The sequence below is a fragment of the Dorea sp. D27 genome (assembly GCF_001185345.1).
Classification (GTDB): Bacteria; Bacillota; Clostridia; order Lachnospirales; family Lachnospiraceae; genus Extibacter.
On sequence record NZ_KQ236744.1, the window covers coordinates 626,996 to 679,431 of the forward strand.

The 52,436-nt window shown below is 49.6% G+C and carries 52 protein-coding genes and 3 pseudogenes; 30 read left to right on the forward strand and 25 right to left on the reverse strand.

Annotation, left to right across the window (positions count from 1 at the left end; translation table 11 throughout):
- Positions 1-168: 168 nt before the first annotated feature.
- From HMPREF0980_RS09455 to HMPREF0980_RS09470, 4 genes are all read left to right on the forward strand, one after another.
- Positions 169-600 carry an RNA polymerase sigma factor gene (locus tag HMPREF0980_RS09455; RefSeq protein WP_009255547.1) on the forward strand — a complete coding sequence of 144 codons (432 nt, stop codon included), beginning with the start codon at positions 169-171 and terminating at the stop codon, positions 598-600.
- Complete coding sequence (locus HMPREF0980_RS09460; protein WP_002590583.1) at positions 581-841, forward strand: helix-turn-helix domain-containing protein; 261 nt, start codon at positions 581-583, stop codon at positions 839-841. The genes HMPREF0980_RS09455 and HMPREF0980_RS09460 overlap by 20 nt, the downstream gene beginning before the upstream one ends.
- A 414-nt stretch (positions 842-1,255) precedes the next feature.
- Positions 1,256-1,483, forward strand: a complete 228-nt coding sequence (locus tag HMPREF0980_RS09465) for a transposon-encoded TnpW family protein (RefSeq protein WP_004607973.1) — start codon at positions 1,256-1,258, stop codon at positions 1,481-1,483.
- Between the two features lie 100 nt (positions 1,484-1,583).
- On the forward strand, positions 1,584-3,260 hold the full coding sequence (locus tag HMPREF0980_RS09470; RefSeq protein WP_002569190.1) for a recombinase family protein: 1,677 nt from the start codon (positions 1,584-1,586) through the stop codon (positions 3,258-3,260).
- Between the two features lie 63 nt (positions 3,261-3,323).
- Here the strand turns inward: HMPREF0980_RS09470 and HMPREF0980_RS20030 are convergent.
- Together HMPREF0980_RS20030 and HMPREF0980_RS09475 are read right to left on the reverse strand one after the other, a co-directional pair.
- Positions 3,324-3,422 (reverse strand): annotated as a pseudogene (locus HMPREF0980_RS20030) (recombinase family protein); the annotation flags it as partial.
- 56 nt (positions 3,423-3,478) lie between these two features.
- Entirely contained in the window at positions 3,479-3,697 is a 219-nt protein-coding gene (locus tag HMPREF0980_RS09475) for a hypothetical protein (RefSeq protein ID WP_008978047.1), read from the reverse strand.
- 191 nt (positions 3,698-3,888) lie between these two features.
- On the opposite strand from HMPREF0980_RS09475, the gene HMPREF0980_RS09480 reads away from it, so the two are divergent.
- The 10 genes and pseudogenes from HMPREF0980_RS09480 to bsh all read left to right on the forward strand — a co-directional run bounded on the left by HMPREF0980_RS09480 (position 3,889) and on the right by bsh (position 12,215).
- Positions 3,889-4,416: a TetR/AcrR family transcriptional regulator gene (locus HMPREF0980_RS09480; RefSeq protein ID WP_008978048.1), complete on the forward strand. Its 528-nt coding sequence runs from the start codon at positions 3,889-3,891 to the stop codon at positions 4,414-4,416.
- Between the two features lie 19 nt (positions 4,417-4,435).
- Positions 4,436-5,953 (forward strand): cardiolipin synthase, encoded by a 1,518-nt coding sequence (gene cls / locus HMPREF0980_RS09485; protein WP_008978049.1) that lies wholly within the window; start codon positions 4,436-4,438, stop codon positions 5,951-5,953.
- 7 nt (positions 5,954-5,960) lie between these two features.
- Complete coding sequence (locus HMPREF0980_RS09490; RefSeq protein ID WP_009295644.1) at positions 5,961-6,422, forward strand: glycosyl-4,4'-diaponeurosporenoate acyltransferase CrtO family protein; 462 nt, start codon at positions 5,961-5,963, stop codon at positions 6,420-6,422.
- Positions 6,423-6,431: 9 nt separating this feature from the next.
- Positions 6,432-7,550 (forward strand): MGDG synthase family glycosyltransferase, encoded by a 1,119-nt coding sequence (locus HMPREF0980_RS09495; RefSeq protein ID WP_008978051.1) that lies wholly within the window; start codon positions 6,432-6,434, stop codon positions 7,548-7,550.
- Positions 7,522-8,241 (forward strand): phosphatase PAP2 family protein, encoded by a 720-nt coding sequence (locus HMPREF0980_RS09500; protein WP_242847373.1) that lies wholly within the window; start codon positions 7,522-7,524, stop codon positions 8,239-8,241. The genes HMPREF0980_RS09495 and HMPREF0980_RS09500 overlap by 29 nt, the downstream gene beginning before the upstream one ends.
- Positions 8,242-8,243: 2 nt before the next feature.
- Positions 8,244-9,398 (forward strand): AI-2E family transporter, encoded by a 1,155-nt coding sequence (locus HMPREF0980_RS09505; RefSeq protein WP_008978053.1) that lies wholly within the window; start codon positions 8,244-8,246, stop codon positions 9,396-9,398.
- Between the two features lie 43 nt (positions 9,399-9,441).
- Positions 9,442-9,891 (forward strand): annotated as a pseudogene (locus HMPREF0980_RS09510) (sensor histidine kinase); the annotation flags it as partial.
- A gap of 33 nt (positions 9,892-9,924) precedes the next feature.
- The gene (locus HMPREF0980_RS09515; protein ID WP_005946426.1) at positions 9,925-10,989 is read left to right on the forward strand and encodes an FUSC family protein; all 1,065 of its coding nucleotides are present in this window, start codon (positions 9,925-9,927) and stop codon (positions 10,987-10,989) included.
- Positions 10,979-11,103 (forward strand): annotated as a pseudogene (locus HMPREF0980_RS18630) (CDP-alcohol phosphatidyltransferase family protein); the annotation flags it as partial. The gene HMPREF0980_RS09515 and the pseudogene HMPREF0980_RS18630, both read left to right, overlap by 11 nt.
- Positions 11,104-11,225: 122 nt before the next feature.
- On the forward strand, positions 11,226-12,215 hold the full coding sequence (gene bsh / locus HMPREF0980_RS09520) for a choloylglycine hydrolase (protein ID WP_009295645.1): 990 nt from the start codon (positions 11,226-11,228) through the stop codon (positions 12,213-12,215).
- Between the two features lie 767 nt (positions 12,216-12,982).
- On the opposite strand, the gene mobQ is transcribed toward bsh, so the two are convergent.
- The 7 genes from mobQ to HMPREF0980_RS09560 all read right to left on the reverse strand — a co-directional run bounded on the left by mobQ (position 12,983) and on the right by HMPREF0980_RS09560 (position 20,293).
- Positions 12,983-14,875, reverse strand: coding sequence for a MobQ family relaxase (gene mobQ, locus HMPREF0980_RS09525; protein WP_020990945.1), 1,893 nt, complete (start codon positions 14,873-14,875; stop codon positions 12,983-12,985).
- Between the two features lie 152 nt (positions 14,876-15,027).
- On the reverse strand, positions 15,028-15,234 hold the full coding sequence (locus HMPREF0980_RS09535) for a DUF3847 domain-containing protein (RefSeq protein WP_008978058.1): 207 nt from the start codon (positions 15,232-15,234) through the stop codon (positions 15,028-15,030).
- A 13-nt stretch (positions 15,235-15,247) separates the two neighbouring features.
- Positions 15,248-15,463, reverse strand: coding sequence for a DUF6471 domain-containing protein (locus tag HMPREF0980_RS09540; protein ID WP_009295646.1), 216 nt, complete (start codon positions 15,461-15,463; stop codon positions 15,248-15,250).
- Positions 15,464-15,978: 515 nt separating this feature from the next.
- Positions 15,979-17,280 carry a DNA primase family protein gene (locus HMPREF0980_RS09545; RefSeq protein WP_008978059.1) on the reverse strand — a complete coding sequence of 434 codons (1,302 nt, stop codon included), beginning with the start codon at positions 17,278-17,280 and terminating at the stop codon, positions 15,979-15,981.
- Complete coding sequence (locus HMPREF0980_RS09550) at positions 17,252-17,881, reverse strand: CHC2 zinc finger domain-containing protein (protein WP_008978060.1); 630 nt, start codon at positions 17,879-17,881, stop codon at positions 17,252-17,254. Before HMPREF0980_RS09550 ends, HMPREF0980_RS09545 begins: the two co-directional genes overlap by 29 nt.
- Positions 17,882-17,951: 70 nt before the next feature.
- Positions 17,952-19,994, reverse strand: a complete 2,043-nt coding sequence (locus tag HMPREF0980_RS09555; RefSeq protein WP_008978061.1) for a recombinase family protein — start codon at positions 19,992-19,994, stop codon at positions 17,952-17,954.
- Positions 19,991-20,293 carry a transposon-encoded TnpW family protein gene (locus tag HMPREF0980_RS09560; protein WP_009295647.1) on the reverse strand — a complete coding sequence of 101 codons (303 nt, stop codon included), beginning with the start codon at positions 20,291-20,293 and terminating at the stop codon, positions 19,991-19,993. The genes HMPREF0980_RS09555 and HMPREF0980_RS09560 overlap by 4 nt, the downstream gene beginning before the upstream one ends.
- Positions 20,294-20,449: 156 nt before the next feature.
- Between HMPREF0980_RS09560 and HMPREF0980_RS09565 the strand changes: the two genes are divergently transcribed.
- From HMPREF0980_RS09565 to HMPREF0980_RS09575, 3 genes are read left to right on the forward strand one after another with little or no spacing between them, the layout of a single operon-like run.
- The gene (locus tag HMPREF0980_RS09565) at positions 20,450-21,382 is read left to right on the forward strand and encodes a sigma-70 family RNA polymerase sigma factor (protein ID WP_008978063.1); all 933 of its coding nucleotides are present in this window, start codon (positions 20,450-20,452) and stop codon (positions 21,380-21,382) included.
- A gap of 56 nt (positions 21,383-21,438) precedes the next feature.
- On the forward strand, positions 21,439-22,359 hold the full coding sequence (locus tag HMPREF0980_RS09570) for a hypothetical protein (protein ID WP_008978064.1): 921 nt from the start codon (positions 21,439-21,441) through the stop codon (positions 22,357-22,359).
- The gene (locus HMPREF0980_RS09575) at positions 22,352-23,788 is read left to right on the forward strand and encodes an ATP-binding protein (RefSeq protein ID WP_040013811.1); all 1,437 of its coding nucleotides are present in this window, start codon (positions 22,352-22,354) and stop codon (positions 23,786-23,788) included. The genes HMPREF0980_RS09570 and HMPREF0980_RS09575 overlap by 8 nt, the downstream gene beginning before the upstream one ends.
- 44 nt (positions 23,789-23,832) lie before the next feature.
- On the opposite strand, the gene HMPREF0980_RS09580 is transcribed toward HMPREF0980_RS09575, so the two are convergent.
- The 14 genes from HMPREF0980_RS09580 to HMPREF0980_RS09645 form a co-directional block, all read right to left on the reverse strand.
- Entirely contained in the window at positions 23,833-24,204 is a 372-nt protein-coding gene (locus HMPREF0980_RS09580) for a TnpV protein (RefSeq protein WP_008978066.1), read from the reverse strand.
- A 309-nt stretch (positions 24,205-24,513) separates the two neighbouring features.
- A complete protein-coding gene (locus tag HMPREF0980_RS09590) occupies positions 24,514-24,762 on the reverse strand; it encodes a hypothetical protein (RefSeq protein ID WP_049728842.1) in 249 nt (82 codons plus the stop codon).
- Positions 24,752-25,102: a replication initiator protein A gene (locus tag HMPREF0980_RS09595; RefSeq protein ID WP_049728843.1), complete on the reverse strand. Its 351-nt coding sequence runs from the start codon at positions 25,100-25,102 to the stop codon at positions 24,752-24,754. The genes HMPREF0980_RS09590 and HMPREF0980_RS09595 overlap by 11 nt, the downstream gene beginning before the upstream one ends.
- 285 nt (positions 25,103-25,387) lie before the next feature.
- A complete protein-coding gene (locus HMPREF0980_RS09600) occupies positions 25,388-25,777 on the reverse strand; it encodes a cysteine-rich VLP domain-containing protein (RefSeq protein ID WP_049728844.1) in 390 nt (129 codons plus the stop codon).
- Positions 25,778-26,088: 311 nt separating this feature from the next.
- A complete protein-coding gene (locus HMPREF0980_RS09605) occupies positions 26,089-27,822 on the reverse strand; it encodes an ABC transporter ATP-binding protein (protein WP_049728845.1) in 1,734 nt (577 codons plus the stop codon).
- Between the two features lies 1 nt (position 27,823).
- Positions 27,824-29,596: an ABC transporter ATP-binding protein gene (locus HMPREF0980_RS09610; RefSeq protein ID WP_049728846.1), complete on the reverse strand. Its 1,773-nt coding sequence runs from the start codon at positions 29,594-29,596 to the stop codon at positions 27,824-27,826.
- Between the two features lie 108 nt (positions 29,597-29,704).
- Positions 29,705-30,328, reverse strand: a complete 624-nt coding sequence (locus tag HMPREF0980_RS09615) for a TetR/AcrR family transcriptional regulator (RefSeq protein ID WP_242847395.1) — start codon at positions 30,326-30,328, stop codon at positions 29,705-29,707.
- Between the two features lie 141 nt (positions 30,329-30,469).
- Positions 30,470-30,742 (reverse strand): winged helix-turn-helix domain-containing protein, encoded by a 273-nt coding sequence (locus HMPREF0980_RS09620; protein ID WP_330375889.1) that lies wholly within the window; start codon positions 30,740-30,742, stop codon positions 30,470-30,472.
- 250 nt (positions 30,743-30,992) lie between these two features.
- On the reverse strand, positions 30,993-31,157 hold the full coding sequence (locus HMPREF0980_RS19925; RefSeq protein ID WP_334291725.1) for an iron dependent repressor, metal binding and dimerization domain protein: 165 nt from the start codon (positions 31,155-31,157) through the stop codon (positions 30,993-30,995).
- An 80-nt stretch (positions 31,158-31,237) separates the two neighbouring features.
- Positions 31,238-31,357 carry a helix-turn-helix domain-containing protein gene (locus HMPREF0980_RS19930; protein WP_334291726.1) on the reverse strand — a complete coding sequence of 40 codons (120 nt, stop codon included), beginning with the start codon at positions 31,355-31,357 and terminating at the stop codon, positions 31,238-31,240.
- Positions 31,358-31,379: 22 nt separating this feature from the next.
- The gene (locus HMPREF0980_RS09630) at positions 31,380-32,813 is read right to left on the reverse strand and encodes an ABC transporter ATP-binding protein (protein WP_242847374.1); all 1,434 of its coding nucleotides are present in this window, start codon (positions 32,811-32,813) and stop codon (positions 31,380-31,382) included.
- Positions 32,765-33,457, reverse strand: a complete 693-nt coding sequence (locus HMPREF0980_RS09635; protein ID WP_049728850.1) for an energy-coupling factor transporter transmembrane component T family protein — start codon at positions 33,455-33,457, stop codon at positions 32,765-32,767. Before HMPREF0980_RS09635 ends, HMPREF0980_RS09630 begins: the two co-directional genes overlap by 49 nt.
- Positions 33,458-34,051: an MptD family putative ECF transporter S component gene (locus HMPREF0980_RS09640; protein ID WP_049728851.1), complete on the reverse strand. Its 594-nt coding sequence runs from the start codon at positions 34,049-34,051 to the stop codon at positions 33,458-33,460.
- Between the two features lie 258 nt (positions 34,052-34,309).
- Positions 34,310-34,924 (reverse strand): TetR/AcrR family transcriptional regulator, encoded by a 615-nt coding sequence (locus HMPREF0980_RS09645; protein ID WP_049728852.1) that lies wholly within the window; start codon positions 34,922-34,924, stop codon positions 34,310-34,312.
- A gap of 154 nt (positions 34,925-35,078) precedes the next feature.
- Between HMPREF0980_RS09645 and HMPREF0980_RS09650 the strand changes: the two genes are divergently transcribed.
- Positions 35,079-35,366, forward strand: coding sequence for a helix-turn-helix transcriptional regulator (locus tag HMPREF0980_RS09650; RefSeq protein WP_049728853.1), 288 nt, complete (start codon positions 35,079-35,081; stop codon positions 35,364-35,366).
- A 296-nt stretch (positions 35,367-35,662) separates the two neighbouring features.
- Here the strand turns inward: HMPREF0980_RS09650 and HMPREF0980_RS09655 are convergent, their stop codons facing one another.
- A complete protein-coding gene (locus HMPREF0980_RS09655) occupies positions 35,663-37,372 on the reverse strand; it encodes an InlB B-repeat-containing protein (protein WP_147629812.1) in 1,710 nt (569 codons plus the stop codon).
- 234 nt (positions 37,373-37,606) lie between these two features.
- Between HMPREF0980_RS09655 and HMPREF0980_RS09660 the strand changes: the two genes are divergently transcribed.
- Positions 37,607-38,347 carry a LytR/AlgR family response regulator transcription factor gene (locus tag HMPREF0980_RS09660; protein ID WP_198146222.1) on the forward strand — a complete coding sequence of 247 codons (741 nt, stop codon included), beginning with the start codon at positions 37,607-37,609 and terminating at the stop codon, positions 38,345-38,347.
- Entirely contained in the window at positions 38,344-39,645 is a 1,302-nt protein-coding gene (locus HMPREF0980_RS09665; protein ID WP_049728856.1) for a sensor histidine kinase, read from the forward strand. Before HMPREF0980_RS09660 ends, HMPREF0980_RS09665 begins: the two co-directional genes overlap by 4 nt.
- Before the next feature lies 1 nt (position 39,646).
- Here HMPREF0980_RS09665 and HMPREF0980_RS09670 read toward each other — a convergent pair whose 3' ends face one another.
- On the reverse strand, positions 39,647-40,441 hold the full coding sequence (locus HMPREF0980_RS09670; RefSeq protein WP_049728857.1) for a DeoR/GlpR family DNA-binding transcription regulator: 795 nt from the start codon (positions 40,439-40,441) through the stop codon (positions 39,647-39,649).
- A gap of 250 nt (positions 40,442-40,691) precedes the next feature.
- Here HMPREF0980_RS09670 and HMPREF0980_RS09675 point away from each other — a divergent pair, with 250 nt between their 5' ends.
- The 10 genes from HMPREF0980_RS09675 to HMPREF0980_RS09720 all read left to right on the forward strand — a co-directional run bounded on the left by HMPREF0980_RS09675 (position 40,692) and on the right by HMPREF0980_RS09720 (position 52,401).
- The gene (locus HMPREF0980_RS09675; protein WP_049728858.1) at positions 40,692-41,675 is read left to right on the forward strand and encodes a thiamine pyrophosphate-dependent dehydrogenase E1 component subunit alpha; all 984 of its coding nucleotides are present in this window, start codon (positions 40,692-40,694) and stop codon (positions 41,673-41,675) included.
- The gene (locus HMPREF0980_RS09680) at positions 41,675-42,688 is read left to right on the forward strand and encodes an alpha-ketoacid dehydrogenase subunit beta (RefSeq protein WP_049728859.1); all 1,014 of its coding nucleotides are present in this window, start codon (positions 41,675-41,677) and stop codon (positions 42,686-42,688) included. The genes HMPREF0980_RS09675 and HMPREF0980_RS09680 overlap by 1 nt, the downstream gene beginning before the upstream one ends.
- A 64-nt stretch (positions 42,689-42,752) precedes the next feature.
- Positions 42,753-43,667: a class II fructose-bisphosphate aldolase gene (locus HMPREF0980_RS09685; protein ID WP_049728860.1), complete on the forward strand. Its 915-nt coding sequence runs from the start codon at positions 42,753-42,755 to the stop codon at positions 43,665-43,667.
- 15 nt (positions 43,668-43,682) lie between these two features.
- Positions 43,683-44,975 carry a dihydrolipoamide acetyltransferase family protein gene (locus HMPREF0980_RS09690; RefSeq protein ID WP_049728861.1) on the forward strand — a complete coding sequence of 431 codons (1,293 nt, stop codon included), beginning with the start codon at positions 43,683-43,685 and terminating at the stop codon, positions 44,973-44,975.
- 16 nt (positions 44,976-44,991) lie between these two features.
- A complete protein-coding gene (gene lpdA, locus HMPREF0980_RS09695) occupies positions 44,992-46,380 on the forward strand; it encodes a dihydrolipoyl dehydrogenase (protein ID WP_084002721.1) in 1,389 nt (462 codons plus the stop codon).
- A gap of 17 nt (positions 46,381-46,397) precedes the next feature.
- Entirely contained in the window at positions 46,398-47,948 is a 1,551-nt protein-coding gene (locus tag HMPREF0980_RS09700; protein ID WP_049728862.1) for an FGGY-family carbohydrate kinase, read from the forward strand.
- Positions 47,938-48,936 (forward strand): lipoate--protein ligase, encoded by a 999-nt coding sequence (locus HMPREF0980_RS09705; protein ID WP_049728863.1) that lies wholly within the window; start codon positions 47,938-47,940, stop codon positions 48,934-48,936. The genes HMPREF0980_RS09700 and HMPREF0980_RS09705 overlap by 11 nt, the downstream gene beginning before the upstream one ends.
- Before the next feature lie 14 nt (positions 48,937-48,950).
- Entirely contained in the window at positions 48,951-49,532 is a 582-nt protein-coding gene (locus tag HMPREF0980_RS09710; protein ID WP_049728864.1) for a GDSL-type esterase/lipase family protein, read from the forward strand.
- 142 nt (positions 49,533-49,674) lie between these two features.
- Entirely contained in the window at positions 49,675-51,444 is a 1,770-nt protein-coding gene (gene dhaL / locus HMPREF0980_RS09715; protein WP_049728865.1) for a dihydroxyacetone kinase subunit DhaL, read from the forward strand.
- 138 nt (positions 51,445-51,582) lie between these two features.
- A complete protein-coding gene (locus HMPREF0980_RS09720) occupies positions 51,583-52,401 on the forward strand; it encodes a response regulator (RefSeq protein ID WP_049728866.1) in 819 nt (272 codons plus the stop codon).
- The last annotated feature ends 35 nt before the right edge of the window (positions 52,402-52,436 follow it).

Here is a 52,436-nt window from a genome sequence, read left to right on the forward strand (position 1 = left end):
TTACAATACCTATACGTCTGTCCGGGCTTTTCGGACAGGCGTATTTTGCTGCTCAAAAAATTTTTTGAAAAAAATCCGAAAATCTTCGGCGTTTTTTTCAAAAGGCAGTATTGCCCCGCGAAAAGGGGGAAGCACCACCAACTTTCCAACGAGAAAGGGGGTGAGAATGTGGAACCTAATCGCAGGGAGTTTATAAAACAGTGCGCTTTCCAGAAGTTTTGTAATACGGTACTGCACAATGAAGCGTGTGACGCTCACAAAGAGCTGCACAGGCATAAGGCAAGGGAGATTACCTTTTCCGACTTGACCTTAGAAGAAGCGCGGCAGCTTCATACCTTTGATGAATATTTCAAAGGGGAAATCGCCTTTGAAAGAGCCGGGAAGAAAATCACGCCGAAGCTGCTTCTTGAAGCAATCCGTACTTTGCCGGAAGAAAAGCGCAAAGCCGTACTCCTGTACTATTTCGAGGGAATGAACGACACCGAGATTGCGGAGCTGTTCGATACGTCGAGAAGCACGATACAGTACAGGCGGACAAGCTCTTTTGAGCTGCTAAAAAAATATCTGGAGGAAAATGCTGATGAATGGGACGAATGGTAACGAACCCGGCTACCCGGAAAAAGCCCTTGTTCCCTATCCTGTCATTTTGGCAGCGACAAAGGGCGACCCGGACGCTATGAAGATTGTCTTGCAGCATTTCAGCGGCTACATAGCCCGCCTCTCCATGCGGAAGCTGTACGACGAGCGCGGGAACGTCTATTTTGGCGTAGACCACGACATTCGGGAACGGCTGCAAGCAAAACTGATGATGGCTGTCCTCACCTTTAAGGCAGAGGAATAAACCGCAGCGGCGGGACGCTTTCTCTCTCCCCCTTTTCCGTTCCGCTGCTGACGCGGCAGCAAAGCCATTCTGAACCTTGACAAAGAAAGCGGCGCAAGATAACGGCGGCGCAGCATAGGGCAAATCGGATACGTTCCTTTTGCGCCGAGCCATACGGTGGGTGCGCCATGACGCTATCCGGGTGAGGTTATCCCCGCCCGGACAGCCGAGCGACCAACACCGCGCCGGAAAGCAAGTGTAGCGGCTTGCGGGCGACGACACGCAAAATATACAATGATACTTCCTTACAGCCACAGTCCGAGCGTTAAGAGCGTCGCAGGCAATGGGTAGGGCTGCATGAGAACCATGCCGGGGTGAAATTCCCATGAGGTTATGCTAATAACCGTCCGATTAAAGCCTTTGTTTTCTTGAATAGTGGACTTGCTGCTATTCATAGACTGTATTATATGTTTGCGAAAGAAAGGGGGATTTTCTTTGACGCAAAACCAGACGCCCGTTACCACAACGGAGCATAAAATCGGAAAAGTTACTTACCTTGTATGTTCGTCCGCAAGTGAACGCGCAACGGACACACTGGATAAAAAGATAAAGAAGCTCATTCGCAAGGACATGGAGCTGAACCCCGCAAACGCCCGGAAATAGGGCGTTTCTTCACATTTTATACATGACACAGGCAGCGGTATGTGGTATAATATAGACAGTACAAATACCATGCTTGTCTGTCGTCGGAAAGGAGGACAAAATGTTACAGACAGACAAGATTACCGCTTTATATTGCAGATTGAGCCAGGAAGATATGCAAGCCGGGGAAAGCGAAAGCATACAGAACCAAAAACTGATTTTACAAAAGTATGCTGACGAACACCACTTTTTCAACACACGCTTTTTTGTAGACGACGGATTTTCCGGCGTGAGCTTTGAGCGTGAGGGGCTTCAAGCCATGCTGCATGAGGTTGAAGCCGGGAACGTGGCGACCGTCATAACAAAAGACCTTTCCCGTCTGGGACGTAATTATCTGAAAACCGGCGAACTGATAGAGATTGTTTTCCCCGAATACGAAGTGCGCTACATTGCCATTAACGACGGTGTAGACACAGCGAGGGAAGATAACGAGTTTACCCCTCTGCGGAACTGGTTCAACGAGTTTTACGCCCGCGACACCTCAAAGAAAATCCGGGCTGTCAAACAGGCAAAGGCACAGAAAGGCGAGCGCGTCAACGGCGAAGCTCCTTACGGCTACCTTATCGACCCGGATAACCGCAATCATCTGATACCCGACCCGGAAACGGCACACGTCGTAAAACAGATTTTTGCAATGTATGTACGGGGCGACCGTATGTGTGAAATCCAGAACTGGCTGCGGGACAATGAGATATTGACCGTCGGGGAACTGCGCTACCGCAGGACAGGGAGCAAACGCCACCCCCGCCCACAGCTCAACGCATGGTACAACTGGCCGGATAAGACACTGTACGACATTCTGACAAGGAAAGAGTATTTAGGGCATACCATAACCGGGAAAACCTACAAGGTATCTTATAAGTCGAAAAAGACGAAAAAGAACCCGGAGGAAAAAAGGTATTTCTTCCCCAACACTCACGAACCTTTGATTGATGAAGAAACCTTTGAACTTGCACAGAAGCGGATTGCCACCCGGCAACGCCCGACAAAGGTTGATGAAATTGACCTGTTTTCCGGGCTGCTCTTTTGTGGGGACTGCGGCTACAAAATGTATGCAGTACGCGGAGCCGGGACGCTTGAACGGAAACACGCCTACACTTGCGGCAACTACCGCAACCGGGCAAGAAATGATATGCTCTGCACTACGCATTATATCCGCAAAAGCGTATTGAAAGAACTTGTCCTTGCAGACTTGCAGCGAGTAACGTCTTATGTGAAAGAGCATGAACAGGAGTTTATCGAAACCGCCAACGAGTGCAGCGCAAAGGCAGTACAAAAGACGCTGACACAGCAGCGGAAAGAACTTGACAAGGCGCAGAACCGTATTAACGAGCTGAACATCTTATTCCGCAAGCTCTACGAGGACAACGCTTTAGGGAAACTTTCAGATGAACAATTTGCTTTTCTGACTTCCGGCTATGATGAAGAAAAAAAGACGCTGACCCGGAGGATTGCGGAGCTGTCACAGGAAATCGACAACGCCACCGAGCGCAGCGCGGACGTAAAAAGGTTTGTCGCACTGGTACGCAGATACACAGCGATTGAAGAACTGACCTACGAAAACGTCCATGAATTTATTGACCGTATTCTTATTCACGAACTGGATAAGGAAACGAACACCCGCAAAATCGAAATCTTTTATAGCTTTGTCGGCAGAGTTGATACAGGCGACAAGCCTACTGAAAGTATCTCCTATTTCAGACAGATAGGAGCCGACGTAAAGAGTTATGCTATCTAACATACATCAAAAAGAGGTAAGATAACACCCTCTGCAAAAAAGGTATCGTTATCTTACCTCAACAAAGCTGGTCCCTGAGAAGCCATCGTCCACGAAGAACCGGGTATTCCGGAATCCATGGTCGGCGGCGTATTTACTGAGCAGGGCTTTCTGAGACGAGATTTGTCAAGGTTATTTTCTCCCGCTGAATACAAATGTCCAACTTTACTGTGAATAGCTCAGATATAATAAACACAGAGCCGCAGAATGGCCAGGGTTGCCATCACCGCCGCAATGATTAGGATGGTGTTTCGGTTTTCTCCGGCCACTCCGATGTCAATCATACTGGCCAGGGCAGTAGGCAGCAGCATGGCTGTCACAGCGGAGAGCAGCATCAGCGCCAAGAGGGCGGCCACATGCTTTCCGCTGAGTTTTACACGGGAAAAAATCGTACCCATAGTTTTCCTTTCTGCTCGTCGTACTCGCATTTTAGCTTGACAGGGCAAATAGCAAATGATAGTATAAATGAAACGATAGTATCATAGATGCTATGAATATCACAGAAGCAGGCGTTGTCAATAGTCCGAGCGAAAGTGGAACAAATGACAATCCTTGTTTCAATGATACGCAATTAAAGGAGACGTTTCTTATGCGAAGGACAACGGCTACAACAGACTATCTGAAAGAATGTATGGGTACAGCGTTGCTGGAACTAATGAAAGAAAAACCCATTGAAAAAATCAGTATTGAGGAGATGACTGCCAAGGCAGATGTAGGTCGCTCCACTTATTTCCGTTATTTCAAAAGTAAAGATGAAGTTCTGTCTTTCAAAATCACATGTCTGTGGAAGCGCTTTTCCGACGAACACGGTGCTACCAACTTCGCCACTGGTAGTTATGACGGCATCAGGCTGTTTTTTGAATTTTGCCTTTCCACTCGTCCTATTTGTGATCTGCTCTACTCAGCTGATTGCCAATATGTGATTCTAAACTTCTATTTACAAGAAGCGGCATCCATTGTCGCTAATGCCGATGCCAAAACGCACTACTTTATCCAATTTATTACATATGGATTGTTTGGGCTTATGAATGCGTGGGTATTACGAGGCTATAAAGAAACCCCACAGGAAATGGCACAAATAGTTTGCGATTGGGAAGCATCTTCGGAGGAGAAATAACATAGAGGGGGGTAAACATATGGGAAAAATCATTCGACGCATTCTAACAATTATTCCAGCGGTGGCTTTACAATCGCTCTGGCTTTTGCTGTTGATGAAATGGCTGACCCCTTACGCACCGATTATTGTGTCACTGCTTTCCGTTGCAGCGTTTTTCTTGGTGGTATTTATTATTATAAAGAGAGATGAAACCGCTTATAAATTGCTTTGGCTGCTGGTTATTCTGTCACTACCTTTGGTAGGAGCGTTACTATATCTGCTCTTTGGAAATAAACGGACGGCCCGCCCTCTAAAAAGGCGCTTGCAGCAAGTTCAAAAGAGTTGCAATCCGCAGCCTCTTCCAATAAAAGAAGCGCCCTTTGACGGCGAAAAACGCATGGGGCAAACAGTGCGGTGGCTGGAAGAAAAAACGCAATATCCGATGTGTGCAGTTGAGCAGGTTCGTTACTATCCGTTGGGCGATAATATGTTCCCTGATATGCTTGCCGATTTGAAAAATGCAAGAAACTCGATTTACGTAGAATACTTCATTATTGAGCCGGGGCATATGTGGGACGCAATCGTGAACGAACTGGAAGTAAAAATGGAGCAGGGCGTTGATGTACGTGTGATATACGATGATCTTGGCAGTATTTCTTCGTTCAATTTCAGTAATGTCCGTGAACTGAAAAAGAAAGGCATTCCATGTATTCCTTTTAATCCTTTCCTTGCCTTAAAAGGAACTGCAAACTATCGCGATCATCGCAAAATGCTGATTATTGACAACGAAGTTGCTTATAGCGGAGGTATCAACTTATCAGATCGGTATATCAATTTGGAACATCCCTATGGACACTGGAAGGACACAGGCTTTCGGATTACTGGTGAGCCAGTAAAAAATTTTACCCATATGTTCTTGACCTTTTGGAACGCATTTTCGCTGGAAAAAGAAGCAGGACAGCTTGCAATGCCCACATATCCCAAAAGGTATCCTGCGCCGCCGCACACATTTGATGGTTATGTGCTTAGTTACTACGATTCGCCCCTTAACCATGAAGCTACCAGTAATCAGCTCTTTATTGACTTGCTTTCTCAAAGCACGGATTACGCATGGTTTTTTACACCGTATCTTATGCTTGGCGATGACTTGATGGATGCAATGATTTCCGCTGCTCAACGTGGTGTAGACGTGCGGATCATTATGCCCGGCATCCCTGATAAGAAGCTGATTTTCCGTATGTCTCGGAGCTTTTATCAGGTGTTGCTGACTGGCGGCATCAAGATTTATGAGTATACTCCCGGCTTCGTTCATGCAAAGAGCTTTGTATCAGACGACAAAGTTGCGACGATAGGAACTGTCAATCTGGACTACCGCAGTCTCTTTCTCCACTTTGAAAACAATTCGTTCTTTTATCGTTCCAGTATTATTGCAGCAATAAAGGACGATTTCATCGCTACACAGGCAAAATGTAAAGAGGTAAAGCCCTATGATATGAAACATTATTCGCGCCGCTGGGTCGTAGATGGTGTCCTTCGTATTTTCGCACCGCTATGTTGAGGTTTTTATGAAGCATTTTCTTATGTGTCTGCTATATATCGCGGCGTTAGGGGTTCTCTCCTTTGTAGTGGGGCGCTTGATCCCGAAGCATTGGTTTCACGCCGATCGTTTTCCTTGGGTCTGCCACCCGGCAGAGCAAAAACTATGGAAGCGGCTTCATGTTCGGAAATGGCAGGCAAAGATCCCCGATATGAGCCGCATATTCGTTAAAATCATGCCGGAAAAGAAACTGACAAAGGAAAACTATGAGAACTTGCCGCGCATGATAGAAGAAACTTGCGTGGCAGAGTGGACACATATTCTGTTGTCTATCGCCGGTCTTGGACTGCTGAAAATATGGTCCGGTGTTGGCGGGGTATGTATAACGATTATCTACATTGTGCTGGGTAATTTGCCGTTTATTGTTGTCCAGCGCTATAATCGCCCACGCCTGCAAAAGCTGTTTGCTATGCAGCAAAGGAAAAAATAGGAGATTCAAATGCAAACACTAATTCTAAGCTGCAACACTGGCGCAGGGCATAACTCCTGTGCGCAAGCAGTTCAGGAAGCCTACCACTCTCGCGGAGAAATCTGCAATATTACAGATTCTTTGCAGTTTATTTCAGAAAAAGCATCCACGTTTATTTCTAATTGGCATACCCGAATTTACCGCCATGCTCCAAGGCTTTTTGATGCTGGGTATCAGCGTGCGGAATCTCACGAAGATATTTTTTGTGAGGGAACGCCGATCTATAAGCTACTTTCCTCCGGCGCAGAGCGGATGTATCAATACATCCGCTCTGCAGGCTACGATAATATTATCTGTACTCATGTATTCCCAGCCTTGGCGTTGACAGAAATGCGCCGACAGCACCCATGCTTACAGCTTGTAACGAGCCACATTTCTACAGACTATACCTGCGCTCCCTGCACAGCGGATTCTGCGCTGGACTGGTATTTCATTCCGTCCACTTCGCTGTTAGGTGAGTTTGAACAATGTGGACTTCAACCTCAAAAGCTGATCGCCAGTGGAATCCCTGTGCGGCAGCAATTCTACCAGCGTGTGTCACAAGAAGCAGGAAAAGCCAACGCCGGAATCTCTCCTGCTCATCAACATATTTTAATGATGTGCGGTAGCATGGGCTGCGGTCCAATGGAGGAGATTATATCGTATCTCTGCCCTTACCTCACAACAGAACAAGAACTTAGTGTTGTATGCGGCACAAATGATGATTTACGCAAAAAACTCCAAAAAAGGACAGAAAAGTATTCTCAAGTTCATGTTCTGGGAACCGTCAATAATGTGCCGCAGCTCATGCAAGCCTCAGACCTATTCCTGACAAAGCCCGGAGGTCTAAGTACATCTGAGGCAATGGCGGCAGAGTTACCAATGGTGCTTATCGATGCAGTGGCTGGCTGCGAGACACATAATCTGAATTTTTTTCTGCGTAATGGAATGGCCGTCACAGCCAATACGCCAAAAGCAATCGCAGACACCACAATAAAAACGCTAAATGCCCCAGTGCTTCTTTCTAAAATGCGCGCGGCAATGCGGTCGCAGACGGAATGTACGGCAGCCGATAAAATCTATGAATGGATATACAGTCATGCAAAGTAATCATATAAAGCCGGAAGTTAATTACCGTGAGTTCCGCATCCATAAACTTAATACACCTGAATTTTCTCACGTCAGGCTATTGCTTTACTGGCCAATTTTCGGCTTGCTGTTTTTGTTTCTTGAGCGGTTGCAACCGCAACGAAATTACTATCCCGTCTATTGTGGACTCGATGATATAATACCATTTTGTGAATGGGCGTTGATTCCGTATCTATTTTGGTTTGTCTTTCTAATCGGTACGTTGGTTTATACTTTTTTCGTCGATGTACCTGCATTTCGGCGTATGATGTATTTTGTGATAGTCACCTATACGATCACGGTTTTGATTTACCTGTTCTTTCCAACCTGCCAAAATTTGCGGCCAGAAGCATTTGTACGCAATAATCTACTTACACGCTTTATTGAATTATTCTATAGTTTCGATACCAATACAAATGTTTGCCCCTCACTTCATGTAATAGGCTCTGTTGCCGCGATGTTTGGGTTATGGGATTGCAAGGCGCTCCAAAGCGTCGGATGGAAAATCGCTGCTACATCAATCGCCGTGTGTATCAGTCTCTCCACCGTTTTTATGAAACAGCATTCTATCATGGATGTTCTCGCTGCATTGCCAGTCTGTTTCTTTGGTTGGTGGATTGCCTATAAGATACTCCCCAATAATAAAACAAACCGATTTCTTACGAGGATGTAATCATGGATAAATCCTACAAAAAGCCGCTTCTACTAATCACGTTTGGGGTGATCTTATTTGCGGCATTCAACAATCTAAACTATGTTGCCAACTTTCTAAAATCGTGTATTGGCTTGCTCGCTCCGATTTTATCAGGCCTTTTGCTGGCCTTTGTTCTGAGTATACCCGTGCGCGGACTGGCAAAGAGGCTTCGACGAAAGCTGACTAAAGCTACAGATCGGCAAATAGACATGATAAGCCTGTTACTGACGCTGATATGTGTTATTGCGATTATTGCTCTTCTGTGTGTAATTGCGATTCCACAGCTCACTGCATCTGTAAAAAGCATTGCTGCTCTTGTTCAAGAAAAATGGCCTGACTGGGTCGGCTTATTGCAAAGATACGGCATTGACACAGAGAAACTGTCGGCACATTTTGCTGCGCTCGATTGGAAATCTATTCTGCAAAGCATTTCGAGCGAAATGAACACAGTGATTTCCTCAGTTGCCAATGTTGCTGGCTCTACGGTATCTGCGATTGCTGATGTTGCAATTTCACTTGTGATCACATTCTATGTGCTAATTGGATGGCGTGAATTGAGCAGTCAAAGCAAACGGGCACTGTATGCCTACTGTAAGGAATCCGTTGCAGATAGAATTTGCCATATTTCGAAACTTGCACATGACACCTATGCGAAGTTTCTTTCTGGTCAGTGTGTCGAGGTTATGATTCTTGGAACATTGATCTTTCTTTCGTTTTCTGTTGCAGGGATTCCATATGCGGGGCTAACAGCCGTTTTAACTGCCGCCTTTGCATTCGTTCCTTATATTGGAGGATTTCTCTCCTGCGCTTTCGGCATTTTATTTACTTTATTGGCGGCTCCGAACAAGGCGCTCCTATGCTTTATCGTCTATCAGGCAACTCAGTTTGTTGAAAATCAGTTCATCTATCCTCACGTCGTGGGAAACAGTGTAGGGCTATCCCCGTTCTGGACGTTGTTGGCGGTTTTGCTGGGCGGTAAACTGTTCGGTGTCCTTGGCATGATTTTCTTTATTCCGTTAATGGCTCTTGTATCTCAGCTTCTACACGAATCAATCGAACGGCGGCTGCATACCCGCAAACCGGAGCTGTCCAATGTACAAAGCAACTCAGACGAGAATACAGACATATCTCAATGATGTAGCAGGCGTTCGAATAGTTTGTGCGTTTATTGACGATAATCGTCTGGATGAACAGATCCGCCAGGCAGTTCTTTCATTGGAAACAAAATGGACAGAAAAAGAAATTGGTTTTCAGGTAGAATTGGAGGAAGTTAAATATACTGCGAATGAAGGACTTTTTATGCATATCTGGATAAATCTTTTAGATAATGCGATTAAGTTCAGCCCTTCAAAGGGGACAATTACGATGTTTCTGAAACAAGAACAGGATTCTGTTAAGTTCATTCTGGAAGATGAAGGACCAGGAATAGAGGATGATGTAAAATCCAGAATATTTGACAAGTTCTATCAGGTAGATGGATCTCATAAAGCAGAAGGAAATGGCCTAGGTCTTGCACTTGTAAAACGGATTGTAGATAGTGCCGGAGGAACAATCAAAGCAGAAAACCGTGAATATGGTGGATGCAGATTTGTTATAGAGCTGCCAAAGCAGAAAGATGAGATTATCTAGTTTTAAGATAAATTAGAAGATGGGAGTATTTATATGACATTTTATCAGGAGTTGCAGTTAAATCAGGCAGGTTCTAAAAACCTGTTGAAAAAGAGTGAAACACTAAAAGAAAAACTATATCATATGTGGGTATATCTGGTGAAGATAGCTGCTACAATGGCATTTTGTTTTTTCTTTGTTAGTATTTTCAGCATCCTATTTGGAAATGAGAACAGCATTGTAGGTGTAGTAGTCTTATTATGTCTCATGGTGTTTAGGAATGCGGATCTGGGGATCCACACCGGACAATCTACGATGCTTTTGGCTTTGTTCTTTGTAATTATGACTGTATGTCCGCATTTAGCAAATCAGTTTTCACCGGTATTGGGAATGCTGTTAAATATTGCGGCACTGGCTGTGTTGATTCTGTTCGGATGCCATAATCCATCCATGTTTAATCAATCTACATTGGTTCTTGGGTATCTGCTGCTATATGGTTATGATGTTACGGGAAAAAGCTATCAGATGCGATTAGTCGGAATGGCTTTAGGTGCAGCACTTACCTGCTTCGTATTTTATCGAAATCATAAAAACAGAACTTATAAAAGAAATCTGAAAGATCTGATACAAGAATTTGATATCACTTCTTCCAGAACAAAATGGCAGATATGTCAGATTTTATGCGTACCGATTGTCCTTTGCATTGCAGAACTTTGTAATATGCCACGTGCAATGTGGGCTGGTATTGCGGCCATGTCCGTGATTTTGCCGTCTATGGAAGATATGCACTACAGAGTCCGTAAAAGGATTGTCGGAAATATTGCAGGTGTTATATGTTTTACAGTATTATATTTTCTGCTTCCTTCGTCAATCTATGCATATATAGGAATTCTTGGTGGAATCGGTGTAGGATTTTCAGCACAATATGGCTGGCAGGCAGTATTTAACACATTTGGTGCTTTAGCCATTGCTGCAGAGACATATGGACTACAAGGAGCGGTTAGTCTTAGAGTGAGTCAAAATGTTTTTGGTGTTGTGTTTGCTTTAGCATTTTGTGTTATATTTTATTGGTTTATGCCTAAAAAAAAGGAAAGTGAGGTGACCGTACATGCAGAGTGAAGTGAATCAGAAAGAAAATTTGAATAGAATTATTACGGTTCCTAATCTTCTTTCTTTTTTCGGCTTTGTCTGATTCCGGTAATTATATGGAGTTATTGTGTAAAGAAAAATCCTCGAATGAATGCAGGGAAGTGACCGAAAAGTACCGCACAGGACGGAGTGCATATTTATGGCTCGGACAGTTGTTTATGAGATTGTTTGCAGGACTATTATAGCAGAAAGAAGAGGTGTTCGATATGTGTACAGCAGCAACTTACAAAACAAAAGATTTTTATATGGGCAGAACGCTTGATTATGAATTTTCCTATGGGGAACAGATCACGATAACGCCAAGAAATTACGAATTTGATTTCCGGTTTGCCGGGAAGATAAAAAGCCATTATGCTTTGATCGGAATGGCATTTGTTGCAGGAGGTTATCCGCTTTATTATGATGCTGTTAATGAAAAAGGCCTTGGAATGGCAGGTCTTAATTTTGTCGGCAATGCGGCATATGAAGAAGCTTTGCCGGAAGATGAAACAGAAGTCAGCCAGGTGGCACAGTTCGAGTTCATCCCATGGATCCTTACACAGTGTGCTACTGTAGCAGAGGCGAGAGAGAAGCTGGCAGCAATGAGACTGACAGGCACAGCATTCAGTGAACAGCTGCCGACAGCACAGCTTCACTGGATCATTGCAGACAAAGACTCCTGTATCGTTGTTGAGTCTATGAAAGATGGGCTGCATGTATATGATAATCCGGTAGGAGTGCTTACCAATAATCCACCATTCCCGAGTCAGATGTTTGCACTGAATAATTATGCCGGAGTATCCAGAAAACAGCCGGAGAGTACTTTTGCAGGAGTATTACAGCTTGATGCATATAGCAGAGGAATGGGTGGAATGGGAATACCTGGAGATCTTTCCAGCCAGTCAAGATTTGTGAAAGTTGCCTTTACAAAATTAAATTCGATCTCCGGTGAAGAAGAGGATGAGAGTGTAAGCCAGTTCTTCCATATCTTAGGATCCGTAGATCAGCAGCGTGGATGCTGTGAGGTGACAGAAGGCAAATATGAGATCACGATATACACGTCCTGTTGTAATACAGCAAAAGGTATTTATTATTATACGACTTATGATAATCATCAGATCACAGCGGTTGACATGCATGCGGAAAATCTGGATTCAGATCAGCTGATCTGTTATCCGCTTCTGTCCAAGGGCGAAGTCAGATGGCAGAATAAATAATACGAAAATGCACGGAGAAAGCATAACGCAGAACAACAGGAGGACAATATCGAGATTGTATGGAATGCAGATGTTAGGTTGATAATTGTGCAAGCACCGCCTGCACAATTTGTGCAACAAAAAAGAGGAGCCAGTCCAGACTCCTCAAAGGTACGTTATTTCAAAAAGTTGCTCTTGTGTTCCAGCGCGTGCAGATTATGATAGTCCTCATAAATAAGTCAATTTTGCAGATAAAATTAGCAACTCAGGAAAAAATGATTTGCTTGGAGAAATCGAAACGATAAGCTGAGATAATGGTTTCTCTTCTTTAGTGAGCCTATGAAATGACGAAATGTGGCTCGCCACATGGTGCTAACGCATACGACTGTTCTCCTCGTGGTGATGAATTGTTGAAGTTAAGTGAGCAAAAAGCAAAATCTGAACTTGTGAACTTAATTGCCAGTGCAGCAGGCGCATATACAGGGGCTGTTATCTCGCAAATATTCGATGCGGCGTAAGTAAAAAAGTTGGGCACGATCTTAACGAGCAATGCATGGCGGTACCCACTCATGCAAAATTTATAAGCCCCTGCCGCAGCAGGGGCTTATAAATCGCCTGTCTGGGATAAAATCCTCGAACCCCTTTGACACAGATTCCATCTGTGACTATGCATCGCAAGCGATGCTAAAGGAGCACGGTCAGCCACGACCGTGCTCCTTTAAATTTGTGCGGCTCTATGTCAATAGTTGGGATAGAGGTAAGCGCAAGAATGTGGTAGCATATATATATTATCGTTCCCAAGTGTCTCTGCTGTTCTTCTTGTTTTGCTTCTGCTGTGCCTGCTGTTTCTGACGCAGATGTTCACGGATGGAGCGAGCTTCCGTTTCCTCATGAAGTATATCAGCAACATCCCGCTTGCTGTCGTACATCATCAAGTAATCGTACTTATCTCCGTAAGCAGACTGCACACGGTCAACCACAGAGCGCTCCATTGCAGGACGCAGGTCGAGCCTTGCGTCCTGCAATTCGTCTGGGTCGAATTCTGCCGATTGCGTCTTCAAATCAGCATACTGCTGCAAAGCGTCGTTCAGCTCAGCCGTGTACTTTTCTTCCTGTTGCGACAGCTTTTTTAGTGCGGCTTCCATCGTGGAAATGTCCTTTTTCACAGCAGCGATACCGGCATCGTCACTGCATTCCAGCGAGTGCAGCAGCATATCCTTCTCGGATTTCAGCTCTTCCAATTCCTCGGTCAGCTCCGCAATATGGCGGGACAGTTCACACTGCTTCGGGATGAGATAGAGGGGTGTCTCCTTCTTTTGGGCAAGCAAAGACTTGCGTTCCTTGCCCTTGCCCCGAATCTCCTGAACCAGCTCGGTATAGCGCACCAGATTCGGCTGAACCGCGTGGATATAATCTTTCATGCGCTGCCTGCCCCGGCCGATATGCCGCAGCTGATAGCGGAAAACAATCATATTTGCCCGCAGCTTTTCCATCGCCTCGGCAATAACCGGGAGGGTGTTCTTTACCGCCTGTGCCAGCTTCCTGACCGCAGCTTTCAGCTCCCGCAGCAAGGCATTGTCCGCCTTGATCTGCCGGTTGATCTCGCAGCGGTCAGCAATGATCCCTTTCCGCTCCAGCGCCCGTGCGGTCACTCCCTCATGGATGGTAGGCTGCTCATCCAGACCTCTGGCTGCGTTGCTGCGGTGGTCGATTCGCTCCGCCCGTCCGGCGCGCTCCAGATAGAGATTGGTCACATCCGCCCATGCAGCCCGCCATGTCACAAGTTGCTCCTCACTATTCCAACGTTCGGAGATGGGGTTCTGTCTGCCGTAGCGGGTGCTCTTCGGATGCTTGTCAGCCCGGATGAGTCCCTGCGCCTCGGCAGCAGACGGTGTCATATAGACCTTCTTTTTGCCGACCTTGTAGGGATATTGCTTCTCCCAGCCCTCGTTCTGCGCCGCCCGGAACTCGGCGGCGGTGAAGCCTCGTTCTTCACCGTTTCTCATACAGAGATATTCTTTTTCGGTCTTGTACTGCCAGCGTCCCTGCTCATCCAGCGGGCGCACCGTCAGGAGAATGTGGGCGTGGGGATTGTGACCGTCGGTGTCGTGGATGGCAGCGTCGGCGCACATTCCATCGGACACAAATTGCTCCCGGATAAAGTCTTGCAGCAGCTCGATCTGCTGTTCCCGGTTTAGCTCTATGGGCAGAGCCACAACAAACTCACGGGCAAGCCTGCTGTCTTTTGCTGTCTCTACTTCCTCCACGGCGTTCCACAGTTTTTCTCTGTCTTGCCATTCCTGTGGGGCATATTCCGGCAGAAACATCTGCTGCCAGACAAGCCCTTGTTTTTTCGTGTAGTCGTGCTGAATCCCGTCGTAATCGTTATACAGGCGGGAGCAGCTCAAATAGGCAGAAGCAGCTACTGCGGAGCGGCCTGCGCCCCGGCTGACCACCTTCGCTTCCAAATGATAAATCGCCATATCTTCTTCACCTCGTTCTTCCTTTTTCTGTTTCTCTTTCGCAAAAGAGAAAATGCCCCGAAGATGAGCTTCGGGCATAGCCGCAAACAAAGCTGCCGGTGGCAGGTTTGTGCGGGCAGGGTGCAAGCTGTTTCCAAAGCAGAAACAACTGCGACCTGCGCAGACGATGACAGCAGCACCCTGCAAGTGCTGTGGCATTGTCTGGAGGCTGCCGCAGCAGCCGCATCCGCCTCGCAGAGCGCACGATTTCCGCAGGAAATACCACTGCCCTTTAGGGTGGTGAGTAAGTGCGCCCTTCGGGAGAAAAAAGAGGAAGGCCCCCGGTTTCCCGGAGACCTCCCATCTGAAATTTAGATTTCTTTTCCCAGCTTCCGTGAAAGATACCCCTCCAGCGCAGGCAGCTCCATCGTCCGCACCTCCGGCAGCACCTTTTCCAGAATTGCACCCTCCTGAATGAGCCTGCGAGTGCGGGCTTTTCGCTCCTTGACGCGATCCCGCGCCTGTGCTTCCTCCAATCGGTGCTGCGCCTGCAACAGCTTCTTTTCCGTATCCGTCATGTGAACATCCTCCTCACTTCCGCCTCTGCCAGACGATCTCATAGCCCAGCGCGTCGGCAAGCTGGACAGCCTCGACATAGCGCAGGGACTCCCGCTGGAGCTTGTTTGAAAGGTTGGAAACGCTGTCAGACCAGCCGTGTTCGTCCCGCAGCAGATCGACCACCTCCTGCATGGTTATGCCCTGACGGACGATGTACGACTTGATCTCATTTCTCAGATTGGATTTCATCAACTTTTTACCTCCATATTTTCGTGATATTGGTTTTTGAGTAAGTGAACTGTGTGCGCTTTGCGGTGAAGAATCTGCCGTGCCGCAAATCCGCTCAGATTTCCGCCCGTGATGCCCTGTTCACAACTGCGCCCTATCGGCTTCATCGTTCTGTGTGAGAACATACGGAATGGCAGGATATGCCACAGTCCGGTACAGCAGCTTCGCATTTCGGTAAATCACCGGATGGTGCATCGTGTTCGACCTGCGGCGAAAATCTTCACGGATTTCACAAGCATTGATTTTGAAGCCGCTAAATTGAGCCGCCAGTGTACGGCTCGGTACGGCAAAGTCTCTTTGTGTACGCTTCTGTACGCCTGTTTTGCGTACCAGCCGTCGGTTCAGCGGCAGATTTTACACTCTGCCGTGAAATACTCCACGGTGCACACAAGCAAAATGGTTTTTAAGAATGAAATCAAAAACAGCCGTACAGGGTGTACGGCGTGTACGGCAATTTTGAAGTCCATTCCTCATTTTTAATACGGCGGCGGATTGACCACCTCAATGCCCATGAACCCGCGCACCCGCTTGCCGCCGACATGGACGTTGTTGGTGGCCTCCACATTGTAAAGCCGCTCATTTTGTGCAAGCTCGGAGCTGACGCGGTTGGCAGACATGGGCTTCTGCGCGTTGTCGTCGCACCATCTTGTATAGGCTTCATAGATCGCCTTGGAGCTGGCTTCGCTGTCTGCCCGAAAGCGGATATAGCCCTCGGATTGCAGAAACTCGATCACATTGTTGCTGCTGCGCTTGACCGTCTCCATATTTTCTTTGGCTTTTCCCGAAATGCTGAACTGATAGTTGTTGCCAATCAGCCGGTGCAGCCCCTCCAGACACCAGAGGAAGATGCCCTCCTTTTCCCGCAGCAGCTTATCCACCAGAAACGGATCGTCCGCTCTGCCTGCGGGCCGGTCTTTGGTGGTCAGCACGATCTGGCGGCGAAAGAAACCGTCGGACTTGTCGTGCAGGGCGGTGAGCGCACCGTTGCCGAAGCAAAGAAAACGCACATAGAGCTGGCTTTGGTAGCTCTGAACACCCTTACGCTCCATGTCCATTTTGCACTCGGAGGTCACGATGGATTTGATGTAGTTGGTCTTTGGCAGGGCGCTCATGTCCATATCGTCGTCCACCATCAGGAGCTTGTTTTCCAAGTCTGCACGGCTGAACCGGTTGCTCTCCACCTTTTGGATGCTGGTGGTATTCATGCTGTCCCCCAGCAGCGAGCGTATGACAAGACCAATGCGGCTTTTGCCCTCGCCGCCCTTGCCGATCAACATGAGCATCTTCTGCCCCTTGGTAGTCGGCAGCAGGCAGTAGCCGAGAAATTCCTGCAAGGTTGGAATGTCCTCCGGTTGCAGCAGCTCCGATAGGAATTGCAGCCACTTTTTCGGAGTGGGTGCGTCTGGATTATAAGTGACGGTGAGACGATTGTTGCAGTAGCTCCTGTCTGTGGAAAAGCTACCGTCCATGAAGTACGTTCCGTTGGCAACATGGATGCGGTCGGTTTCAATGGGCAGCGGCGGCGAATAGGCTTGCAGCTTGATGCTGGCAAGCAGATTCGCAACCGTCTTGGAAAGATTGGCGGTCAGCACGCCGGAGATTTCCTCCAGAATGAGATTCCCAATCTGCCCTTCATCCTCAATCAGCCCGTCCACGGTGAACAGCCGCCCACGCACACATTTCATGGGGTGCTTGTCCAAAAACTGTTGACAGAACAGCACCTCGTTGATGTGCCTGCCATCGTACCACTCAGGCCACGTCTGCGGTGTCATATCCATCTTCCAATTCCTCCTTGTGAATTTTCTCTAACCTCCGTCGCAGCCTGTCCAGCTTTTCGTCCGCCATCTGCTGCTGAATTACTTCGGCACGTTCGTGAGAATCCCCGGCGCACAGAATATCTAAGTAATACTCTGTCCGGTCGAGTTCGTGGCAGGCTCCTACAAACCGTGCGTGAACAGGCTTGTCAGGTGACTGCGGCGCATACTGCACCTTCCAGTCCCGCAGGACACGGGCATAATCGGACAGAACAGAAAGGCACAGCCGCTCGTTTTCCCTGAGCTGCTGTGCTTCTGTTCGGATGCGCTTTGCGTGGAGCGCCGCTGCGCTGGGCGGTTTGTCCGGGGTAAGGTGAAAGTCTGCTGCCAGACGCTGCGCCGCCTCATAGAGCGGCAAGCCGAACAGCCTTGCAGCAAAGTCGATCACATCGCCGTGCTCCCCACAGGCAAAGCAATAATAGTGGTCGTCTGCCACATACAAACTGGGATGTCGGTCGTTGTGAAACGGGCAGAGGGCCATGCCGTAGCGGTTGACTTCCACGCCGTACAGCTCCGCTGCCTCCCGGCAGCTTACGCCGTATTTGACAATTTCAAAAAGATTCATTGTTCCTCCATTTCTGCGCAAAAAACGGCGGCCTGCCCATTGAGGGGCAAGCCGCCGGTTGCGTCTTATCTTATGCTGATTTCGTTTCTTTTTCGTTCTTAGCTTCTCGTAGAGCTTTCTTCCGTGCGCCCTGCCGCTTGATCTGTGCTGCATACCGACAATCGTCACTGCAATATTTCACATCTGACCTTGTTGTGATAAACTCCTTGCCGCAGTTTTCGCAGGTACACGCCCGGCTGCGGCTCTCTGCCGCCTCCTGCCGGTAGAATTTTGCCCGGCAGTTGGGACCGCAGAACAGGGTGTTCGTCCGTTTGGATGCAAATTCCTGCCCGCAGCACTTGCAGGTCAGCATGAAAGGCTGACCGACAGCGTGTTCACCAGCCTTGATTTTCTGATACCGTTCCCGGCTTTTAATGCGATGTCGCTTGAGCTGCTCCTGCCGCTTGATTTCTTCCTCGGTCAGCTCCGGTGCGGGAAGCTCAAACTGCCCGATAAAGCGAAGGTGGATCTCCACCTCCTGCACCCGGTCACCGTCGATACGCTCCGGGGCGTAGACGATGATTTTCTCAATAAACTCGTTGATCATGGGTGTAGTCAGCTCGGAGAAGTCCGTGTACTTCCTTGCCAGCTCCAGAAACTGCTCCACACGGGCGGCGTCCTCCGCAAAAGCGGACAGCTTTTCTTCTGCTTCTGCGACAGAGGCTTGCAGCGCTTTCTGCTCGGCTTCGTAATCTGCCAGCAGACTGTCAAAGCGTTCATCGGTAATACGACCGACGGCAAAGGATTCATAGAGCTTTTTGATGATAGTATCCAGCTCGGAAATCCGCTTTTTCTCCTTGTTCAGCTTCCGCTTGGCGTCCTTGGCCGCTTCCGCCTGCTGAAGCTGGGAGGCGGAGCGCACCTTTTCCATGAACGCCGCCTGATTGGAAATTGCAAAGGTGCTGACCGTGCGGATGGTGTCCAGAATCAGTGTGCGCAGGGCCTTGGTCGTGATATAGTGGCCGCAGCAGGCGGCAGTTCTTTTCTGACGGGCAAGGGTATAGGAAGAACAATCGAAGAAGTCGGATGGGTACGGATTATTCTCCGTGCCGCCTTTGGAGCGGTGATTATACATCTTCTCGCCGCAGTCGGCACAGTACAAAAGGCCAGTCAGCGGATTCGCTTCACCCAGCGTGTCGATGCGCTTGGGCGTCTTGCGGAGCTTTTGCGCAAGCTCCCATGTTTCCCTGTCCACAATGGCCTCGTGGGTATCCTCAAAGATCAGCCAGTCCTCCTTTGGATTCATCACGGCGTTTTTATCCTTGTAGGACTGCTTGTGGGAACGGAAATTCACCGTATGCCCCATATACTCCGGCTTGGAGAGGATCTGTCCCACGACATAGCCGCTCCAGTTATACGGGTTGGAAAATTCCTCTTTGCTTTTCCAGATGCCCTTGCCCTGCTTGCCGAAGTACACGGCAGGCGTCTCCACCTTATCCTCAAAGAGGATGCGGGCAATATCGTAGGGGCCTTTGCCCTCAATGGTCAAACGGAAGATACGCCGCACCACGGCGGCAGCTTCTTCGTCGATCAGCCAATGGTATTTGTTTTCCGGGTCTTTCTTGTAGCCATAGATAGCACAGTTGGTAGTGGGCTTGCCGGATTCGCCCTTGACGCGGATGGCGGTTTTCTGCTTGCGGCTCAGGTCGCGCAGATACCACTCGTTCATGATATTGAGGAAGGGGGCAAACTCATTGCTGTTCTGGTCGTCGCTGTCCACGCTGTTGGCAATGGCGACAAAGTGGACGCCGTGCTGCCGGAAGAATACCTCCGTGTAAAAGCCGGTTTGCAGATAGTCGCGCCCCGCCCGGCTCATATCTTTGACGATCACATGGGCAACCTTGCCTGCCTCAATATCCGCGATAAGCTGTTTCCATGCCGGACGCTCGAAATTGCCGCCGCTCCAGCCGTCGTCCGTATAGTGCCGACAGTTGGTGTAGCCTCTCTGCTGGGCATAGCTTTCGAGATATTTTTTCTGATTCACGATGGAATTGCTATCCCCGGCGTTGTCATCGTCACGGGACAGCCGCTCATAGAGAGCGGTAATTTTGCTTTCAGCCTGTTTCACGCTCATGATGCGCTCCTTTCAGACTGTCGGCTCATTTGTGGTGCCTCCATTATACCATAGGTTCCGTCGTTTGTAACCATATCATTGCGTACAATCCGCAAAATTTTATCCTCCATAGTCTCGCCGCCGTTTTCGTTGAACACAACTCTGACCTTGTAGGTTGTACCGCCAATCCGGCGGATGATAAACTGTTCTCGTTTGTTCTGCTCCATAGGCATCCTCCTTGCGCGATTGGTTGGTTTTTGATATAATGTGTTTGGTTCCGTTGGCTGTAAGCCAACCGTGGCTTTCTGTTGGTTTTCCATGTTCCATATCCTCCTTTTCTTCGTTGATGGCTTTGAGAAGTAACCTGTGTAATTTGCGTCAAGATTACTTTCTCTACTAATAGGAGAAATACAGGGTGTAAATCGGAACTGTTTTTGAAAAAAAGAAAAATATTTTTTCGGGGAGGTGAAGCTGTCATGGAACCGTGGGAGGATGAACTGCTGTGGGATGATGATTTTTCCGATGAGGAAGAAGTTGCCGAGGAGCAAATAGAGGAAACCGGTCTTAAAATGGATGAGGACAGCTTTGCCGATTGGGAGGATGCGTCTGACGGTGCGCCGGTGGACGAGACGCTGGAGGAGGCGCTTGCAGAGGAACGTACGCTGGAGCTGGAAAGCGAGCTGGAGCAGGACGAACACCCCAGAGACTATAATGCCGAGCTGGAGGACGAGGAGGAAGAAGCGGCGCCCACCAGTGAGAAGCGGCTCAAGCGTGAAATTCGCGCAGAGGCTCTGCGGCGGCTGGAGGAAGCAGCCCGGACAGAATCCGACTTTCTGACTGTAGTAGACGAGTGGAATAAGCTGGACAGGAACCGGGAGCGCCGGGAACGTGACTATGAGAACCTGCGTGGGGATGTGCCGTTGGAGTTTCAGGCGGTACCTGATCCGAAGATCGCCCCGCTGTGGATGAATCTGCCGAGGTTCCGCCAGCTCTGTCAGGGAAACTTTCTCGACATCATCTTCTCCTGTCCATACGAGCTGCACGAGCTGACTGCGAACCGTTTTCTCTCCAAGCTTTTTTTCGCCCTCAGCGATGAGCAGAAGGAGGTGCTGTATTACCTGTTCGTCAAGCAATACAGCACCACAAGGCTTGCCGCCATCCGAGGGCAGTCCGACCGAAATATCCGAAAGCTGCGGATGACCATTCAGAAAAAGCTGCAAAAGCGGATGTATGAGCATCTGAGCGAAAAGCTGGAAAACGATCATAGCTTTACGCTGCGGGAGCGCGAGTTCATGGAGGAATATGAAGCGCTGCTGCAAACCATGGGCAAGGATGCCGTGATCCGCAGGGAGAATAAAACGAAGCCGAGAAAAAAGAAAGCCGCCCTTGACGATGCCAAGGACGGTTGATACAATGGTAATATGGTTAATATATAGATGGATTACGAATTGAGAGGAACAGCGTCATGAACAATCTGTTTGCGCAGTCCCGTTCCCATTGGGTGCGGTATGACCGCTATGAGATCAAGACCGGCAAGGACGGAAAACGCTATATTACGCCGGAAAAGGCGGCAAAGCCCGACATCTATAACCCGCTGAAGGATTCCTCCGAGATGGTGCTGGAAGCACTGAATGTTGGTATGCTGATGATGAACCGCAGTCCGGAGGACGAGGTGGAAAAGGCAGTTTTGGCTTTTGTGACCCATTACGGTCTGTTGGGGCTGATGACGGCACTGCCCACCACGCCGTCGTTTATGGACTACGAGGCGGTTTATCTGCCGAAGAATCACTTCATCAAGGAAGAAAGCATGGCGACAGAGGATTATCTTGCTCTGTTCTATCCCTTCGACAAATTGGATGTGGTGAAAAAGGGCGTGGAATCCAGTTGGAATGTTTCCGGGGATAATATGATGATTGCCCTGACCATGACCTTTATGGATGAGCCAATGGCGAAGAACATGAGCTTCCAGCGGGAATATGCCGAGCCGTATGATTGGGTTGCCCAGCAGTTCAAGGATTGGGCGTTCACGCTGACCACCTCTATTCTGTACTATAACGACTACGACAGCATTGACGAGGATACAAGAAATCTTTACCGCAAGGCCATGGCTGCCTTCGGCGGCATTGCGCCTACCTATCATATTGAACTGCTGGACAAGCCCACCATCTATTGGGACTTTCATTCCCTGCTGCTGGGCGTGCAGATGATGTTCAGCTTTATGCTGGTGGACGACGCAAAACCCTTGCGGCTGTGCAAGCACTGCCAGAAGGTGTTCCTCGGCAGTCGGGCCAATTCCGCATTTTGCAGCGCCCGGTGCAAGAATCAGTATAATGTTTATAAGAGCAGGGGAAAGAATAAGGGACAGGACGGTGAGAATGATGATTGACCGCTGGATTGCAGAAGCGACCGAATGTGATTTCAAGGTCGCGCTGGAGGTAAAGAAGCCGAAAAGCTGGCTCAAAAGCGTCAGTGCCTTTGCAAATGGCATTGGAGGCACGCTGTTTTTTGGTATTGATAATGACAGAAATGTTGTCGGCTTAGCTGACGCGCAGACCGATGCAGAGGCAATCAGCCGGTTGATTAAAGAGCGTATCACGCCTTATCCGAGTTTTGTCCTCGCACCGGAGCGGGAGGACGGCAAGGACATTCTTGTGCTGTCTGTGTTCGCAGGGCGCTCCACACCGTATTACTACAAAGCAGACGGCGTTATGGAGGCGTATATCCGCATCGGCAATGAAAGCGTGATTGCTCCGTCCTATGCGCTGAACCAGCTGATTCTCAAGGGGATGCACCGCACCTATGACGAACTGGTTTCCGAGTATGATTTCAAGGATTACGCTTTTTCCAAGCTGCGCGAACGGTATAAGGCTTGGACGGGCAACAGCATGGAAGAAAAGCTGTTCGATTCCTTCGATATGCGGGACGAACACGGCAAGCTGACCAATGCAGGCGCCTTGCTTGCAGACGATTCTCCCATCCGGCATTCCCGCCTGTTCTGCACACGCTGGAACGGCCTTGATAAAAGCGGCGGTATGGTAGATGCACTTGACAGCGCGGAATACTCTGGCAGCTTGATCATTCTGCTCAATGAGGGTGTCAGTTTTGTTAAGCGGAATATGAAAACACGCTGGAAGAAAACCGCCGATTCTCGTGTTGAGATGCCCGACTACTGCGAGCGGAGCGTTTTTGAGGCGCTTGTCAATGCGCTGATCCATCGGGATTATCTGATTTTGGGTAGCGAGGTTCACATCGATATTTATGATGACCGTCTTACTATCCATTCTCCCGGTGGTATGGCAGACGGAACACGGATACAGGAGCGGGATCTGTCCAGCATTTCCTCTACGCGCCGCAATCCCGTCCTTGCAGATATTTTCGGACGATTGGGCTATATGGAGCGGCAAGGCAGCGGCTTTAAGAAAATCACGGAAACCTACCGTGCCGCTCACAATTACCGCGATGAGCTGGAGCCTAAATTCTATTCGGATGCCAGTTCTTTTCAAGTTACGCTCTATAATCTGAATTACGGAACTGCGGCAACCGCAAACAAGGTTACGATCGAGAACGAAAATGTTGCGATTGAGGTTGCGATTGACCGGCTGAACGCAAGCCAAGGCACGATTGCAAAGGCAAAAGCGGTATTTGCAAATATGGGCGCTGATGGCGTCTTTGGCCGATCTGACATCGCTGCTATCACAAAGGATTCTGTTACTGCCGCAGGGAATCTCATTACAAAACTGAAAAATGCGGATTTGATTGAGCCTGTCAGCGGCTTTGGAAAGGGCAAATACAAGTTTATAGCACCAAAAGAATAAAGATAATGCCCGTTATCGGTCATACAGCCAATAACGGGCATTTGTCATTCATATACAAGCTCGGTCAAAACGATTTCCTCCGCACGATTGCGGATGCTGTTCATGCGGCGCACCCATTCCATTTGATCGGCGGCTTTGAGCGCTTCGGTCACATCTTCCTGCCTTGCCATATCGGAAACGATGATTTCCATACGCTCATTGCAGGCTTGGTCGATCTCGGCAAGGTGCCGATGCAGCGTTCCGCTTGTGAGCAGGTTTGCATAGAGAACAGGACGATGTTCTTTCAGATAATTGCGGCGCATACGCCCGTACTTGCCGATTTGGTATTCTGGTTCGTCCGGCAGCGCAAGGTTTGGGATAAGATAATCGCCCTCCTGACGGTAAGTGCCGCCCATTTCTTCAAATAGAGACTTCATAAGAATCAGCTCCTTTTTGTGTTGATTTTCAGCAATTATAAGGAATATTCTGCTCCTTTCCTACAACTGCTGTTCCATTCACCACAAATGAGCCGCAGTCATATGTATTAGGTGGGAGAAACCACCCTCTACATAGTAACTCTTGGTTGGTAATGGAATTGCTTTCCCCGTCCAGAGCGTCGTCCTGGCTCAAGCGGCAGTATAAAGCGGTAATTTTTTCTGGCTGCTGATTCATTTACTTCTCCTTTCTGTTCAGGCAGCCAAGTAAACGGTTGCCCTTATTATAACGCTCCGGTTTCGATTTTTCAGCTATGTCTCTGATTCTTTTTCCCGCAAATCCTTCTCCATCAGCCGCTTTAATTTCTTCACGATCCCTTCCGAGCCTTTTTCCGCAAAGTGGGGAATGACCGTGTAGACAGTATTCCCCTCAAAGAAGGGATAGCTGCTGCCGCCAAGGTCAAAGTAAAACGCCCCGTCCCTGAAATGCTGCTCCATCCGTTCCCCCACGGCAGGATCAAAGTCTTTCAGCAGTTCATACAGCTTTTGTTCATCGGTCATTGGCGTCCCTCCTTTTGTCAACAGGTAAATTCAATGTGATAATAGCCGGCCGGCCGAGACCCTGTTTCCGGCGGAAGATCAGGCCGCAGGATTCCAGTTCGTGAAACGCCCGCGTCGTTACCTGTCTGCTTCGGTGAAGTTTCGCTTTTGCATCCTCCACAGTGAAGTACAGGCGGATGGTCCCATCCGCTTCGATGTATCCTTTCTTTCTGGAAATCCCCGCCCGGTTCAAAAGCAGGGCGTACAGCACCTTGGCGTCATTGGATAAATCCAGGGGGATAAGGAACCGTGGGAAAATGATGTAAGACGAAATATCGGTATCTGTTTTGTATGGAATCATAAATCCTCCTTCCTATCTATCCATCGCTGTGATAGATAGATTGATATTGACTGTTTTTGTATTTAACTCTTTCTTATTAACTACTGTCTAAATCCGGGCTGTCTGAGAGGCGGGAAAGCCACGGACGGAAAGGCAGGATATGGACGTTTCAGAGCGTCAGCTTTACCGTGTCCTGGAATCCCGAATACGGAAAATCCCAATACGGACAATTAGAAGCTCGTTTTGGGCGGGTATAAGGGATTTATCCCTCTATCCCGTTGACCGGCGTTTACAAAGCCTGTAGAATCAAGGTTTTTTCGTCTCTAATTGTCCGCAGGCAGCCCTCCTTTTCCGGTCGCTGGCTGTTTTCTGCCTGCGGTGAACGATGGCGGCACAGATCTTGCAGTATTTCGCCCGGTTGGAACCGGGAAGGAATGGCTGGCCGCAGACAGTACACCGCTTTTGCTCCTTTTGATGAAGTAAAGCAGCCTCCAACGATTCATCCAAAGGCAGGACAGCGGCGCGAAACCACCTGCACAGCAGGGAGTAGGAAATGCTCTGTACACAGACACATTCTTCTCCATCGTCAAGAGCGAGGCAGTTCCCATTCTCATAGTTGCAGCACTGATGGGCCAGCTTTCTTGCCCTGCGGTACTGGGAATAGGTCATGATGGGGATTTTCTCTTTGATTTCCATCACCTCCTTTCAGGCTGTTAAAAAACTCTCCCTATCTATCCGTACATTTTGAAAGCAAAATGACACCCCCTTTTGAAAATAAATTTGCGGCAGTCAAAAAACACCTTTCATATACCAGTACATTTTTCGGAGGATTGTTGCACTGGTAAACACAAAAATGTCCCTCTAATATTCATTTCATTTTTGAGGGCGCTTTTTCGGGGGTAAAAAATAAAAAATACCACCATGGTATTTCAATCCATGATGGTATTTCTCAAATTTCAAACTTATAGTCGATGCGGCAGATAATAAAACTGGAAGAAACAAAAACTTTACGCCAGTTTCCAGCTTTGGCTCTCCGTTTGTAACTTCACCATGCGGGCATAGAGGCCGTTCTGCTCCAATAGTGTTTCCGGCACGCCTTCTTCGGCCACAGTTCCTTCAGAAAGCACCACGATTTTGTCTGCTCCGGCTACGGTACGCATCCGGTGGGCGATCACCAGCACCGTCTTATCTGCGATCAGGCGGGAAAGGGCGGTTTGAATCAGGGTTTCATTCTCTACATCCAGCGAAGCAGTAGCCTCGTCTAAAAGAATAATAGGCGAATTTTTCAAAAAGGCTCGAGCGATGGAAATCCGCTGCCGTTCACCGCCGGAAAGCTCGCAGCCGTTTTCCCCGATGTTGGTATGCCAGCCATCCGGCAGCTTTTCGGCAAATTCATCCACATTGGCAAGTTTTGCAGCGGCTAATACCTGTTCGTCGGTTGCGTCCTTATTCCCAATCCGTATATTCTCCAAGATTGTATTGTCAAACAGCGTAACATCCTGAAAAACAATGGAAAACAAGGAAAGCAGCGCCTCCGGGTCAATTTTAGAAATGTCCATACCTCCCACAGTGATTTTTCCCCGGCTCGCATCCCAAAACCTTGCTGCAAGCCGCGATACCGTGGTTTTGCCGCCGCCAGAGGGTCCTACTAAAGCTGTGACTTCGCCCTGTTTTGCGGTAAAGGAAACATCTTTCAATACGGTTTCTCCCGTGTTGTAAGCAAAGCCTACATGACCGAAGGTAATATCATATCCCTTGTTGGTGAGCGTGCTTTCTCCTTGCTGAATCGGGTGATCGAGAATTTCATTCATACGGGAGATATTGGTGCGGGTACTGATAACCGCCGCCAGATTTTGCAGCGCCCCTTGCAGTGGGTCGTAAAGCCTTGATACGACAAGCAGGAACATGAAAAAGGTCAGGACATCGAGGCTGCCGCCTATCAGCAGAACCGAGCCTACCAGCGCAACGGTGGCAATTCCCAGCTTTAATATGAGCGATGCGGACACCACAAAGGCTGCCAACCCAAACTCATTGAGAATGGAACGGTGTTCCACGGCGCGGATTTTCTTTTCTAAGCCTTTCAGGTATTCTGCTTCGGCGTTGTTGGCCTTCAAGTCGCGCACCGTCTCAATGCACTCCTGAATCCCGTCCGCGCAGGCCATCTTTACATCCATCGCTTTCTGATTAAGCCGTTCCTGCACCCTTGCAGAAAAGCCTACGATGGCAAAGGCCACCGGCAGAACCCAAAGCGCCGCCAGCGCCATGCGCCAGTCGAATACCAAAAGGCTGATTGAAATTAAGACAGTGGAGATGATGGAGCCTGCCAGTTCGGGAATGAAGTGGGAAAAGCTCTGCTCCAAAAAGGTGCAGTCGGCCATGATGGTGCTGGTGAGATCGGCCAGATCCTTTTTCCCAAAGAAGGACAAGGGAATTTTCCGCAGCCGTTCGGCCAGCGTAATCCTTCGCACACCGCTTTCCGTATAGGTGGCAAAGTAGGTGGCGTTGTACTGAAAGTAAGTGGTAAGCAAGATCAAGCCAATGCACACCACGCAGCCCACGATGTAAAAAGCGATTTTTTCACTGGGAATACCGCCGTTCATCAGATCGGCCACTAAAAAATATAAAAGCCCAACAGGAAACATAAAGGAAAGATTCTGGAGGACGCAGGCAAGGCAGCCTTTTACCAGATCCTTCGCCCCCTGCTCGGAAAGGGCATATTTCTTTTGAAGTTTTTTAATCACTTTATTGTACCTCCTTTGCAACCTTCCATTGAACAGAAGTTTGATAGTCCTGCCACATGCGGCTGAATACGCCGCCTTTTTTCAACAGCTCACGGCTTTTGCCGCTCTCTGTGATCTGCCCATCCTCAATGACATAGATTTGGTCTACGCCAGCCACGGTAGAGAGCCGATGGGCGATCATAATCACCGTTTTCCCCTGTGACAGCTTGGAAAAGGCTGCCTGTACGCGGGATTCATTATCCGGGTCGGCAAAGGCGGTGGCCTCGTCTAAGATTACGATAGGCGCATTTTTCAGCATCACGCGGGCGATGGCAATCCGCTGTTGTTCGCCGCCGGAAAGGTACACACCTTTTGTCCCGATCACGGTGTCTGCGCCCCTCGGCAGCTTTTCCAGAATATCGTCGCACTGGGCGTTATGGAGCGCGGCCATAATTTCTTTCCGGGTAGCATCCGGTTTGCCCATACGCACATTTTCCAAAATCGAGGCTTTGATTAGGCGGCTGTTCTGGAATACAAAAGAAACTGTATTCATCAGTTCCTCTTTGGCGATGTGCTTCACATCCACGCCGCCAATCTTCACCTGCCCGCCTTGCGGGTCAAAGAACCGGCAGATCAGATTGGCAAGTGTGGTCTTGCCACCGCCGGAAGGTCCCACAAAGGCCACCGTCTGCCCTGCGGGAATGGAAAGGGAAATATCCTTGATGACCTCGTTTTTTCCATCATAACTGAAATGGACATGGTTAAGCTGTACCGAAGCGCCGTTTGGGTGTTCCGGCTGTGCTGCTTCTGCAAGAGGGTTCAAATTCAATACGCTGTCGATTCTATGCAAAGCGTCGTCCACAATCATGGCATTTTCGCTCTGAAACATGATACGGGTAAGGGTGACGGAGATGATGGGCGTGATGATGATGTAGAACATCAAATCCAGCAGGAAATCCTTGGTAACGCCGCCCTCTGTAAAAATCAGCGCACCGGCAATCAGCGCGGCAAACACTCCGTTGATCGCCGCTGTGTAGAACATCATGGGTGCTCGAAGCTGCTTGGTATAGGCAATCACCCACACCTTATACCTATCAATGGAATCCTTGAATTTTTTGAAGGAGAATATGGTCTGCCCGAAGGTTTTCACAACAGGAATCCCCCGCACATACTCCACCGCTTCATTGGACATATCATCGAGAGCATTTTGGTATTCTTTCATTTTTTCCTGCATTTTCTTTCCGGTCATCGTCATCATAATCAGAAAGCCCAACAAAACCGGCACAAGGCTCAAAAGTCCCAGCCGCCAATCGAACACCAGCAGCAGGACGAAAAGGCCGCATGGCGTTGCAATGGCATTGGCGCGGTCGGGAAGCTGATGCGCCAGATAGGTTTCGGTGGCGGCGCTGGATTCATTGACGATTTTGCGCAGCCTGCCGCTGCCGAATTGTTCTGCAAACCCCAGCGGCAGCTTTACAATATGCTCCATCGTTTGCAGGCGCAGGTTGGTGGCAATGCGGAACGCTCCCTTGTGTGAACACATCAGAGCGCCTATGTAGACCAGCACCGCAATCACCGCGAACAGCACCGCCATCCAGCCGTTATGGGTCAGGTTTTGCGCATGGCTGAAATCCGGCGCAACTGCCAACACTTCCTGCATGACCTTCCAGATATAGTAGAAAGGCACTAACGCTATGAGGGCGCTGATTGCCGAAAGCACCCAAGAAGCGTAAGTCAGGTATTTGTGGCCGCCTGCAACTGCAAGCAGCCGTGATAGATTGGATTGTTTTTTCAAAGAAGATTCCTCCTTTTCGTTTATTTATGATAAAGAGAACACAAGCGCGTTCTTCTTATATCCTCATAAGTTAGTTATTGCTAACCTCTGGGCAAAAATTACAGGGCTTTACTGCCCCATAATTTTCATCCATCCGGCTGTATAAAAGGCTCGCATTTCCTTCACATAGTTTTCCGCGTCCCGAAGCGGCATCTCGTGAATCACCAGTTCAAAAAAGGTGTGGAACATACCGGTAATCAGGATATGCTCCAGCGCAGGGTCGATCTGTGGTGAAGGCCGACCCAATTCCTCCAGAACCTTCAGATAGGCGTGGGTGCCTTCCACTTCAATCCTCACCATTTCATCAATGAAACCGAAAAACTTCGTGCCCTCCGAAAAGCAGAGAATCAGTTTACATTCTTCCAGATGTTCGTAGGCGTAATGAAGCATATCAAACATGCAAGCGCCGGAAATATCTCCCATAACCTCCGGCTGCTGCTCGTGGGGGAGATTGGCAAAATCTTTTTGCGCCTTCTGAAAACAGTTCAGGAGATACGCATAATGCTCACCCACCAAAGCCTCGAACAGTTCTTCTTTACTTTTATAGTAGCCGTAAAAGGCTCCGGTTGTCATACCTACGGATTTTACGATATTCCGCAGGGAAGCGTCTTTGTAGCCTTTTTGCAAAAACTCTGCTTTTGCGGCCCGGTGGATGCGTTCTAAGGTTGTCAGATTTCCTTCTATCCTTCTCACCCCCATAACGCTGTTATATATCACTGTTATATTTTATTCCAAGAGGCGGGACCTGTCAAGAGGGAAATTACCCATAGAAGCATTTCAGAGATATTGAAGATAAAGCAAGGCGAGGCAGCGTTTATACACTGCCTCACCTTCCTATTTTTCCTCAAATTTATAGCCGATGCCGTAGACGCTTTTGATATACTCCGGCAGATCAGGAGCAACCTTTAGCTTTTTTCGCAGGTTGCTTACATGGTTGTTGACTGCTTTGCGGGAATAGTAGGGATAATCTTCTTCCCATACCAAATCCATTAGCATCTCATAGGTGAATACCCGCTTCGGATTTAAGATAAGCAGCGAGAAAATTTCAAATTCCTTGACGGTCAATTCTATCGGCTGCTCCCGGATTATAACAAGCCGATGCTCCAAGCAGAAATACAAATCTCCTGCCCGAGCCTCCGTCAGGGGATGATTCGACTTTTTGGGGATAGAATATTTGCCACGGAAGATGGTTTGATACGGTGTATCATTTATGTTGACGCGGCTTATAGTCCCTTCAAGGATAAACTGCGCCAGTTCCCGCTGCTGATCTGCGGAAAGCAGGGCAAACAGTTTTTCTCCGACCTGCCAGCCGGTTTCAGCTAAATCAAGTACGGCTAATTTCCCATATCACCACCACCTAACCATCATCCAATGCTTTCTTTAACTTTTGAAAAGACTCCGCGCTGATCGCATGTTCAATGTTGCAAGCGTCTTGTTCTGCTATTTTGGGGGCTACGCCTGCCGCTATGAGCCGTTCTGTAAAAAAACGATGCTTTTCAAAAATCTGTTCGGCAAGCTGCAATCCTGTTTCTGTGAGGGAGAGTGTGCCGTCAGCATTTTTAACAAGATGGCTGGATTTAGAAAGCTCCTTGACTGCCCGGCTTACGGAAGGCTTTTTACCCCCAACTGCTTTGCAACATCCACGCAGCGGACATAGCCATGACGCTGCTGCATTATTAAAACGGCCTCCAGATAATCTTCCATCGAAGAAGTTAAAGACATAAAGGCTCCTCTCTTTTAGTTCTTATTTACTCAAATCCCACTGAAAACTACAACAGGCTTGAATCAGTTCCTCATCATGGGTGATCACTAATACGGCTTTTCCCTCGGCCGCGGCATCTTCCAATGCAGAGGCAATTTTCCGCATGTTCCCGCCGTCCAGCCCCGACGTAGGTTCATCGAACAATAAAATTTTCCTGTCGGATAAAAGGCCGCAGGCAATGGAAAGGCGCTGCTTCTGTCCGCAGGACAGAATAGCCGGATGCGCGTCTTTGTAAGCGTAAAGATCTAATTTCTTCAGCAAATTTCTGGCCCTTTCCAATTGTTCCTCTGTCCTGAAAATCCCTAAGAACAGTTCTTCTGTTACGCTGTTTGTAAAGAATTGTGTGCCAGTGTCGTTGGAACTGTACCAGCAGCTTTTCCGCCGCCGTGACGAACCGGCTTTCCGACCGTGAAGGGAAATACTGCCCTTGGACGGACGTTCCAAGCCGGCAACGATTTTTGCCAGTGTTGTTTTTCCCGCCCCGTTGTGTCCGGTGATGGCAATGATCTGCCCCGCCCAGGCTGCAAGGTTTAAATTCTCCCAAATTGTATGCTTCCCTCGCTTACAGGAAAGGCTCTTCAGGGAAAGAAGAGGCGAGCCTGTGACGGCAGGTATGGAGAGCCTTGAAGGCATACAATGCTGTACAGCGCGTAGTTCCAACTGTTTCATGACTTCAGAAGGGAGCAGTCGCATTTGTTTAGGCGTGCGCTCCCACTGGATGGCTCCATCCCGGATATACACGAAGCGATCCGCTACATCCATCAGCCAGGAAATCCGATGTTCCGCAATCAGAAGCGTGCAGCCTTCCCGCTTTAGCCCTTGGAGAACTTCCCGCAGTTCTTTAACACCCTGGCCGTCCAGATTGGCGGTAGGCTCGTCACAAACATAAACGGGAGGGTTCATGGCGTAGACAGAGGCCACGGCTGTACGCTGCTTTTCTCCGCTGGAAAGCACATCAAGGGAGCGGTCACGCAATTGTTCCAAACGAAACCGCCGGATAGCCACGTCTGTTCGCAGAACAATTTTTTCATGCGGGAAGCCGTAATTTTCACAGCTGAAAGCAACTTCTCCCGGCATTTCAGAGGAGAAAAACTGACTTCCCGGATCCTGGAACACACTGCCCACCGTTTTCCCCCGTTTCCAAAGAGGTTCACCGCTTCTGTCCTTTCCATCAATCTGAATACAGCCAGAAAACCGGCCTGTATAAAAAGCGGGAGCAAGACCGTTTACCAGGCGAATCAAGGTGGTTTTCCCATTTCCCGAAGGGCCGGTCAATACCACGCATTCTCCTTTCCGGACATGCAGACAAATATCGGTCACGCCTGCCTCGGAGTCGGCATATTGAAAATTCACACGTTCAAACCGGATCACTTTATTCCTCCTATTATGAAAAACAGGATGGTTCCAATCGCCCATATTCCCATCCAGAGGAAATCAGCCAGTTGAAGCTTTCTGGCATAGTAGCTTCCCCGCACTCCCGGCGACTGGGCGCCACGCGCTATTGCCGATACGGAAAGCTGATCCGCAATCTGCAGGCAGCGCAGCAGCATGGGCACCAACACATATTCGCAGGTAACGGCAGGGTGGCGGAGCACCTGCACTGGTCCGGTCAGCCTTCGGTTTTTCATGGACTGCCGAATCCCCTTCAGTTCCGCCTTCATGGTTGGGAAAAACCGAAATACCACCAGCAGCCCTAAGATAACGGGAGTGGGGGTATGAATTTTCGACAGGGCGGCCGAGAGCTGTCCCGGAGGCGTGGTAATGAGATCCCACGCCACCAGGAATACCGGCATAAGGTTGTAAAACATCAACACATAGAACTCCGAAAAAACCACCATACGCAGGCTGTGAAAACGAATCAGGTACAACAGCAGCACCAGCGCCAGATAAAAAACGCCGAAGGTCAAGCAAAGCCGCCACCGCTTTTCAAAAACCAACTGGCAGAAAGCAAGCAGCGCAAGAAAACAGGTGAGCAAAGTGTTTGCGGTAAGCGACACTCCAAGGATCGCGCAGGCCGTCGCCCACACTTTTACCGGAACGGATAAGGCTGTTTCCCGCATTTACAGAACACCCGCTTTTTTGAAATGCTTTTGAATCAGCTTCCGTCCGATCAAGCTGCCCAAGAATCCGCAGAGCACGGTAAAAATCAGGATAAAAATCACCCAGCCCGGCGCTGTATAATACTGAACGTAAGCGTCGATATAACTCTGCTCCATACCGCTGGCAACCGCAAAACTGTAATAGGTATCCCAGAAAAACCAGATGGGAAGCAGATTTACCCCGTTGTATAACAGGCTGGAAAGCGTCCAGGAGACAGTCAATCGGTTTGGCGTAATTCCTTTCCAAAGGATGATTTCTGCGGGGATTCCTACCACGATAAACCACGGGAGCAAAAACCAGTTGCCCATCATCAGAAAGACAAGGCCCAGCAGCGTCATGTATACCAGTGAAACAAACCGTTTGCGGATGCGGTTTACCATCAAAAAATAGACAGGCCCGCAGACAAGCATGCTAATGCCTACGGAAAGCACCATGCTGACAAAATCATTTACCATGCAGACCATGTTGAGCCCCAGCTGAATGACAATGAGCAGCACGGTCATCAGTACCAGTGTGATAACGTCTTTTACAGACCATTTTTTTGCGTTTTCCATTTTTGATTCTCCTTTATTTTCTCTTATGATTCTTGCAGCTTCCAGCTTAATGCCTTTTCACGCAGCCCCTATAAACCGCCGTACAGGCTGTCCTGTATCATGAGTTCCTGATGTATTCCCCGCTGTACGGTCCGTCCCCATTTCAACACAAGGGGATGGCCCGCATTCTGGACAACGGAAAGGCGGTTGCATCATCCAAATGAATATCCTCCTTCCTTTGAGTTAGCCTACGCTAACCATTACGCAAAAATTTAAGGTTCATTTGAACCTTAAAAGGCCGCTCCAGCCACAGTTGAAAAAGACTGCCAGTTCATTGACATAGCCAATCGCCCGTTCCCGGCTCATATCATGGGCGACTGTTTCAAAAACAGCGGTAAAATAGGCGCTTGTGATCATATGGTGAAGGTCACGGTTGACCGTACCCTTCAATTTTCCGAGCCGCCGGAGCTGCTGATAGTAATTCTCCGTCTGATCGACTTCAAGCTCCACAAGCTCATGAATATAGTTGGCATACCGGGTTCCCTCGGAGCAGCAAATCACCAGTTTGAACGAATCGAAATGATCATAGATGTAATTGATAAAGTAATTCAGGTAGCTGGTAGATAAATCTTGGCTCTGTTCCGCTTTATCCTCTGTAACCAATTCATAATGTGCTTGCTGCGCCTGTTTAAACTGAGCGATCAGTTCGTCGGCCGCCGGAGCTACCAAAGCGTCAAACAATGCTTCCTTACTGTTGTAATAGCCGTAAAAGGCCCCTTTGGTAAAACCGGCTTCTTTGACAATGGCCCGCAGGGAAGCATCTTTAAAGCCTTTCTCCAAAAACTCCCGCTTTCCAACCTCAAGAATGCGCTTTTGCGTATCAGTCAGCTCCACGTTTTGTTCTCCCTTCATATACCATCGGTATATACCATTGGTATATTAACATAAGCAGTGTGGTTTGTCAACAAGTTTTGAGCGAGCGTATAGCGCTGGATCGAAAACAACTTTGAAATTAGCGCTTTAAATATAGAGGATTTGACGAAAATAAATGCCGCGAGAAGTTCACGTTGATCCTGTGGCATTTCATATTATGGCTGCGCTTAACAAAAACAAGCTCCAAAAAGCATTTCAGCTTACAGAAGGCAAAAGCATTGGGGAATACATTCGGGCATTGCGGATGGAACTCGCTCTGGAACTTCTTGAAAAAAGCGATATGTCCACTGGCGACATCGCAAAAGCAGTTGGCTATCATGGAGTATCAAATTTCTACCATGTCTTTCAGCAGAGATTTGGAGAAACGCCGCAAGCAGTCCGAGTATTGCTTCAAAACAATTAGAAATTCAGTTATATTCATAGGCTGTTTTCACAGATTGGCAAGCAATGCAAATATGTACATATTTGCGATTTTGGCGGGGAACAACCCCGCCAAAACGCTTGTTGAGGGATACCCCCCAAGCCCCCAAGATCGCCCCCTTCGGTGACGGCTGCGCGTCCTACGGACGCTGAAAAATTTTAAGAAGCAAAAGAAAACCTCTATGCAAATGGTTCGTCCATTCACATAGAGGTTTCTTATTTCCCGTTCACTTGGCATAGGTTAGTATTTTCGCAATACTTCTTTATGCTTCTCTGCTATTACGGAAGGAACCTTTTTAACACGGCCGACGCGGCAAGAAGCAGGAAGCTCCAGAGAAGCGGGCGTCCTTCGTCCCCCGTCTGGGCTGCCTTTCCGGCGCCGAATGCAGGCTTCCCGCTGACGCCGTCTTCCGTCCCGGGTGCGCCGGCATCTCCCGTCTTTTCAAATGTGACGGTCAGGGAATGGTCTTCTTTTACATCACGGAACATATATGCGTTGTTTTCTACAGACACAGATATACCGTCAGCTTCTGCGGAGGCGACCTTCCATCCTTCGTCTGGGATGACCTGTATCCTCGCGTCGGTGCCCCGGAGGACTTTGCCGGCGCCTTTAACTGTGCCGCCCTCACTGCCGGATGCAAAGATGGTATGGGTGATCTCTCCGATATCGATACCGAACCAATAGCCATCCTCTCGGTCCGAACCGTCTTCAAAGGCCAGTGCGTAACGGATGCGGGCTTCGTTTAGCTCTTGTCCGGCAAGAGGCGTGCCGGCGGCGTCCACAATCTGAAGCTGCAAGCCACGTGGGGGCTGAGAGGTGTATATCCATCCGTTTGTACAGACGGGGGGCGTGGACGGGACTCCGAATACCTGCATAGACGTGCAGCCCTCGAGCATATCCTGCCCCATTTTCTGTAAATCCGGAAACATGGCGGTTTCCAGTGCAGTGCAGTTCCTGAACGCATTGCCGCCAATTTCATTTACCCCATATACTACCACTTCTTTCAGCGTGCTGTCGCCCCAGAAACAGTCAGCCGGTATGCCGGCGGCGTGGGACACGCTCTGGCCAATCAGCAGATGTTCCAGATGGGACAGAGGATTGCCTGCTCCGGTATTATCTTTGTCGGAGGAAAGGAATCTCCAGTCTTCTCCGGTTACGCGTCCTTCGGTAATCTCCAGATGAGTGACGTCCGCGGCATTCACTTTCGACCGCCGGATAAGATCTTGTATGCTTTCGGCATCGATATCCGCGCTTCCGTTTACTTTTCCTGATATTGTCCTGTCTGCGACCGTACACGTATTATATCTGCCTTCCGTGCCGGCCTTATCTATCTTGCCGTTCGGAAGAATCAGCGAACTCCCCGCGTCCGGGTCAATGGCGCTCCCGGTACTTTTGACGATGCCGGAATGAAAGTAAATGGTGCCGTAGTTAGCGATACCTGCCATTCGTTCACCGGAGATAAGGCTGTTTCCGTTCAGATACAGGATTCCGGAAGTCTGGTTGGAGATGCCGAAATATAAGCTTGCCGTAATGGTACTGTCGGTGACGGTAGTAGTTCCATGATTGTCCAGGACCATAGAACCTCCGTCCAGCTTCGTCCCGTTAAGGGCGCAGGTGCCTCCGGCACTTACCTGGATACAGCCGGCGGGCTGCCCCGCCTCATTTATGACGGTGCCTCCGTTGACGGTCAGTTTTCCCAAGCATTCCAGCGCATACATAGAGGTGGTGCGGAGCTGATAGCCATTCATTTGGATGGTGATGTCCTTGCCGGAACCGATAGAGATCGTAGACGTAAATATGTTTCCGCCCAGATTGACGGTTAGAGGTGAGGAGGCATTCTGGATTGCATTTTTCAGCTCGGCGGCACTTGTCACGGTTATAGTGCCTTCCGCATGTACCGGGATACATGTGTAGAGGATTGCAGCCAGCATGCAGGCTGTGGCTCCTATAATCACAACTGCTTTTCTCATTAGAACTTTTTGTCTCATTTTGTTTCTACCTTACCCTTTCTATAACGTCCGCGCTTACCGATGATGCCATCTCAAAGGCATAGCGCGCATTTGCATCAGCATAGATGATATTATAGATGAATGAAGGCAGCATTTGCCGGCAATAGCCTTATGGACATTCTTTTTCACTTAATTGGCAGCCATTATCATCTGGGAAACAAAGCTGTTTTCATTTATAATAAGTTTAAGACAAGTTTTCAGGGGTGGAAGATTATGGTATCGATTGCTGTATGTGAAGATGACAATAAAGAACTTGAGCAGATATGTGCCCGTATAAGTAGATATATGGAGAGGCATCCGGATATGGATATTGCTTTGCACCCCTTTCATACCGGTGTGGAACTTCTGGAAGAGATGGAAAAGGGCGGGAAGTTTAACATCTGCATTCTGGATATTCTGATGCCCGGGATGGATGGAATTGAGCTTGGCACGGCTATACGGAAGGAGGACCGCCTGGCTGTTATCATCTATCTGACATCGTCGCCAGATTATGCGCTGGAATCCTACCGGGTCAGGGCAATGGACTACATTCTCAAACCATGCCGCGAAGGCGGGCTGTGTGCGCTGATTGATGAGGTGTGCCAGAAGCTGGAAGCAGACAATCAGTGCCGTTTTATCGTGCACGTGCCGGAAGGAATAGAAGCCATTCCCCATCCGAGACTTACGTGCGTGGAGTATTACGGGCACCGCCTGTACTGCCATCTGGTGGACCGGACGACGGTTGAGAGCGTCCTTTACCGGCAGCCGTTTTCTTACATTACGGCACCGCTGATGGCCGATATCCGGTTTGTACAGATATCGGCGTCCCATATCATCAATATGCAGCACGTACAGAAGGTGGGAAGAAACACGTTTACGCTGAGCGATGGTGAAGTGTTGACGATTACGAGGAAATATGCGGAAGCGAAAAGGAAGTATATAGATTACATACTGGAACGGAGGCAGGGCATATGAGCCGGATCGTAATTTATGAAAATATACTGCGCATGCTGATTACCAGTGCCTTTCCGATTGCACTCGTTTTTGAGATGTCGCGATTTCGCAGCCGGCGCAAGGCACGTGCCGCTATGACGGCGGTTTTTCTTGCCGCCGGGTCTGTCAATGTCGTATTGTTCCTCTTGGCGGGGCATGAACGGATGAAGCAGCTGTATGCGGTCATCCTGTTTGTGCCTTGCATACTGTATCTGCTTGCCGCGTCTAAAGACTGGCTCTCCCAGCATCTGTTCAACTTTTTTACTGCGGTGAATGCAGTTTATTTTGTATCCATATTATCTCACTTCATCACAGGGGGAGAGCTGAAGGAAGGAAACGGGGCCGTCTGGCAGGACGCGGTCGTGAGGGGGCTTCTGTCCCTGCTGATCTTATTCTTGTTCGCGCGCTATCTGCGGTCGCCGTACCAGTTTCTGGCGGCAAATATGAAAAAGGGGAGCTGGAGAGTATTTGCGGTGATTCCGTTCTGCTTTTTTGCTCTTGTTATGTTTCTCGGCCTGTATCCCCATGTGCGGACAGATAATCTGCCGGCGGTCACATTTCTCTATGTCATCTTATGCTTCGTATACTATATCATTTACCAGGTGTATCGTAGTACATACGAGCTCCTGACCCTCCAACGCAATGCCGAGCTTCTGGAGTCGCAGTCTCTGGCGCTGATGAAGCAGATTGAGGCGGTCAGGACGAATGAACGGGAACTTGCCGTATACCGCCATGACATGAGGCATTACCTGTCGAATATTATAGTGCAGCTTAGGGAGGGGAAGACGAAGGAGGCTCTTGAAGTCTTAAAAGGACGGTTTGATGAGCTGGACCGGCCCCTGCACTTGTCAGCTTACTGTAAGAACCCGATTGTGAACGCTACCCTGGCCCTGTATCTTAAGCGGGCAGAAGAAGCGGGCATTCAAGTGTCGGTAGACTGCGATATCCCGGAAGTTCTCCCTGTAGATTCTGCCGAACTCGCCATCGTACTCGCCAATGCTGTTGAAAATGCTGTCCACGCGTGCGCCAAGAGGCCTGAAGATGCCCGGAAGCAGATTAAGGTACGTTGTGTAAGCCGTCCTCAGATGATAGTGGAAGTGGTGAATACTTATGACGGGACGGTCGACTTTGACGAAAACAGCCTGCCCAGGGCGGAAGACGACGGCCATGGCACGGGAACTCAGAGCATCCTGGCATTTGCCCGCAAATACAACGCCTTCCTCAGCTATAAGACGGAAGGAGATATGTTCTATATGCGCGTGCTTGTCAATTATGACTGACTTACATTTTATTATAGTGATGCTCTATGGCGGCGGTCTCGGGATTGACGATGATTACTTCTTTCTTGAGTCCGACCGCTTTTTTGATCAGTTCGGTGGACGTCTTGTTGTCTGTAATGATTGCATCAATCTGGTTCAGCGGGATGGAATTGCACAGCGATACGTGCTCTGCCTTCGTGTGGTCGATGAGGAGCACGGTTTTCCGCGCGATGGACACGAGGGCCTTTTTGGTTGCCACAAGAGGGTAGGTATGCTCGAACGCTCCGCCCGGAATACGGAAAGCCCGGGCAGATATGAACGCCACGTCTGCAGGATGCTGAGCCAGAAGTTCCGGTGATTCTGTCATGATGGATTTCGTCCTGTGGTACAGCATTCCTCCGACGACATAAGTCTGTATATTTTCCTTTTCTGACAGTGCTACCGCGGTCATCAGATTAGAGGTGATGACGGACAGGGGAATGCTGTCCGGCAGAAAACGGGATACGGTGTGGGCCGTAGTCCCGGAGTCGATGCAGATGACGCTGTACGGATGTACAAACTGCAGGGCGGCTTTTGCGATAGCTTCTTTTTCATACTGCTGTTCATCTATCTGTTCGATAAAATAATTCGGTTTGGCCGCCTTTACAAGGAATGCACACCCGTGTTTTCTTTGTAGGAGGCTCATCTCCTCCAACTCATTCAGGTCTCTGCGAATCGTCATCTCGCTGCAGGCGAGTTCTTCCGACAGCTCTTTTGGAGTACATACCATCTGATTTTCCAACAATTCTATAATACGGGCATGGCGTTCCTTTTTCATTTTGGGGCTCCTTTCGGCATCATATTTATGTTTATTCTATAACATATTTTTCTGTTTTACAACTGATGCAGAACTGCATTATGTTTATAAACGAACAATAATAAGGCAATAATGTTTTGATTCAAACATCATAAGGCGGCTGAAATGTTGCTTATGTCACTTTTTAAAAATATAATGAACGTAGAATTTAACATGTTAAATACATTTCTATATTTCCATTTGATTTTAACAATGACAAGGAGAGTGCGTTATGCAGAAAATGCCTGAGAGAGAACGGGCGGTCGGTATGTATAGGGATATGTACCTGATACGCCAGTACGAGGAAACGATATATTATCTGTTCCTGGAAGGAATCATGCCGGGAACGATTCATCAGTCCCACGGACAGGAAGCCTGCGCGGTGGGGATGATATACGACCTGAGGAAAGAAGATTACATATTGACGACCCACAGGCCGGCAGGACATGATCTTGCCAAAGGAGTGAGCTTGCGTTCCATGATGTGTGAGATGTTCGGCAAAGCAGAAGGGTGCTGCAAAGGAAAAGGCGGCGCCATGCACACGGGAGACATATCTGTCGGGGCTGTCACGGCCAATGCCATCGTAGGAGGGAACCTGCCGATAGCGGCGGGAATCGCGCTTCGGTGCAAGATGATGAAGACAGATAATGTGGCGGTCTGCTTCTTCGGAGACGGGGCAAGCAATGAGGGTGCTTTCCATGAAGCGCTCAATGCGGCGGCAGTATGGAAGCTGCCGGTAGTCTATGTGTGCGAGAACAATCTTTATTCTGCGACCACGTCTATCAAGATGACGTGCCTCCTTGAGAATGTGGCTGCAGACAGGGGGACGGCTTATGGAATACCGTCTGAGGTCGTGGACGGCAATGACGTGCTGGCGGTGAACGAAGCGGCGTCAAGGGCGATAGAGAGGGCGAGAAAAGGAGAAGGGCCGACGATTCTGGAGCTGAAGACGTACCGCATCGGCGGGCACTCGAGAAACGATGCATGCGGCTATCGCCCGGAGGAGGAAGAGAAAGAATGGTTTTCCAGAGACCCGGTACATTCTTTCAGGAAGCGTCTGCTCGAGGAGCATATCGTCAGTGAGGAAGATCTGGTCCGGCTGGAAGAAGAGACAGAGGCTGAGATAGAGGCGGAAGTAGAATATGCCAAGAACAGCAAGGATCCGGAACCGGAATCTGCGCTTTCGGATGTATACTGGGAAGGAGGAAATGCATAATGGCTGAGATGTCCATAGCGGATGCCTTAAAACAGGCGATCCGGGAAGAGATGAGAAGGGACGGCACCGTCTTCTGCCTTGGAGAAGACGTAGATATAGAAGGAGGGATGGGCGGAGCGTTCACCGTTACGAAAGGACTTCTGGAGGAATTTGGACCGGAGCGGGTCATCAACACGCCCATTGCCGAGATACTCATATCAGGAGTATGCGTGGGAGCCGGAATAACCGGCATGCGCCCGGTGGCAGATCTCCAGTACGGAGATTTCCTGTTCTGCATGATGGATCAGCTTGTGAACCAGGCCGCGAAGATGTGCTATATGTCTGGAGGAACGGTCCATGTACCGATGGTTATGAGAGCGCCTTGTGGGGCGACAAACAGAGGCGCGCAGCATGCACAGAGCCTGGAGAGCTACTTTACACATGTGCCGGGTCTGAAAGTGATATGTCCGTCCACGCCTTACGACGCCAAAGGCATGATGAAGCAGGCCATCCGGGATGACAATCCTGTGCTTGTTTTTGAGCATAAGCTGCTGTACGGAGGGGCGAGAAAAGAAAAGGATGCCATCAAGACGTCCGGGGAAGTACCGGCAGAGGACTACACGGTAGAATTCGGCAAGGCGGCCGTTCGAAGAGAGGGCAGCGACGTGACGATTGTCGCGAACCTGCTTATGAGCTACCGGGCACAGGAGGCTGCCAGGAAGCTGGAGGAAGAAGGAATCAGCTGTGAAGTAATCGATCCAAGGACACTTGTGCCGTTCGACTATGAGACTGTGGCGGCATCGCTTAAGAAGACGGGCCGGCTTCTCATTGTCCATGAGGACCACAAGAATAACGGATGGGGGGCACAGGTTGCGGCTCATATTGCTGAAAACAATATCTTTGACCTGGATGCACCCATAAGGATAGTGGCAGCATACGATACGCCGGTGCCGTTTGCTTATCCTATGGAGAACTTCGTGATTCCGGATACGAGGCGGATTGCAGACGCAGCCCGGGAATTGGTTCAAGCGTGAGCGTGTCCGGACACTTGCAGCATATGAACAAACATAATCTAGAGTTTAAAAGGAGAACAAAATTATGAGCAGAATAGCAGTAAAAGAATTGCTTAAGCACGCCTTGGCACATAAATATGCAGTCGGATATTTCGAGAGCTGGGACCTGCAGTCTACACTTGCCATGGTAAGAGCGGCGGAGAATGTAAATTCACCTGTCATGATAGGCGTATGCGGGACGTATATCGGGGAGGCCGCAAGACGTTACAGGGAAAGCCTTGACGTATACTATGCCATGCTGTCCGAAATAGCGGAGGAGGCAAAGGTTCCGGTGGCGCTGCTTCTGAATGAATCCGATGACGAGGGCATGGTAATGAAGGCCGCGGAAATCGGATTCGACATGGTGATGTTCGCACCTGTATTTGCCTCTGACGTGCTGCCGCTTCAGGAACTGACCGAGATTCAGAAGAGAATCGTGAAAAAAGCACATGCAAATGGCGTGGCAGTAGAGGGCGAAGTGGGAGAGCTGCCGCTTTTCAACTCTGCCACGGGAGAGCTTCATGAAGGGGAGGACACAGATCCCGGGGTGTGCCGCCGGTTTGTCCGGGACACGGGCATAGATGCAGTGGCCGTAGCGGTTGGAAACTGTCATCTGAAGGAAGACGGTAAAGTTACGATCAACTATGATGCGCTTCGGACGCTTGCAAGGGAAATTGACATTCCGCTCGTGCTCCATGGCGGAACGAGCATCGCGCATGAAGACCTGTCCAAAGCTGCATCCTTGGGTGTTGCAAAGGTGAATTTCGGCACGGGTATGAAACGTGCTGCCATCAACGCGGTGAAGGACTATATGTCAGGACATGACGTGGACAAGATGGATCCCAATGATATACTCGGAAGAGGGGCCGGAAAAGACATGATTGTGAAGGAGCAGGAGGCGGTCATTGCATATGTGGAAGAGACGATCCGGGCGCTGAATGGAGAGAACAAAGCATTTTAAAGGTGGGAGAAGATTATGATCAAAGAGATAACGATGCCGGCCGGAGGGCAGACGACGGATACTTCCACCGTAGGTGCCTGGCTGGTGAAAATAGGCGATAAGGTCAGACGTGGAGACGAGCTGCTTACCGTAGAGACGGATAAAGCCACCCTTTCGGTAGAAAGCTTTGCAAAGGGCACCGTGCTTGCAATCCTGGCGGAAGAAGGGGATAAGGCGGCGGCCGGAGAGGTGATTGCCCTTATCGGGGATGAGAGCGACAAGCCGGAGGTGGAAGAAAGGCTTGGGGGCCAGAGTGCTTCCGGACTGGAAGCGGCCATGACTGCAGGATATGTTCCGGACGGGAACGAAGAGGAAGAATATCAGCCGATAGACAAGTCGCAGCCGGTCCGCTTTGCATGTGCACAGGGTGTGAAGCCCGCACGGGCGGTACATAGGAAGTCGGACATGGAACCTATCAAAGCGATGCCAAATGCAAAGCTGCTTGCGAGAGCACATGGTATCTCTCTTGGCGATGTAGCGTCCTTTTCCGGAAAAAATAATGTGAAACGTGCAGATGTGCAGAAGTTTATGGACGGGGCACCGTGTATGGATACAGCCGTAACTGAGGAGACGGGGCACGCAGAAGCTTCCGTTACGGAGGTTCCTCTCACATCGATGCGCAGGACGATTGCCCGCAGGATGCTGGAGAGTTCCCGGAACATACCCGTGTTCCGGGCATCCGTGGAAGTCGATATGGAACCTTGTATTGCCTTTCGGACGAGGGTCAACGGCAATAAAACAGGATTTAAAATATCATACAACGACATCTTGTTCAAGTGCATCGACGCGGCAGTCAGGAAATATCCGTATGTAAATGCATCCTATACGGATGATGCAATCGTGCTGCATACGAATGTGAACATCGGCCTGGCCGTCTCACTGGATGCAGGGCTCGTCGTCCCGGTAGTGGAAGCGGTGAATGAGAAGACGATCACGCAGATAGCCCAGGAGAACAAGTCCAACATCAGCCGGGCACGGGAAGGGAAGCTGGCGCCTGAAGATATGTCCGGTGGAACGATTACGCTGTCCAACCTCGGCATGTATCCGGTGACACAGTTCGATGCCATCATCAACCCGCCGGAAGTGTGCATTCTGGCCGCGGGCACCGTGTACGACAGACCGGTCCTTAAGGAGGGGCAGTGGGCGGCTGTTCCGATGATGACGATTACGGGGAGCTTTGACCACCGTGTGGTGGATGGAGCATACGGGGCCCGGTTTCTGGCACAACTGAAGGCAGTGATAGAAGACCCGGCAATGGCTTTGCTGTAGATAGGGGGCGTAAAAAGTGGAAATCAATGCGATGAGAGAGGATTACGACCTGATCGTAATCGGAGGCGGGCCGGGCGGGTATTCTGCCGCCATAGCCGCCGCGAAGGAAGGCCTGTCCGTGATTTTGTTCGAAGGAGGCCATATAGGCGGTACCTGTCTGAATGTGGGCTGCATACCGACCAAGTACCTGCTTGACAAGGCGGCGGCGATGGAAAAGGTGCGGTCCCTTGTGGACCGGAAGATATTCAGGGAATGTGGACTGTTCAGCTTCAGGAAGATGCAGAAAGGCCGGGAAGAAGTAGTACATAAGCTTGTGTCGGGTGTGGAGTATCTGCTGGAAGCGAACAAGGTCAGGGTGGTGCATGCCTTTGCAACGCTGGCAGGTCCCGGCGAGGTGGAGAGCGATGGGAACATATACAGAGGGAAAGACATTTTAATTGCCACTGGATCCGTTCCATCTTCTATACCGATTGACGGCGCGGAACATGCGATAACGAGCACGCAGGCTCTGGAGCTTGAAAAAGTACCGGGGCGTCTGGCGGTCATCGGCGGCGGTGTCATCGGCATGGAGCTGGCAAGCGCATATTGCTCCCTTGGCTCTGAAGTGACTGTTATCGAGGTTCTGCCGGAACTGTTCCCCGCAGAAGACCGGATGGCCGTGGCATATATGACCCGCGCACTTAGAAAGCGTGGAATACACATGTACTGTGGGACGAAGGTACAGAAGGTGGAGAAGGCGGAAACCGGGCTGCGCGTATATTATGAGGGTAAGAGATCCGGTGTGGCCGAAGCGGACGTGGTGCTCATGGCCACCGGCAGGAAGCCGAATCTGAACGGGATTGACGCCGAAGCCGCCGGTATTCTGCTTACACCGAAGGGAGAGATACAGGTGGATGCATACATGGAGACGAGCGTGCCCCATATATATGCCATCGGTGATGCCGTGGGAGGATACCAGCTTGCCCATGCCGCGTATGCAGAAGGGGAGGCGGCAGTCAGAAACATCACGGGCAGGAGTGAAGCCGTGGATCTGAGTGTCATGCCGAGATGCATCTATACGATGCCTGCCTTTGCTGCGGTGGGGATCAGTGCTGAGAAGGCCGGAGAGATGGGAATCGCGGCGGTTACGGGAGAATTCGCCTACAGTGCAAACGGAATGGCGCTGGCGGAAGGGGCGGAAGGTCTTGTGCGCGTGGTGATGGACGGGGAGGACAAGACGACGCTCGGCGTACATATCGTCGGCGAAAATGCCCCGGAGATGATTGCATTTGCCTCTGCGGCGGTCAGGGACAAGATGACGCTCGATGCGTGGGAGAAGATGGTCGTGGCACATCCGTCGCTGTCTGAGATGATCAGAGAAGCAGCACTCGATTGTTTTGGGAAGAGCGTGCACAAAGCGATATAATAAGGAGGTAGAATTACATGGGAACATATATGATAGGCCTTGACTATGGCACCGGAGGCGGCAAGGCATGTATTGTCGACGAACATGCAGATGTGCTTGCATATTCTTTTCAGGAATACCCTATCTATGTAGACAAACCGGCATGGTCTGAGCATGATGCGGAAAACTACTGGACGCTGGCGTGTGAGACGATAAGAGACTGCATAAAAAAGGCCGGAATCGCGCCGGAGGAGATAAAGGGTATCGGCATATCTTCGGCGCAGCCATGCCTCGTCATGGTCGATAAGGACGCCAACCCGGTCAACCGTGCTTATAACCTTATGGACAGGCGGGCGGTGAAAGAAGTCGAGTGGCTCAGGGAAAACGTAGGGGTGGATGAGATATTCCGAATCAACGGCAATCGGATTGAAGACTATCCGACTATGGTAAATATCATGTGGGAGAAGAACAACCGCCCGGAGGATTACAAGAAGATCTGGAAGACATTGACCATTGACGGCTTTGTAAGGCTCCGTATGACAGGAAAGGCCGCCATGAGCTATTCCCACGGGGGCTTCTGGGGTGTCGCATATGATATCAGGAAGAAGGAGTTCAACAGGGAGCTGATGGATAAGCTCGGGATTGATATAGCGCTTATGCCGGATCTGTACCCGTGCGAGTATATCGTCGGGACGGTGACTGAGGAGGCCGCGGGGGCGCTCGGACTCGTCGCGGGCATACCGGTCTGTGCCGGACAGGTAGACTGCAATGCCGGCTTTGTGGGCGGCGGTGCCATCACGCCGGGCGATGTACAGATCAATCTCGGCACGTGCGGCGTCATGGGTGTAGTGAATGACAGCAAAGAATTCATCGACCTTGTATGTAACGATGCCTATACGACGAACTCCTGCAACGACTTCATTTCCATCGCTGTCGTGCTGACAGGGGGACAGGTGCTCAGGTATATCAGAGATAACTTCTGCCAGATGGAGCATGCCACCGCACGGCTGATGACGGATATGGACGTCTATGATATTATGAACAAAGAAGCAGAAAAAGTGCCGGCCGGCAGCGAGGGGCTTATCGTACTGCCTTATCTTATGGGGGAGCGGACGGTGCTCTGGGACGCTTATGCAAGAGGGACGGTATTCGGCCTGTCGCTCCATCACACGAAGGGGCATCTGATACGTGCCATGATGGAAGGGGTGGCATATGCACTGTATGATAACTACCGGCTTATGCTGGAGAAGGGAATCAAGGCAAACGCGCCAATCATCCTGAATGAAGGCGGGGCAAAGAGCAAGCTGTGGAGAAGGATCATCACGGACGTATTCAACGTGCCGACCGCATTTGTAGAAAACCGGGTCGGGGCGCCTTATGGGGATGCTGTTCTTGCGGGAGTATCTGCAGGAGTATTTGAAGACTTTACGATTGCCAAGGAAAAAGTTAACTATATTGATTATATGGAACCGGATCAGGAGACGCATGTGCGCTATATGGAGTATTTTGAGATTTACAGGAACCTGTATGCGCATCTGAAAGATGATTTTACTGATTTATACCAGGTGGCGAAAAAGTATGAAAAATAATTACCTTGTTGTAAATAATTGTACCAATCCCTATTATAACCTTGCATTGGAAGAATATCTCCTGACACATCATATGGAAGGCAGCATCGTCATGTTCTGGCGGAATGACAATACGATCGTGGTCGGGAGACACCAGAATGCCATGGAGGAGATCAACCAGCAGTATGTGAAGGAACACGGTATCCGGGTAGTCCGCAGGACGACCGGAGGCGGGACGGTGTACCATGACCTTGGGAATCTGAACTACTCTGTCATTGCAGACAGGGGAGAGGGTGCCCGGGATGAACTGAAATATTTTACCGGGCCTGTCATCGAAGTGCTGAAGGAATTGGGAGCGGAGGCGGAGTTCAGCGGCCGCAATGATATCATGATTGACGGGAAGAAAGTATCCGGTACCGCCCAGAGGATCTATAAGGACCGGATGCTCCACCACGGATGCCTGCTTTTTGACTCTGATCTGTCTGCAGTCTCGAAAAGCCTGAATGTAAGAAGCGAGAAGTTTAATTCCAAAGCGGTCAAATCAGTAAAAAGCCGTGTCGGCAATATTAGTGATTATGTGCCTGACGAGGTTACGATAGAGGTGCTGGAAGAGCGGCTTGCCTGCAAGCTGCTTGATGCCGGTTATGAAGAGCTTGCCCTGCCGGAGGACGAGCTCGTCATGATAGAGAAATTGAAACGGGATAAATATGAGACGTGGGAATGGAATTACGGGCAGCCGATCAATTGTGCGATTCATAACTACAAGAAGTATGAAGGAGGCACGGTGGAAGTGTACATGAACGTGCGGGAGGGCAGAATCGAGGAATGCCTCATGTACGGGGATTTTATGGCGCTGCGGCCGGCCTCGGAGGTGGCGGATAGACTGACAGGCTGCAGATACCGGTACGAAGAGGTGCTGGAATTGCTCCGGCAATTCAGGATAAGGGATTACTTTGGAACCATAGGGGCAGATGAAGTTGCGGCCTGCATCTGCTGCGTTCCGGAATGATACGGGGGAAGTACATGAGAATTGTTTGCTTAGGTGACAGTCTTACCTATGGGTACGGCGTGAAAAGGGCATCCGTCTGGACTGCCCTTGCTTCCCGTGCAATGACAGGGTACGAGATTATCAACAAAGGAATAAGCGGGGATACGGCAGGAGGCATGCTGTCCAGGTTCGACACAGATGTGGCCGGTAACAGGGCGGATATGGCATTTGTGATGGGAGGGAGCAATGACATCTTCTTTTCCGGGAGCGTGCCAGAGGCGAAAAGCAATATGGCGGCCTTGGTTTTCCGCAGCCTGCATCATGGAATCCGGCCCATTGTCGGCGTCCCTCTTCCTGTATATGAGCCTGGGCTTGCGAAGGTGTGGGAAACATACGCTTCCGGTGAGGCTGTCAAAAGGCGGCTTGAGGAATACCGGAAGTGGCTGCTGCAGTTCGGCGGCAGCTTCGGCGTGCCTGTGGTAGACTTCTGGGAGTGCGTTCCTGCTGATTCCGACGGGCTGGATGCATTTTATCTGGACGGTATCCATCCCTCGGAAGAAGGGCACGGCCGGATGGCCGCGCTATGGGCGGAGCATATTACTAAACTTACTAAATAATCAAGCATAATTCCAATTATTTATTAAACATGATATAATAGACGCATGAACCAGGTGCCGGTTTTATCGCCGTGCATCGGGTGTTTCTATGTTATATGGAGGCGGACGCGCACAGAATATGGACGAAAGTTGAGGTTGAGCGATGAGAAAGATAATCAATGATGCAGACAATGTGGTACAGGAGATGATGGAAGGTTATATCAGTGCCTACAGCAGACATTACGTGAAACATCCGGAAGTGAACGGGGTCATTTTAAAGCAGAGGAGAAAAGATAAGGTTGCCCTTGTCATCGGCGGTGGCAGCGGCCATGAACCTATGTTCTCAGGGTTTGTCGGAAAGGGGCTTGCAGATGCAGCCGCCTGCGGCAATATATTTGCGTCGCCGGATCCTAACACGGTATATGAGACTGCAAAGTCTGTGGATAACGGCAGAGGAGTGCTCTTCGTATATGGCTGCTATGCAGGGGATAATCTGAACTTTGACATGGGCGAAGAATTTCTGAATGACGACGGTATCAGGACGGCGCATGTGCGCGTGTGGGACGATGTGGCAAGCGCGCCGAGGGACAGGATATCTGACCGGCGTGGGATTGCCGGTGATGTGTATGTCGTTAAGACTGCCGGAGCGGCATGTGACTCCGGTCTTGATCTGGAAGGGGTGACGAGGGTTGCGGAAAAGGCGAGGGACAATACGAATACGATAGGCGTAGCCACTGCTCCGGCCCAGCTCCCGGGTGTGGATAAGCCGATATTTGAGCTTGGCGAGGATGAGATTGAATATGGGATGGGACTTCACGGGGAACGCGGCGTGCTCCGGACGAACTGGCAGCCGGCGGATGTTCTGGCCGAGAAGATGTATGACCAGATTAAGGAGGACACTGGCCTGACGGAAGGCGATGAGGTGTGCGTACTTGTGAACGGACTTGGATCCACGACGATAACAGAGCTTGCAATCGTGTTCCGCAAAGTGAAGGAGCTTCTGGACAGGGATGGCGTCACAGTATATGATGCAGATTTGAATAATTATTGTACGAGCCAGGAGATGGGAGGATTCTCCATCACCTTGTTTAGATTGGATGAGGAACTGAAGCGCTATTATGATATGCCGTGCTGGTGCCCATATTATGCAAAGGGGGAACTGACTGGCAGCGCTTATGATGCAGATGAGGAAGAGGATGCGGACGTCGGAGCGGAGATAAGAATGCATGGGAAAAAAGAGAAATCTTCTGGCGCGCAGGATTTGGCCGAACCATGCGTACCAAGAAGAAAGGAAGGGACGCTCACGGAACTGGCGGCTGAGGATGCCAGGGAGATGCTCATCTACATAGCGGACAAGGTAATTGCGAAGAAGCCTTATCTGACCGAAATAGACAGTGCTATCGGTGACGGTGACCACGGCATCGGGATGGCCGGCGGCATGAAGAAAGCAAAGGCGAGGCTTCTTGAAATGGAAGGCGAAGAGAACGCTTATGCCATATTCGAGGCGGCCGGTAAGGCAATGCTCATGTCCATGGGCGGCGCGTCCGGCGTCATCTTTGGAAGCCTGTACCTGGCAGGGGCAAAAGGCGCGGAGGCGAAAGCATCCATCACGGCAGAAGAACTGGCCAGAATGGAGCGGAAGAGTCTGAAGGCCATCCAGGAGCGCGGCAAAGCAGAAGTCGGGGACAAGACGATGGTGGACGCCCTGGCACCTGCGGTAGATGCCATGGAAGCCAACAGTGCAAAAGGCCTGCTCGAAATGCTGAGGGCAGCAGAGGAAGCTGCAAGACAGGGCGTGGAGGATACGAAAAACTATACGGCCAAATTCGGACGTGCCAAATCGCTCATGGAACGCGCCATCGGATACCAGGATGCAGGAGCCACCTCCGTATGGCTCATCTTCCAGGGGATGCGCGAATTTGTAGAAGGATAAAAAGGGACACCCTAAAATAAATCCGGGACAGGGGAAAACGAATTGGGGACGGAGGAAATTTGAATTTCCTCCGTCCCCAATAAGCTTGTAAATACTTTGAAATCGTTTATAATAAAAGATGATATGGAGGTACAGGACGTGGACAAGAGAGAGAAAAAGACGATTTTAATAGTAGAAGATATGGGGATGAACCGGCAGCTTCTTTCGGTTATATTAGGACAAGATTATAATATACTGGAAGCGGAAAACGGTCTTGAAGCACTTGAGGTACTGGAAAAGGAGCATTCCAGCATAGCGTTGATTATGCTGGATATCATCATGCCGGTGATGGACGGCTTTACATTTCTGGAACATGCTAAAAATACAGAGGAATATAAAGAGATACCTATTATTTTCGTTACGGCTGAGACATATAAGGAGAATGTTTTAAAGGGGTTGGAAAATGGCGTTTGTGATGTGATTGCCAAACCGTTTGACCCGTATCTCATTACGCACCGGGTTGGACAGCTTATCCAGCTGACCGAAGGGCAGAAGAGGAAACGCGTCGGACAGGCGCATCCTGCAAAGCAGAAGGAACCTGGGTTTGTGCTCATCGTCGATGACGCGGAGATGAACCGTGTCATACTAAAAGAAATGCTGCATGAAAAATACAGGATATTGGAGGCTGCGGACGGAGAAGAAGCATTGGGACATCTGGCCGCCCATAAAGGTGAGATTGAGGCAGTCCTTTTAGATATCATCATGCCTGTGATGGATGGGATAGAAATGATGGGGAAGGCTCAAAATAAAATGCTTCTGCACGATGTGCCTGTTATTGCTATTACGGCTGAAAGTTCACCGGTTAAGATGCAGCAGATCAGAGATTTGGGCATCTGTGAAATCATACATAAACCATTCGATCCTACGGTGATAGAAAACAGGATAAACAATATGATAGAACTGTTTACAGTCAAATAACGAATCTGGGACGGGGGAAAACGAATTGGGGACGG

Excerpts from the sequence above, each read along its gene's own strand:
- HMPREF0980_RS19930 (WP_334291726.1), bottom strand. The coding sequence starts at position 31,357 with ATGTCTTTAACTTCTTCGATGGAAGATTATCTGGAGGCCGTTTTAATA.
- HMPREF0980_RS09460 (WP_002590583.1), top strand. The coding sequence starts at position 581 with ATGAATGGGACGAATGGTAACGAACCCGGCTACCCGGAAAAAGCCCTT.
- HMPREF0980_RS09480 (WP_008978048.1), top strand. The coding sequence starts at position 3,889 with ATGCGAAGGACAACGGCTACAACAGACTATCTGAAAGAATGTATGGGT.
- HMPREF0980_RS09580 (WP_008978066.1), bottom strand. The coding sequence starts at position 24,204 with ATGAAGTCTCTATTTGAAGAAATGGGCGGCACTTACCGTCAGGAGGGC.
- HMPREF0980_RS09635 (WP_049728850.1), bottom strand. The coding sequence starts at position 33,457 with ATGCGGGAAACAGCCTTATCCGTTCCGGTAAAAGTGTGGGCGACGGCC.
- HMPREF0980_RS09685 (WP_049728860.1), top strand. The coding sequence starts at position 42,753 with ATGAGCAGAATAGCAGTAAAAGAATTGCTTAAGCACGCCTTGGCACAT.
- dhaL (WP_049728865.1), top strand. The coding sequence starts at position 49,675 with ATGAGAAAGATAATCAATGATGCAGACAATGTGGTACAGGAGATGATG.
- HMPREF0980_RS09555 (WP_008978061.1), bottom strand. The coding sequence starts at position 19,994 with ATGAGCGTGAAACAGGCTGAAAGCAAAATTACCGCTCTCTATGAGCGG.
- HMPREF0980_RS09565 (WP_008978063.1), top strand. The coding sequence starts at position 20,450 with ATGGAACCGTGGGAGGATGAACTGCTGTGGGATGATGATTTTTCCGAT.
- HMPREF0980_RS09590 (WP_049728842.1), bottom strand. The coding sequence starts at position 24,762 with ATGACCGATGAACAAAAGCTGTATGAACTGCTGAAAGACTTTGATCCT.
- HMPREF0980_RS09705 (WP_049728863.1), top strand. The coding sequence starts at position 47,938 with ATGAAAAATAATTACCTTGTTGTAAATAATTGTACCAATCCCTATTAT.
- HMPREF0980_RS09575 (WP_040013811.1), top strand. The coding sequence starts at position 22,352 with ATGATTGACCGCTGGATTGCAGAAGCGACCGAATGTGATTTCAAGGTC.
- HMPREF0980_RS09660 (WP_198146222.1), top strand. The coding sequence starts at position 37,607 with ATGGTATCGATTGCTGTATGTGAAGATGACAATAAAGAACTTGAGCAG.
- HMPREF0980_RS09490 (WP_009295644.1), top strand. The coding sequence starts at position 5,961 with ATGAAGCATTTTCTTATGTGTCTGCTATATATCGCGGCGTTAGGGGTT.
- HMPREF0980_RS09570 (WP_008978064.1), top strand. The coding sequence starts at position 21,439 with ATGAACAATCTGTTTGCGCAGTCCCGTTCCCATTGGGTGCGGTATGAC.
- HMPREF0980_RS09665 (WP_049728856.1), top strand. The coding sequence starts at position 38,344 with ATGAGCCGGATCGTAATTTATGAAAATATACTGCGCATGCTGATTACC.
- HMPREF0980_RS09495 (WP_008978051.1), top strand. The coding sequence starts at position 6,432 with ATGCAAACACTAATTCTAAGCTGCAACACTGGCGCAGGGCATAACTCC.
- HMPREF0980_RS09710 (WP_049728864.1), top strand. The coding sequence starts at position 48,951 with ATGAGAATTGTTTGCTTAGGTGACAGTCTTACCTATGGGTACGGCGTG.
- HMPREF0980_RS09600 (WP_049728844.1), bottom strand. The coding sequence starts at position 25,777 with ATGGAAATCAAAGAGAAAATCCCCATCATGACCTATTCCCAGTACCGC.
- HMPREF0980_RS09500 (WP_242847373.1), top strand. The coding sequence starts at position 7,522 with ATGAATGGATATACAGTCATGCAAAGTAATCATATAAAGCCGGAAGTT.
- HMPREF0980_RS09595 (WP_049728843.1), bottom strand. The coding sequence starts at position 25,102 with ATGATTCCATACAAAACAGATACCGATATTTCGTCTTACATCATTTTC.
- HMPREF0980_RS09650 (WP_049728853.1), top strand. The coding sequence starts at position 35,079 with ATGCCGCGAGAAGTTCACGTTGATCCTGTGGCATTTCATATTATGGCT.
- HMPREF0980_RS09505 (WP_008978053.1), top strand. The coding sequence starts at position 8,244 with ATGGATAAATCCTACAAAAAGCCGCTTCTACTAATCACGTTTGGGGTG.
- HMPREF0980_RS09545 (WP_008978059.1), bottom strand. The coding sequence starts at position 17,280 with ATGGATATGACACCGCAGACGTGGCCTGAGTGGTACGATGGCAGGCAC.
- cls (WP_008978049.1), top strand. The coding sequence starts at position 4,436 with ATGGGAAAAATCATTCGACGCATTCTAACAATTATTCCAGCGGTGGCT.
- HMPREF0980_RS09680 (WP_049728859.1), top strand. The coding sequence starts at position 41,675 with ATGGCTGAGATGTCCATAGCGGATGCCTTAAAACAGGCGATCCGGGAA.
- HMPREF0980_RS09670 (WP_049728857.1), bottom strand. The coding sequence starts at position 40,441 with ATGAAAAAGGAACGCCATGCCCGTATTATAGAATTGTTGGAAAATCAG.
- HMPREF0980_RS09675 (WP_049728858.1), top strand. The coding sequence starts at position 40,692 with ATGCAGAAAATGCCTGAGAGAGAACGGGCGGTCGGTATGTATAGGGAT.
- bsh (WP_009295645.1), top strand. The coding sequence starts at position 11,226 with ATGTGTACAGCAGCAACTTACAAAACAAAAGATTTTTATATGGGCAGA.
- HMPREF0980_RS09655 (WP_147629812.1), bottom strand. The coding sequence starts at position 37,372 with ATGAGACAAAAAGTTCTAATGAGAAAAGCAGTTGTGATTATAGGAGCC.
- HMPREF0980_RS09475 (WP_008978047.1), bottom strand. The coding sequence starts at position 3,697 with ATGGGTACGATTTTTTCCCGTGTAAAACTCAGCGGAAAGCATGTGGCC.
- HMPREF0980_RS09535 (WP_008978058.1), bottom strand. The coding sequence starts at position 15,234 with ATGACGGATACGGAAAAGAAGCTGTTGCAGGCGCAGCACCGATTGGAG.
- mobQ (WP_020990945.1), bottom strand. The coding sequence starts at position 14,875 with ATGCCACAGCACTTGCAGGGTGCTGCTGTCATCGTCTGCGCAGGTCGC.
- HMPREF0980_RS09630 (WP_242847374.1), bottom strand. The coding sequence starts at position 32,813 with ATGGGCGATTGGAACCATCCTGTTTTTCATAATAGGAGGAATAAAGTG.
- HMPREF0980_RS09470 (WP_002569190.1), top strand. The coding sequence starts at position 1,584 with ATGTTACAGACAGACAAGATTACCGCTTTATATTGCAGATTGAGCCAG.
- HMPREF0980_RS09515 (WP_005946426.1), top strand. The coding sequence starts at position 9,925 with ATGACATTTTATCAGGAGTTGCAGTTAAATCAGGCAGGTTCTAAAAAC.
- HMPREF0980_RS09640 (WP_049728851.1), bottom strand. The coding sequence starts at position 34,051 with ATGGAAAACGCAAAAAAATGGTCTGTAAAAGACGTTATCACACTGGTA.
- HMPREF0980_RS09700 (WP_049728862.1), top strand. The coding sequence starts at position 46,398 with ATGGGAACATATATGATAGGCCTTGACTATGGCACCGGAGGCGGCAAG.
- HMPREF0980_RS09690 (WP_049728861.1), top strand. The coding sequence starts at position 43,683 with ATGATCAAAGAGATAACGATGCCGGCCGGAGGGCAGACGACGGATACT.
- HMPREF0980_RS09560 (WP_009295647.1), bottom strand. The coding sequence starts at position 20,293 with ATGGAAAACCAACAGAAAGCCACGGTTGGCTTACAGCCAACGGAACCA.
- HMPREF0980_RS09540 (WP_009295646.1), bottom strand. The coding sequence starts at position 15,463 with ATGAAATCCAATCTGAGAAATGAGATCAAGTCGTACATCGTCCGTCAG.
- HMPREF0980_RS09550 (WP_008978060.1), bottom strand. The coding sequence starts at position 17,881 with ATGAATCTTTTTGAAATTGTCAAATACGGCGTAAGCTGCCGGGAGGCA.